This is a genomic window from Nereida sp. NH-UV-3, assembly GCF_042939535.1.
In the GTDB taxonomy this organism is placed as follows: domain Bacteria; phylum Pseudomonadota; class Alphaproteobacteria; order Rhodobacterales; family Rhodobacteraceae; genus Nereida; species Nereida ignava.
Genome location: NZ_CP132157.1, coordinates 1,188,049 through 1,244,903 on the forward strand (window position 1 = coordinate 1,188,049; position 56,855 = coordinate 1,244,903).

The 56,855-nt window shown below is 54.4% G+C and carries 52 protein-coding genes, 1 tRNA gene and 1 other RNA gene (2 of these 54 only partly in view); 30 read left to right on the forward strand and 24 right to left on the reverse strand.

Annotated features, from left to right (window positions below):
* The 6 genes from xsc to NeNHUV3_RS05905 all read left to right on the forward strand — a co-directional run.
* Nucleotides 1-1,733 carry the 3' portion of a sulfoacetaldehyde acetyltransferase gene (xsc, locus tag NeNHUV3_RS05880; RefSeq protein ID WP_391483123.1) on the forward strand. The gene continues 40 nt to the left of window position 1, outside the view, so 1,733 of the gene's 1,773 nt are visible here — the last part of the coding sequence; the start codon falls outside the window, past its left edge; the stop codon is at nt 1,731-1,733.
* A 134-nt stretch (nt 1,734-1,867) separates the two neighbouring features.
* Nucleotides 1,868-2,806, forward strand: coding sequence for a phosphate acyltransferase (locus NeNHUV3_RS05885; protein WP_391483124.1), 939 nt, complete (start codon nt 1,868-1,870; stop codon nt 2,804-2,806).
* A 54-nt stretch (nt 2,807-2,860) separates the two neighbouring features.
* A complete protein-coding gene (locus NeNHUV3_RS05890) occupies nt 2,861-5,683 on the forward strand; it encodes a molybdopterin oxidoreductase family protein (protein WP_391483126.1) in 2,823 nt (940 codons plus the stop codon).
* Nucleotides 5,680-5,829, forward strand: a complete 150-nt coding sequence (locus NeNHUV3_RS05895) for a hypothetical protein (protein ID WP_177193426.1) — start codon at nt 5,680-5,682, stop codon at nt 5,827-5,829. The genes NeNHUV3_RS05890 and NeNHUV3_RS05895 overlap by 4 nt, the downstream gene beginning before the upstream one ends.
* Complete coding sequence (locus NeNHUV3_RS05900) at nt 5,826-6,581, forward strand: 4Fe-4S dicluster domain-containing protein (protein WP_048598922.1); 756 nt, start codon at nt 5,826-5,828, stop codon at nt 6,579-6,581. Before NeNHUV3_RS05895 ends, NeNHUV3_RS05900 begins: the two co-directional genes overlap by 4 nt.
* Nucleotides 6,581-7,450 carry a dimethyl sulfoxide reductase anchor subunit family protein gene (locus tag NeNHUV3_RS05905; RefSeq protein ID WP_391483127.1) on the forward strand — a complete coding sequence of 290 codons (870 nt, stop codon included), beginning with the start codon at nt 6,581-6,583 and terminating at the stop codon, nt 7,448-7,450. Before NeNHUV3_RS05900 ends, NeNHUV3_RS05905 begins: the two co-directional genes overlap by 1 nt.
* A 227-nt stretch (nt 7,451-7,677) precedes the next feature.
* Here the strand turns inward: NeNHUV3_RS05905 and NeNHUV3_RS05910 are convergent, their stop codons facing one another.
* The 4 genes from NeNHUV3_RS05910 to NeNHUV3_RS05925 all read right to left on the reverse strand — a co-directional run bounded on the left by NeNHUV3_RS05910 (nt 7,678) and on the right by NeNHUV3_RS05925 (nt 12,071).
* Nucleotides 7,678-8,559 carry a carbohydrate ABC transporter permease gene (locus NeNHUV3_RS05910; protein ID WP_391483129.1) on the reverse strand — a complete coding sequence of 294 codons (882 nt, stop codon included), beginning with the start codon at nt 8,557-8,559 and terminating at the stop codon, nt 7,678-7,680.
* Between the two features lie 15 nt (nt 8,560-8,574).
* Entirely contained in the window at nt 8,575-9,600 is a 1,026-nt protein-coding gene (locus NeNHUV3_RS05915) for a sugar ABC transporter permease (protein WP_341246031.1), read from the reverse strand.
* A gap of 82 nt (nt 9,601-9,682) precedes the next feature.
* On the reverse strand, nt 9,683-10,936 hold the full coding sequence (locus NeNHUV3_RS05920) for an ABC transporter substrate-binding protein (protein WP_391483130.1): 1,254 nt from the start codon (nt 10,934-10,936) through the stop codon (nt 9,683-9,685).
* An 85-nt stretch (nt 10,937-11,021) separates the two neighbouring features.
* Entirely contained in the window at nt 11,022-12,071 is a 1,050-nt protein-coding gene (locus NeNHUV3_RS05925; RefSeq protein ID WP_391483131.1) for an ABC transporter ATP-binding protein, read from the reverse strand.
* Between the two features lie 122 nt (nt 12,072-12,193).
* On the opposite strand from NeNHUV3_RS05925, the gene NeNHUV3_RS05930 reads away from it, so the two are divergent.
* Entirely contained in the window at nt 12,194-13,165 is a 972-nt protein-coding gene (locus NeNHUV3_RS05930; RefSeq protein WP_391483132.1) for an ester cyclase, read from the forward strand.
* Between the two features lie 65 nt (nt 13,166-13,230).
* Here NeNHUV3_RS05930 and NeNHUV3_RS05935 read toward each other — a convergent pair whose 3' ends face one another.
* Both NeNHUV3_RS05935 and NeNHUV3_RS05940 read right to left on the reverse strand, forming a co-directional pair.
* Entirely contained in the window at nt 13,231-14,286 is a 1,056-nt protein-coding gene (locus NeNHUV3_RS05935; RefSeq protein WP_391483133.1) for an ABC transporter ATP-binding protein, read from the reverse strand.
* Nucleotides 14,287-14,301: 15 nt separating this feature from the next.
* Nucleotides 14,302-15,090: an IclR family transcriptional regulator gene (locus tag NeNHUV3_RS05940; RefSeq protein WP_048598915.1), complete on the reverse strand. Its 789-nt coding sequence runs from the start codon at nt 15,088-15,090 to the stop codon at nt 14,302-14,304.
* Nucleotides 15,091-15,235: 145 nt separating this feature from the next.
* Here NeNHUV3_RS05940 and NeNHUV3_RS05945 point away from each other — a divergent pair, with 145 nt between their 5' ends.
* The 11 genes from NeNHUV3_RS05945 (at nt 15,236) to NeNHUV3_RS05995 (ending at nt 28,122) form a co-directional block, all read left to right on the forward strand.
* Complete coding sequence (locus tag NeNHUV3_RS05945) at nt 15,236-16,501, forward strand: ABC transporter substrate-binding protein (RefSeq protein ID WP_177193427.1); 1,266 nt, start codon at nt 15,236-15,238, stop codon at nt 16,499-16,501.
* A gap of 139 nt (nt 16,502-16,640) precedes the next feature.
* Nucleotides 16,641-17,567: a carbohydrate ABC transporter permease gene (locus tag NeNHUV3_RS05950; protein WP_048598914.1), complete on the forward strand. Its 927-nt coding sequence runs from the start codon at nt 16,641-16,643 to the stop codon at nt 17,565-17,567.
* A complete protein-coding gene (locus NeNHUV3_RS05955; protein ID WP_048598913.1) occupies nt 17,567-18,415 on the forward strand; it encodes a carbohydrate ABC transporter permease in 849 nt (282 codons plus the stop codon). The genes NeNHUV3_RS05950 and NeNHUV3_RS05955 overlap by 1 nt, the downstream gene beginning before the upstream one ends.
* Nucleotide 18,416: 1 nt before the next feature.
* Nucleotides 18,417-20,495: an alpha-galactosidase gene (locus NeNHUV3_RS05960; RefSeq protein WP_391483134.1), complete on the forward strand. Its 2,079-nt coding sequence runs from the start codon at nt 18,417-18,419 to the stop codon at nt 20,493-20,495.
* Nucleotides 20,492-22,207, forward strand: coding sequence for an IlvD/Edd family dehydratase (locus tag NeNHUV3_RS05965; RefSeq protein ID WP_048598911.1), 1,716 nt, complete (start codon nt 20,492-20,494; stop codon nt 22,205-22,207). Before NeNHUV3_RS05960 ends, NeNHUV3_RS05965 begins: the two co-directional genes overlap by 4 nt.
* The gene (locus NeNHUV3_RS05970) at nt 22,207-22,968 is read left to right on the forward strand and encodes an SDR family NAD(P)-dependent oxidoreductase (protein ID WP_391483135.1); all 762 of its coding nucleotides are present in this window, start codon (nt 22,207-22,209) and stop codon (nt 22,966-22,968) included. Before NeNHUV3_RS05965 ends, NeNHUV3_RS05970 begins: the two co-directional genes overlap by 1 nt.
* Nucleotides 22,965-23,864, forward strand: coding sequence for a 2-dehydro-3-deoxygalactonokinase (locus NeNHUV3_RS05975; protein ID WP_391483136.1), 900 nt, complete (start codon nt 22,965-22,967; stop codon nt 23,862-23,864). Before NeNHUV3_RS05970 ends, NeNHUV3_RS05975 begins: the two co-directional genes overlap by 4 nt.
* Entirely contained in the window at nt 23,861-24,472 is a 612-nt protein-coding gene (locus NeNHUV3_RS05980; protein WP_391483137.1) for a 2-dehydro-3-deoxy-6-phosphogalactonate aldolase, read from the forward strand. Before NeNHUV3_RS05975 ends, NeNHUV3_RS05980 begins: the two co-directional genes overlap by 4 nt.
* Nucleotides 24,462-25,274, forward strand: a complete 813-nt coding sequence (locus NeNHUV3_RS05985) for an SMP-30/gluconolactonase/LRE family protein (RefSeq protein WP_391483138.1) — start codon at nt 24,462-24,464, stop codon at nt 25,272-25,274. The genes NeNHUV3_RS05980 and NeNHUV3_RS05985 overlap by 11 nt, the downstream gene beginning before the upstream one ends.
* On the forward strand, nt 25,271-27,169 hold the full coding sequence (locus NeNHUV3_RS05990) for a beta-galactosidase (protein WP_391483139.1): 1,899 nt from the start codon (nt 25,271-25,273) through the stop codon (nt 27,167-27,169). The genes NeNHUV3_RS05985 and NeNHUV3_RS05990 overlap by 4 nt, the downstream gene beginning before the upstream one ends.
* Nucleotides 27,154-28,122, forward strand: a complete 969-nt coding sequence (locus NeNHUV3_RS05995) for an aldose epimerase family protein (protein ID WP_391483140.1) — start codon at nt 27,154-27,156, stop codon at nt 28,120-28,122. Before NeNHUV3_RS05990 ends, NeNHUV3_RS05995 begins: the two co-directional genes overlap by 16 nt.
* Here NeNHUV3_RS05995 and NeNHUV3_RS06000 read toward each other — a convergent pair.
* Together NeNHUV3_RS06000 and NeNHUV3_RS06005 are read right to left on the reverse strand one after the other, a co-directional pair.
* Nucleotides 28,106-28,858, reverse strand: coding sequence for an esterase/lipase family protein (locus tag NeNHUV3_RS06000; RefSeq protein WP_391483141.1), 753 nt, complete (start codon nt 28,856-28,858; stop codon nt 28,106-28,108). The genes NeNHUV3_RS05995 and NeNHUV3_RS06000 overlap by 17 nt on opposite strands.
* Nucleotides 28,839-30,143 (reverse strand): UDP-glucose dehydrogenase family protein, encoded by a 1,305-nt coding sequence (locus NeNHUV3_RS06005; protein ID WP_391483142.1) that lies wholly within the window; start codon nt 30,141-30,143, stop codon nt 28,839-28,841. The genes NeNHUV3_RS06000 and NeNHUV3_RS06005 overlap by 20 nt, the downstream gene beginning before the upstream one ends.
* A gap of 140 nt (nt 30,144-30,283) precedes the next feature.
* Here NeNHUV3_RS06005 and NeNHUV3_RS06010 point away from each other — a divergent pair, with 140 nt between their 5' ends.
* Nucleotides 30,284-31,297 carry a GDP-mannose 4,6-dehydratase gene (locus NeNHUV3_RS06010; RefSeq protein ID WP_391483143.1) on the forward strand — a complete coding sequence of 338 codons (1,014 nt, stop codon included), beginning with the start codon at nt 30,284-30,286 and terminating at the stop codon, nt 31,295-31,297.
* 10 nt (nt 31,298-31,307) lie between these two features.
* Here the strand turns inward: NeNHUV3_RS06010 and NeNHUV3_RS06015 are convergent.
* A tRNA-Met gene (locus tag NeNHUV3_RS06015) sits at nt 31,308-31,384 on the reverse strand.
* Between the two features lie 75 nt (nt 31,385-31,459).
* Between NeNHUV3_RS06015 and NeNHUV3_RS06020 the strand changes: the two genes are divergently transcribed.
* Nucleotides 31,460-32,878: an FAD-binding oxidoreductase gene (locus NeNHUV3_RS06020; protein WP_391483144.1), complete on the forward strand. Its 1,419-nt coding sequence runs from the start codon at nt 31,460-31,462 to the stop codon at nt 32,876-32,878.
* Here the strand turns inward: NeNHUV3_RS06020 and hemC are convergent.
* The gene (hemC, locus tag NeNHUV3_RS06025; RefSeq protein WP_048598900.1) at nt 32,875-33,816 is read right to left on the reverse strand and encodes a hydroxymethylbilane synthase; all 942 of its coding nucleotides are present in this window, start codon (nt 33,814-33,816) and stop codon (nt 32,875-32,877) included. The two genes, NeNHUV3_RS06020 and hemC, sit on opposite strands and share 4 nt — an antisense overlap.
* A 189-nt stretch (nt 33,817-34,005) precedes the next feature.
* On the opposite strand from hemC, the gene hemE reads away from it, so the two are divergent.
* Nucleotides 34,006-35,046, forward strand: coding sequence for a uroporphyrinogen decarboxylase (hemE, locus tag NeNHUV3_RS06030; protein ID WP_391483179.1), 1,041 nt, complete (start codon nt 34,006-34,008; stop codon nt 35,044-35,046).
* A gap of 86 nt (nt 35,047-35,132) precedes the next feature.
* Here the strand turns inward: hemE and hemF are convergent, their stop codons facing one another.
* From hemF to clpS, 4 genes are all read right to left on the reverse strand, one after another.
* Nucleotides 35,133-36,026, reverse strand: a complete 894-nt coding sequence (hemF, locus tag NeNHUV3_RS06035; RefSeq protein WP_391483145.1) for an oxygen-dependent coproporphyrinogen oxidase — start codon at nt 36,024-36,026, stop codon at nt 35,133-35,135.
* 103 nt (nt 36,027-36,129) lie between these two features.
* Entirely contained in the window at nt 36,130-36,936 is an 807-nt protein-coding gene (locus NeNHUV3_RS06040) for an SDR family NAD(P)-dependent oxidoreductase (protein ID WP_048598898.1), read from the reverse strand.
* A gap of 20 nt (nt 36,937-36,956) precedes the next feature.
* On the reverse strand, nt 36,957-37,943 hold the full coding sequence (locus tag NeNHUV3_RS06045) for a class I SAM-dependent methyltransferase (RefSeq protein WP_391483146.1): 987 nt from the start codon (nt 37,941-37,943) through the stop codon (nt 36,957-36,959).
* An 18-nt stretch (nt 37,944-37,961) separates the two neighbouring features.
* Nucleotides 37,962-38,303: an ATP-dependent Clp protease adapter ClpS gene (gene clpS / locus NeNHUV3_RS06050; RefSeq protein WP_391483181.1), complete on the reverse strand. Its 342-nt coding sequence runs from the start codon at nt 38,301-38,303 to the stop codon at nt 37,962-37,964.
* A gap of 342 nt (nt 38,304-38,645) precedes the next feature.
* On the opposite strand from clpS, the gene NeNHUV3_RS06055 reads away from it, so the two are divergent.
* Nucleotides 38,646-40,013: a D-alanyl-D-alanine carboxypeptidase family protein gene (locus NeNHUV3_RS06055; RefSeq protein WP_391483147.1), complete on the forward strand. Its 1,368-nt coding sequence runs from the start codon at nt 38,646-38,648 to the stop codon at nt 40,011-40,013.
* An 18-nt stretch (nt 40,014-40,031) separates the two neighbouring features.
* Here the strand turns inward: NeNHUV3_RS06055 and NeNHUV3_RS06060 are convergent, their stop codons facing one another.
* From NeNHUV3_RS06060 to NeNHUV3_RS06080, 5 genes are all read right to left on the reverse strand, one after another.
* On the reverse strand, nt 40,032-41,639 hold the full coding sequence (locus NeNHUV3_RS06060) for an ABC transporter ATP-binding protein (protein ID WP_391483148.1): 1,608 nt from the start codon (nt 41,637-41,639) through the stop codon (nt 40,032-40,034).
* On the reverse strand, nt 41,636-42,736 hold the full coding sequence (locus NeNHUV3_RS06065) for an ABC transporter permease (protein ID WP_391483149.1): 1,101 nt from the start codon (nt 42,734-42,736) through the stop codon (nt 41,636-41,638). The genes NeNHUV3_RS06060 and NeNHUV3_RS06065 overlap by 4 nt, the downstream gene beginning before the upstream one ends.
* On the reverse strand, nt 42,733-43,815 hold the full coding sequence (locus NeNHUV3_RS06070) for a microcin C ABC transporter permease YejB (protein ID WP_048598893.1): 1,083 nt from the start codon (nt 43,813-43,815) through the stop codon (nt 42,733-42,735). The genes NeNHUV3_RS06065 and NeNHUV3_RS06070 overlap by 4 nt, the downstream gene beginning before the upstream one ends.
* A gap of 21 nt (nt 43,816-43,836) precedes the next feature.
* Nucleotides 43,837-45,750: an extracellular solute-binding protein gene (locus NeNHUV3_RS06075; protein WP_391483150.1), complete on the reverse strand. Its 1,914-nt coding sequence runs from the start codon at nt 45,748-45,750 to the stop codon at nt 43,837-43,839.
* Between the two features lie 181 nt (nt 45,751-45,931).
* On the reverse strand, nt 45,932-46,441 hold the full coding sequence (locus NeNHUV3_RS06080) for a c-type cytochrome (RefSeq protein ID WP_391480383.1): 510 nt from the start codon (nt 46,439-46,441) through the stop codon (nt 45,932-45,934).
* 123 nt (nt 46,442-46,564) lie between these two features.
* Between NeNHUV3_RS06080 and NeNHUV3_RS06085 the strand changes: the two genes are divergently transcribed.
* Complete coding sequence (locus NeNHUV3_RS06085; RefSeq protein WP_391480385.1) at nt 46,565-47,413, forward strand: prephenate dehydratase; 849 nt, start codon at nt 46,565-46,567, stop codon at nt 47,411-47,413.
* Nucleotides 47,414-47,421: 8 nt separating this feature from the next.
* Here NeNHUV3_RS06085 and NeNHUV3_RS06090 read toward each other — a convergent pair whose 3' ends face one another.
* A complete protein-coding gene (locus NeNHUV3_RS06090) occupies nt 47,422-47,874 on the reverse strand; it encodes an SRPBCC family protein (RefSeq protein WP_391480386.1) in 453 nt (150 codons plus the stop codon).
* Between the two features lie 72 nt (nt 47,875-47,946).
* The gene (nudC, locus tag NeNHUV3_RS06095) at nt 47,947-48,906 is read right to left on the reverse strand and encodes an NAD(+) diphosphatase (protein WP_391480388.1); all 960 of its coding nucleotides are present in this window, start codon (nt 48,904-48,906) and stop codon (nt 47,947-47,949) included.
* Between the two features lie 98 nt (nt 48,907-49,004).
* On the opposite strand from nudC, the gene NeNHUV3_RS06100 reads away from it, so the two are divergent.
* The 6 genes from NeNHUV3_RS06100 to recR all read left to right on the forward strand — a co-directional run bounded on the left by NeNHUV3_RS06100 (nt 49,005) and on the right by recR (nt 54,096).
* Complete coding sequence (locus tag NeNHUV3_RS06100; protein WP_391480389.1) at nt 49,005-50,741, forward strand: bifunctional metallophosphatase/5'-nucleotidase; 1,737 nt, start codon at nt 49,005-49,007, stop codon at nt 50,739-50,741.
* Nucleotides 50,742-50,782: 41 nt separating this feature from the next.
* Nucleotides 50,783-50,881: signal recognition particle sRNA small type (ffs, locus tag NeNHUV3_RS06105), an RNA gene on the forward strand.
* A gap of 47 nt (nt 50,882-50,928) precedes the next feature.
* Nucleotides 50,929-52,758, forward strand: a complete 1,830-nt coding sequence (locus NeNHUV3_RS06110) for a DNA polymerase III subunit gamma/tau (protein WP_391483183.1) — start codon at nt 50,929-50,931, stop codon at nt 52,756-52,758.
* Nucleotides 52,734-53,159: a hypothetical protein gene (locus tag NeNHUV3_RS06115; protein WP_391480391.1), complete on the forward strand. Its 426-nt coding sequence runs from the start codon at nt 52,734-52,736 to the stop codon at nt 53,157-53,159. Before NeNHUV3_RS06110 ends, NeNHUV3_RS06115 begins: the two co-directional genes overlap by 25 nt.
* Before the next feature lie 2 nt (nt 53,160-53,161).
* Nucleotides 53,162-53,497 carry a YbaB/EbfC family nucleoid-associated protein gene (locus NeNHUV3_RS06120; RefSeq protein WP_048598884.1) on the forward strand — a complete coding sequence of 112 codons (336 nt, stop codon included), beginning with the start codon at nt 53,162-53,164 and terminating at the stop codon, nt 53,495-53,497.
* Nucleotides 53,498-53,505: 8 nt separating this feature from the next.
* On the forward strand, nt 53,506-54,096 hold the full coding sequence (gene recR / locus NeNHUV3_RS06125) for a recombination mediator RecR (RefSeq protein ID WP_391480393.1): 591 nt from the start codon (nt 53,506-53,508) through the stop codon (nt 54,094-54,096).
* 86 nt (nt 54,097-54,182) lie between these two features.
* Here recR and NeNHUV3_RS06130 read toward each other — a convergent pair whose 3' ends face one another.
* Nucleotides 54,183-54,944 (reverse strand): DUF1013 domain-containing protein, encoded by a 762-nt coding sequence (locus NeNHUV3_RS06130; protein WP_048598882.1) that lies wholly within the window; start codon nt 54,942-54,944, stop codon nt 54,183-54,185.
* A 132-nt stretch (nt 54,945-55,076) separates the two neighbouring features.
* Here NeNHUV3_RS06130 and NeNHUV3_RS06135 point away from each other — a divergent pair, with 132 nt between their 5' ends.
* Nucleotides 55,077-55,706, forward strand: a complete 630-nt coding sequence (locus NeNHUV3_RS06135) for a ribonuclease T (protein ID WP_391480394.1) — start codon at nt 55,077-55,079, stop codon at nt 55,704-55,706.
* A 54-nt stretch (nt 55,707-55,760) separates the two neighbouring features.
* On the opposite strand, the gene NeNHUV3_RS06140 is transcribed toward NeNHUV3_RS06135, so the two are convergent.
* Nucleotides 55,761-56,735 (reverse strand): NAD(P)H-quinone oxidoreductase, encoded by a 975-nt coding sequence (locus tag NeNHUV3_RS06140; RefSeq protein WP_391483184.1) that lies wholly within the window; start codon nt 56,733-56,735, stop codon nt 55,761-55,763.
* A gap of 31 nt (nt 56,736-56,766) precedes the next feature.
* Nucleotides 56,767-56,855, reverse strand: the 3' end of a protein-coding gene (locus NeNHUV3_RS06145; protein WP_341246064.1) for a COQ9 family protein. The gene runs 616 nt beyond the window's last position; 89 of the gene's 705 nt are visible here — the last part of the coding sequence; the start codon falls outside the window, past its right edge; it ends in the stop codon at nt 56,767-56,769.

Genomic DNA, 56,855 nt, shown 5'->3' on the forward strand with positions numbered 1-56,855 from the left:
AATCGCACGGCATCCGCCACGCATTTGGCATCATCGGTTCAGCCATGATGCCCATCTCAGATTTGTTCCCTAAATCTGGCATTAAATTCTGGGACTGTGCGCACGAAGGCAGCGCAGGTTTCATGTCTGACGGCTACACACGCGTCACTGGCGAAGTCTCCATGATGATCGCGCAGAACGGCCCAGGCATCACAAACTTCGTGACCGCTGTGAAAACCGCGTACTGGAACCACACACCGTTGCTTTTGGTTACACCGCAGGCAGCGAACAAAACAATCGGCCAAGGTGGCTTCCAAGAAGTTGAGCAGATGAAACTGTTCGAAGACATGGTTGCTTACCAAGAAGAAGTACGTGATCCGAGCCGCGTTGCCGAAGTACTTGCTCGCGTCATCTCGAAAGCAAAGCGCCTTTCAGGCCCTGCACAGATCAACATTCCACGTGACTACTGGACACAGATTGTTGACATCGAAATTCCTGAACCAATTGATTTTGAGGTCTCACCAGGCGGCGAGACATCAGTTGCAAAAGCTGCTGAGATTATCTCAAACGCGAAAAACCCGGTCATCCTGAACGGCGCTGGCGTTGTTCTGTCAAAAGGCGGTATCGATGCGTCGATCGCACTGGCTGAACGCCTCGACGCACCAGTTTGTGTGGGCTACCAGCACAACGATGCATTCCCGGGTTCGCACCCCCTGTTTGCAGGTCCATTGGGATACAACGGTTCAAAAGCAGGCATGGAGCTGATTTCCGAAGCCGATGTTGTTTTGTGCCTCGGCACACGTCTGAACCCGTTCTCCACACTGCCTGGTTACGGTATTGATTACTGGCCAGCAGACGCAAAAATCATTCAGGTCGACATCAACCCAGACCGCATTGGTTTGACCAAGAAAGTAACTGTAGGCATCGTCGGTGACGCAGCCAAAGTTGCCAAAGGTATCTTGGGCCAGCTGGACGCATCCGCAGGCGACGCAGGCCGTGAAGATCGCAAAGCAAAAATCGCGCAAACCAAATCAGCATGGGCACAGCAACTGGCTTCCATGGATCACGAAGACGACGATCCAGGCACAACTTGGAACCAGCGCGCACGCGATGCAAAGCCTGATTGGATGTCCCCTCGTATGGCATGGCGTGCTATCCAAGCTGCACTGCCACGCGAAGCAATCATCTCTTCAGACATTGGCAACAACTGCGCAATCGGTAACGCCTACCCAGACTTCGACGAAGGCCGTAAGTATCTTGCACCCGGCTTGTTTGGTCCATGCGGATACGGTTTGCCTGCAATCGTTGGCGCGAAAATCGGCCAACCGGATGTTCCTGTCGTTGGCTTCGCAGGTGACGGTGCGTTCGGTATCGCAGTGAACGAATTGACTGCTATCGGCCGTGGCGACTGGCCCGCAGTTACACAGATCGTGTTCCGCAACTACCAGTGGGGTGCTGAAAAGCGCAACTCAACCCTGTGGTTCGACGATAACTTCGTCGGCACCGAGCTGGACACCGAAGTTTCATATGCAGGCATCGCCAACGCATGTGGCCTCAAAGGCGTTGCAGCGCGCACAATGGAAGAGCTCACAGATGTGCTGAACACAGCGATCAAAGAGCAGATGGAAGACGGTGTTACGACACTGATCGAAGTCATGCTGAACCAAGAACTGGGCGAGCCTTTCCGTCGCGACGCGATGAAAAAGCCGGTTGCAGTAGCAGGTGTCTCAACATCTGACATGGCTGCTGAATAAGCACTGCGCCACATCGCTAAATAACATTACCCGCCTCAGGAAACAGAGGCGGGTTTTGAGGTGAAAAGACATGGGGAAGAGTTGTGCATGCACAGATGCCTTCGACCATGCGGAGCAACGGGAACTAACGCGCTATGGCAAAGACGAATAATTTTCTGAGCACAAACACTGTCGTTTGCCCACCAGAATTGCTGCGCCAAGCCCAAGCTGCCCCCACACCGCGCGTCGCCATTGCCCGCGCCGGTGCAGCACTGCCGATGGAAGCCGCCCGCGACGCCACACAAGCTGGCATAATGGAGCCTGTGTTTACAGGCGAGCGCGCTTTGATCGAAGCCGAAGCGGATAAACTGGATTGGGACATCTCTGCGTTTGAATTGATTGAGGCGGAAGGCGAAGAGGCATCAGGAAAGGCTGCGGCATTTGCCTGTGGCGAGGGCCGCGCGGATGTTTTGATGAAGGGGCATCTGCATACAGATGTGTTCATGAAATCCGCCCTGAACCGCGATGCCGGCCTGCGCGCGGGCAAGCGATTGGTTCATATTTTCCACATCGGTCACCCAAGCGGTGGAGCGCTGACCATCTCGGATGCAGCCGTAAACGTCAGCCCGAACATGGAAACCCGCCAAGACGCCACGCGCGAAGTGGTGCGCCTGTTGCACTTACTCGGCAATGATCGTCCCAAAGTTGCGTTTTTAAGCGCGACTGAAAGCGTAATCCCTTCCGTCCCTTCATCCGTTGAAGCCTCCGAGCTTGCCGCATGGGCGAAAGCCGAGATTGCGGATGCTGATTTCTCCGGACCACTGGCCATGGATCTGATCCTGTCACCTGAGGCCGTTACAACCAAAAAGCTGATGAATGATCCGGTCGCGGGGCAAGCCGACGCGATCATCGTCCCTGATATTGTTTCAGGAAACGCCATCTTCAAATCTGCCGTTTACATGGCCGGTGGGTGTGCTGCGGGCATCGTGATGGGGGCGGCCGTTCCTATCTTGCTGACCTCGCGTGCCGACCCACCAGCCGCGCGCATGGCATCCGCTGCCCTTGCCGCAATTGTAACCGCCGCCAACAAATGACCCATGGACCGCAGCACCGCGCTGTGCATCCAAAACCGACCCTGAGGAGGAATTATGGGATTTAATCAGCCAGTCGTGGACACGTCCCCGAAAGTTAGCGACGAAGTCCGTAAAACCACCTGCTACATGTGCGCCTGCCGTTGCGGCATCAATGTGCACATGAAGGAAGGCAAAGTTGCCTATATCGAAGGCAACAAAGACCACCCTGTGAACCAAGGTGTGCTCTGCGCCAAGGGCTCGGCCGGTATTATGCAGGTCAATGCGCCCTCACGTCTGCGCGCACCCATGAAACGGGTCGGCGAGCGTGGCTCTGGTGAGTTTGAAGAAATCACATGGGAAGAGGCCTACGACATTGCTGTGTCCAAGCTGAAACCAATCCGCGACGAAGACCCCTCAAAACTGGCGTTCTTTACGGGCCGTGATCAATCACAAAGCTTCACGTCGCTTTGGGCGCAAGGTTTCGGTACACCAAACTACGCAGCCCACGGTGGATTTTGCTCGGTCAATATGGCTGCAGCCGGCATTTATACCATGGGCGGTGCTTTTTGGGAATTTGGGCAACCAGATTGGGACCACACCAAAATGCTGATGATTTTCGGCGTTGCCGAAGACCATGATAGCAATCCAATCAAGATGGGTCTGGGCAAAATCAAAGCCCGCGGCGCCAAAGTTGTTGGTGTCAATCCAATCCGCTCGGGGTATAATGCTGTTGCAAATGAGTGGGTGGGCATTACACCGGGCACCGATGGCTTGTTCATTCTGTCGATGCTGCACTGCTTGATCAAAGCGGGCAAAATTGATCTTGATTATCTTTCACAATTCACCAACGCGCCGGTTCTTTTGGATGAAACCGACGGAAGCGCCGAAGAAGGTCTGTTCCTGAAAGACAAAGACGGCAAAGCATTGGTCATCGACCGCAATACTGGCAAGCTTGCACCTTTTGATGGCAAGGGCGTTTATCCTGATCTTGCCGGCACACACCGCAAGGCAGGTGTCACGCACCGCACTGTATTCCACCACATGATCGAGCGGTACATGTCAGAGGAATACGCGCCCGAAGCAGTTGCAGAGCGTTGCGGTATTTCAGCAAAACGCATCCGCAAACTTGCCGCCGAATTAGCTGATGTGGCGTTTAACCAAGCGATTGAGCTAGATCGCCCTTGGACAGATTTCCGCGGCAAGAAGCATGATAAAATGGTGGGGCGGCCCGTTTCGTTCCACTCGATGCGCGGCATATCAGCCCACGCTAACGGCTTTCAAACCTGCCGCGCGCTACACGTTCTGCAAATCATGCTCGGCTCTGTTGAAACGCCGGGCGGCATGCGGTTCAAACCACCCTACCCCAAGCCCGCAACTGCGCACCCCAAACCGCACTGCAAAGTCACTCCGGGCGCTGCGCTTGACGGGCCACACTTGGGCTTCACCCACGGGCCAGATGACCTTTGCTTGCGTGAAGACGGCACTGCCGCACGTATCGATAAAGCGTTTACATGGGAAAACCCCATGTCCTCGCACGGCATGATGCACATGGTGATTTCCAACGCCCATGCGGGCGATCCTTACAAGATCGATACGCTATTTATGTATATGGCGAACATGTCTTGGAACTCATCCATGAACACATCCGGTGTCATTGAGATGCTCACGGATAAAGATGAGGACGGCAATTATGTCATTCCGAACATCATCTATTCTGATGCGTACTCATCCGAGATGGTCGCTTATTCCGACTTGATCCTGCCCGATACGACCTACCTTGAGCGCCACGATTGTATCTCGCTTTTGGACCGGCCAATCTGTGAAGCCGACGCCGTGGCAGACGCTATTCGCTGGCCAGTTGTTGAACCTGACCGCGACGTAAAGGGTTTCCAATCAGCCCTTTGTGATCTTGGCGCACGTCTTGGATTGCCTGGTTTCGTGAATGAAGACGGCAGCCAAAAATACGAAGACTACGCCGACTACATCACCAACCACATCCGCCGTCCCGGTGTTGGCCCGCTGGCGGGCTGGCGCGTTGGCGAAGATGGTCTGCAAGGTGGCCGCGGCGACGTAAACGAAGCACAGCTTGATGCCTACATCGAAAACGGCGGCTTTTGGATGGAGCATGTCCCGGAGGATGCCGCCTACTACAAACCGTTCAACATGGGCTACCAAGATTGGGCCGTGAAGATGGGCTTCTTTGATGCAGTCCAGCCTTATATCTTCCAGCTTTATGTGGAGCCGATGCGTAAATTCCAGCTGGCCGCCGAAGGCCACGGGGAGCGCCAACCACCAGAGCATCTGCGTGAGCGGATCAAACACACTCTCGACCCGCTTCCGATCTGGTACTCCAACGAGCCTGACAACCTTGCGGATCAATACCCTGTCACGGCGCTGACACAGCGCCCTATGGCAATGTACCACTCGTGGGGCAGCCAGAACGCTTGGTTGCGCCAAATCCATGGCCACAACCCCCTCTATGTTCCGACCAAAATTTGGGAAGAGAACAGTTTTGAAGAAGGCGATTGGGCCAAGGTTGTGTCTCCCCACGGCGAGATCGTTGTTCCGGTAGCACACATGGCGGCACTCAACGACAACACCGTTTGGACATGGAATGCGATTGGTAAGCGTAAGGGCGCGTGGGCCCTTGAAGAAAACGCACCAGAAACGACCAAAGGCTTTTTGCTGAACCACCTCATCCACGAACTGCTGCCTGCAAACGGCGACGGTATGCGTTGGGCAAACTCTGATCCGATCACCGGTCAGGCCGCGTGGTTCGATCTTAAAGTGCGCATCGAAAAGTCCGACGTTGCGGGCCAAACCCTACCTGATTTTGCACCGCAAAAATCACCTGTAGGCAAAGGCCCCAAAGACCTTGCATGGAAGCTTGGCAAATGAGCCCTGTAAAACTGACACTCTTGGGCGTTGCTGCCGCCATCGCCGTGATGGTTGGGTCTTTCATCTGGTTCGTTGCCACGTGGGATGCCAGCAAAGAAGAACCCATCACCTATATATCACACACAACTCTGAGGGGGCTCGCATGACAACTCTGCCAACCCATACGGAAAAGAAACTGGGACTGGTCATTGATCTCGATACCTGTGTGGGCTGCCATGCCTGCGTGGTGTCTTGCAAAGGCTGGAACACTGAAAACTACGGCGCGCCCCTGTCCGATCAGGATGCGTACGGCGCCAACCCTTCAGGTACATTTCTGAACCGTGTTCACAGCTACGAAGTACAGCCTGAGGCAGGCCCTGCCCAACTGATCCACTTCCCTAAATCATGCCTACACTGCGACGACGCGCCGTGTGTCACCGTCTGCCCGACAGGCGCCAGCTACAAGCGTGTTGAAGACGGTATTGTTCTGGTAAATGAAGCTGACTGTATCGGTTGTGGTCTGTGCGCTTGGGCCTGTCCCTACGGGGCGCGGGAGCTGGACCAACAAGAAGGCGTCATGAAGAAATGCACCCTCTGCGTTGACCGGATTTACAATGAAAACCTGCCCGAAGAAGACCGCCAGCCTGCCTGCGTTCGGACCTGCCCCGCGGGTGCCCGCCACTTTGGCGATTTGGGCGATGAAAACTCAGATGTCTCAAAGCTTGTTGCTGAACGTGGCGGCGTTGATTTGATGCCAGAGCAAGGCACTAAACCTGTTAACAAATACCTGCCTCCTCGGTTGAAGGACGACTACACCAACACCGGTGATATCGACATCCTCGCCCCCCTTCTTGAGCCTGTCGCGCCAGATGCCAAAGGTATTCTGGGCTGGCTCGATAAAGCACTGGAGAAACTCTGATGCATCCAGCACCATCCATTATTCTATTCACAGTCCTTTCGGGCCTGGGCTTTGGCCTCATGATTTTCTTAGGGCTGGGCATGCCATCCCCCACGGGTCTTTCGGCGTTCGCCTGGTTCGCTATTGCCTATATTCTGGCCGTTGGTGGGATCATCTCTTCAACATTCCATCTCGGGAACCCGAAGAATATTCTCAAGTCCTTCAGCCAGTGGCGCACAAGCTGGCTCTCACGTGAGGGATGCCTTGCGGTAGCGACACTGCTTGTCATGGGTGTTTACGGAGCGGCGCTGGTCTTTTTGAACATGCGCATTCCTTTGCTTGGCTACGTCGGATCAGTACTTGCGTTGGCAACCGTTTACGGCACGTCCATGATCTATGCACAGCTCAAGACAGTACCCCGTTGGAACCACCCTACCACCTCAGTCATGTTCATCGCTTACGCTGTTTCAGGCGGTGCACTGCTTGCTGGCCAAGTCAGCTTGGCAGTTTGGTTCTTGCCTGGTGCGGCCCTGTTGCAGCTTTTCATCTTCTTGACCGCGGATGGCCGCTTTAGCGCCGCGGGCAGCACAATCGCGTCCGCAACACAATTGGGCAACATCGGGTCTGTCCGACAGTTTGAACCACCCCACACCGGCAGCAACTATCTCATGAAAGAAATGATCCACGTCGTGGGCCGCAAACATGCGCTGAAGCTACAGATCATCTCGGTTGTGCTGTTGTTCACACCTGTGTTGCTTTTGCTTTTGCCCTTTAGTCACGCTCTTGCGCTGGTCGCGGTGTTGGCGCACGTGGCCGGTGTTATCGTTGCGCGCTGGTTGTTTTTTGCACAAGCAGAGCACGTTGTCGGGTTGTACTACGACAAGCGCTAAGCTGGGACTGTAGCTTCAAACACTCTACGAAAACCACATAGGCGGCCTGTTACAGGGCCGCCTTTTTGCTGTGCCCCTGACATGGCAGACACGACGAAGACAGCAAGAGATAGAACGCTACAAAGCTCTGCAACACATCGCCCACCTCCCCCACACCACAAACAAAAAAGCAGGCCGGATGACCCGACCTGCTTTTACAGTCTTCATGAACTTTACTGGATGCGAGATTAGCCCTTTACGGCACCCGCTGTCAGGCCACTCACGATCTGACGCTGGAAGAACATCACCAAGATGAACAGCGGTACGGTGGCTGAAACAACAGCTGCAACCGCGAACATCACGTTGCCTTCGGTCTGGGTGGTCCCAAGGAACGATGCGATTTTCGGCACCATTGTCTGGTTCTCTTTACTGAGCAACATCGCGGTAACCGCAAAGTCATTGTAGGCCAGAAGGAAGCTGAACAGCCCCGTTGTAATAACGCCCGGCCACATCACAGGAATGATCACATGGCGAAACGCTTGAAACTGGGTGCAGCCATCAACCTTAGCACTTTCGTCCAATTCCTTCGGAATTTTCTGGAAAAAGCTATGAAGCATCCACAACGTGAACGGCTGGTTGATCGCGACCAGCACGATGATTGATGTGGGTAGGATCCCCCAGAGGTTCCACTCAAAAAACGGAAGCAGGTAACCTGACACCAACGTAATGGGCGGCATAGCGCGGAAAATCAGCGCAATGATCAGCAACCAAAACGTGTACTTAAAGCCGGACCGCGACAACGCGTAACCACCAAGCGTCCCGATGGTCAGCGACGTGCAGACCACGAAAAAGCAAACTATGAACGTGTTCAAAACCGCGCGCCAGAACTCTTCTTGTATCCACGCACCTTCATAGCCCGCGCCAGTAAGCGAACTGCCGTATGTGGCTTCTGTGCGCGGACCAAACAACGCGTCTTTCCAGTTGGTGATCGAAAAGAAGTCTAATTCAACTTTGAATGATCCCCAAAGCGTCCAAAGAAATGGGAACGCCGCCATCATCAACCAGATGCCGATAAAGGCATAAATAGCGATGCGAAGGCCGAGGGGCTGTTGTGTCGCTTTCGAGCTCATATCTGATCCCTTTCCTTAGGTCTTGGCGTTAAAGTCGCGCCAAGTGCGGACCAATACAGGTGACAACAAAATTGCGACGCCGATAATCGTAAGTACGGACGTTGCGGCAGCAGAAGACAGCAAGCGTGTCTCACCGCCCAAGTCGTTGAAGATGATCCAACTGAGCGAAGTCGCATGCGCTTCCGCGTTGAAGCCTACAATTGGTTCAAAGACGCGGAAGTTATCCATCAATTGGATCAAGGCCACGAACGTCACAAGAGGCATCAAATGCGGGATCACAACGTAGCGAATTTGCTGCCAGCGGCTCGCACCATCAATCATGGCAGATTCCAAAGTGTCTTGGGGCAATGTTTGCAGGCCTGCGTAGAACACAACAAAGGCAAATGGTGCCGAGTGCCAGACGCCGTAGACCATCAGCGTGATCCATGTGAGTGCTGTGCTGGCCTTCAATGAAAGGTCCGGATCATCGGCAAGGAATTGGATGGCACTACCAAGCACACCGCGACTGTCGATCATCCAAAACAGAATGAGTGAGCCAATCAACGGCGTTACAATCATTGGCAGCAGTGAAAAGAAAATCACAAGGCCCTTAAGGTGACGGTGCAGCGAGTTGACCCCAACCGCGATGGCAAAGCCAAGAACGATCAAAAGCGGCGTCACAACAAATGTATAGGTAAGCGTGAAGTACATCGCGCGGTAGAACGGCAGGTTCTTCAACCCGTCAAAAAAGCCACCGAGACTTTCGCGCCCAGACCACAAGGCAGCCACTTCATTCACGGCAAGGTGCCCACGATCAAGATAAATAGAGAGGCCCGCAAACCGGCCCAAAGGCTCGGCCAATTTCAGGGCAGCGGTCGCCTCTTGGTCGATCGATGTTTCAGTCGTGCAGCCAAAGGGGCCGCAATTCTCAACAGTCAAAAGGACCGCCTCATGAGGCGTGAACAAAGACTGGATCACAACTGAGATAATTGGAAACGCGATAAACAAAAGCATCGCTAATGCTGTCGGCAGGAAAAACCAAAAGAACGTTTTATGCTTCATCGATTAAGGTCCTCAACGGCCGTCAGTATCGTCAATAAAAAGGGGCGGGACCGCGATTGGCCCCGCCCGAAAATCATGGCTCTTAGTTCAAGAAGCCCTGCTCTTTGGCAGCAGCTGTGTAGGCTGCTTCAACGTCTGCCAACGCTTGCTCTGCGCTTTCTTTACCCTGCATGAAGTCTGAAAGCTCTGCACCAAGTGCGGAGTGCAACAGACCTTGGTAAGGCACCATTGGGTATGGCACTGAGTTAGCTGCAGCAGCTGCAAATACGCCTTTGGCCGCTTCAGTTGGCTCATAGCCGTCAATCAACCAAACCGCTTGTGTCGCAACTTCTGCGTCATCGAGGATCGCTGGCTCAATCGCTTTTGTAAGCGCTTTGAATGTTGCTGTTGCGTCTTCGTCAGAAATATTTTTGGACACTGTCCAACCATCCCACCACAGTGTTGTCGCAGGTGTATCACCGCCAGCAACAGTCATTGGGCCTGCAATTGCAAAACCGTCAACCACTTCTTGCGGCACACCTTCTTCGGTTACCAGACCAGCCGCACGGCTGCCCCACATGTTCATCATTGCAACGTTACCCGCACGGTATTCGGCGTTTGTTGCGTTTGAATCATGTGTGAGGAAATCAGGTGACATGTACTCTGAAAGTGACTTCAACATGGTCAGCGTCGCAACGCCTTTTTCGTTGTTGATGTCTACTTCAGCTGAACCCGGCTTAAAGAATTCGCCGCCGTGGCCGATGTACATGTTGTTGAACTCTTGTGCGAGGTTCCAACCAGCTTTGTATGAACCGCCAAGTGGGTTTTCCAGGATGCCCATGTCGCGGATCTTTTTCGCACCAGCAAGCATTTCTTCGTAGGTTGTTGGCACCTCAACGCCAGCTTCTTCAAGAACATCCGCGCGGTACACCAGGTGCTGCGCGTTTGCCATGAAGGCGACAGCCATAACCTTGCCGTTCACGGTGATCAGCTGGTTTTTCTTAAGGTCTTGGCCGTACTCGGCAACCAGGTCATCAAGTGGGCGGATGACGTCTTCGTTCATCAATGCCACGATGGATGAGTTGGCAACGATCGCTGATGTGTACTCAGCAGGGTTGGATGTCATACCCGCGACGTTGATCTTTTGGTGGTCCGCAGTGAGGTTCGTTTTCACCTCAACATTGTCGTTTGCACATGCCACAGCACCTGCACCAACAGTTTGGATCGCTGGGAATTCGTTACCAACAATGTTTACACGACCCGCGTCAATGCCGCAGTTCGAGTGGCCAGCAGCTTGCGCCGCAGCCGTAGCAGCGATGGAAATTGCCACCGCAGTTGTGATTTTTTTCAGAAACATAAGTCTCTCCCTGTTTGCTTTAAAAGGGCAGCGAGCCACCCAATTGACGCCCCACAATTGACTGCGGAGACATTTATTAGAAGGCTTACGCCTCCAATCGCTCACCAGTATCCGAACGGAACAGGTGACAAATTTCTGCAGGTATCGACACCGCAACTGGCGCGCCAATCTCCGTCCGGTAGTCTTTGCTGGCCTTCACGTTAACCAACGCCCCACCAATACGGATAGCAACCATCGTTGCGTCGCCCAGCAACTCCATCGTGTAAGCAGGCGCGTTAGCATCGCCCTTGCCGTCCACAACAGACGCATCTTCGGCACGGAAGCCCAAAGTGATCGGCCCATCAGGTGCCGTAAGTCCGCCCACCGAAATACCATCGGCATTAAAGACGCCCGCCTTCATATCACCTTCAACAAGGTTCATTGCAGGCGAGCCGATGAAGCTGGCTACAAATGTGTTTGCTGGCGCGTCATAAATGTCAGTTGGCGTGCCAACCTGCTGAACAACACCCTGCTTCATAACAACAACGCGGTCAGCAAGTGTCATCGCCTCAATCTGATCGTGCGTGACGTAAATAGTCGTAACTTTAAGCTCGTGACTAAGATTTTTGATCTGCGCACGGGTCGAGACCCGCAGTTTTGCGTCAAGGTTTGAAAGCGGCTCGTCCATCAAGAACACGTTCGGTTCACGCACAATCGCACGCGCCAGTGCCACACGCTGTCGTTGACCGCCCGAAAGTTCTGCGGGCTTACGGTGCAAGAACGGCTCCAACTCAACCATTGCCGCTGCGCGCATCACACGCTCGTCATGCTCGGCCGTTGGGACTTTGCGCACTTTCAACGGGAAGCGAATGTTGTCGTAAACATTCATGTTCGGGTAAAGACCATAAGACTGGAACACCATCGAGATGTCACGGTCTTTTGGTTCAAGATCATTCACGCGCTCGCCGTCGATGATGATGTCACCCTCAGTGACGTCTTCGAGGCCAGCGATCATACGCATGGTTGTCGTCTTGCCGCAGCCGGATGGCCCGAGGAGGACAAGAAACTCCTGATCAGCGATCGTTAGGTCGAAATTCTGAACCCCAACAAAACTACCCCACCGCTTACCAACATTCTTAAGCTGAATTTCAGCCATCACTTCCCCCTGCGTCGTGACCCGTGCGCCATTTTTGCACACGTTTGCAAAAAGGCTAGACTCGAGATGCTCTATTTGCAATTCGCTTTTTACACAAACAGCAAAAAACGCGAGATGCGCCGATGACCGTTGATCCAAGAAACACCCTAAGAAACGCTCTGCAAACGTTGTGGACAACAGGCGACGGGGCAGATGTTATCGCCGAAGATGCCGTATTTTCAGTAGCTTGGCCTGTGAACGAGTTGGTGGGGCGCGACACGATTGTTGAAAACTTCATCACGCCCATACGCAATGCGCTGGCCGATGTTCATCGGCGCGACCTAATTTTTATCGGCGGTGACAATATTCGCGAACAAGGCGGGTACTGGTGTGCGACGGTCACTCATTACGTTGGCAACTTCACCAAGCCTTTATTCGGATTGCTGCCTTCCGATTCTTTGGTGTTTTTGCGCGCAGGTGAATTCTACCGCGTTGAAAACGGTCAGATTAGGGAAGCCAAAATCATCTTTGATTTGCCCGATGTTATGCACCAAGCGGGCTGCCTTCCCCTGCCCTCACTGGGAACCGAAATTACATTTCCTGCCCCCGCCACACAGGATGGCCTTTGCCCGCAAACCGAAGACGGCGAGGCATCCCTAAATGTTGTGCAGCGGATGTTGGGCGCGCTTCATGTGTTTGATCCCGTCACCAAAACAAGCGCAAGCCAGACAGGTGAAGACGGCACATGGGCCGACGATATGATGTGGTACGGACCTGCGGGGATCGGGTCAAACTACCGCTGGGAGGGTTTTAGCAAAGATCACCGCGTGCCCTTCCTTGATGCGTTTCCTGACCGCAAAGGGGGCAACCACTACTGCCGCATCGGGGATGCAAACTATGCTGCCGTCAGCGGCTGGCCATCGATGACCATGACGTTTCAAGGCGATTATCTTGGCCAACCCGCCGATGGCCGCGCCCTTACCCTGCGCGTGATGGATTTTTACCGCGTCGCAGATAACCGCATCAAGGAAAACTGGGTAACATTAGACTACGGAGACCTGTTTGCGCAGATGGGTCGTGATCTGATCGCTGAGGCAAACGCACTGCGCAGCTAAGTGCAAAAAACAAAGCGCCGCCAAGCCAAACGGACCGCGGCGCTTTGATTTTGGAGCAGCTTTCTTTAACGGATACGCTCTTCCGATAGGCCGTCAAACACCATGACGCGATCCTCGTCGAACGACAGGCCGACCAAATCGCCTTTGGCAGACCGGTGATCACCACGCTCCTCAACAACGATTTTTTCGCCCGTTTTCGAGGACAAGTAGGCGTATGACACGCCGCCGAGTGCTTCGGTCAACTCAACCGTAAATGTATCACCATCGACAATCTGCGCGTGCTCTGGGCGCAGCCCAAGGCTAACCGCGGTGCCGTTTGCAGGTTGCTCAACAGATAGCTTCATAGTCGTGCCAAACGCAGGCACGTCGAAGCCGTCCTTGGTTGCCGTGCCATTCACAAAGTTCATTGCAGGCGAGCCGATAAAGCCGGCCACAAATTTATTGTCAGGATCGCGGTAAAGATCCATGGGCGCGCCCACTTGCTCAATCCGACCTGAACGCAGCACAACGATCTTATCCGCAAGGGTCATCGCCTCGACCTGATCGTGGGTCACGTAAATCATGGTTGCGCCTATTTCTTCGTGAAGACGTGCGATTTCCACACGCATTTCAACGCGCAATTCTGCGTCCAGATTCGAAAGCGGCTCATCGAAAAGAAATACTTCAGGCCCGCGTACAATCGCACGGCCAATCGACACCCGCTGACGTTGCCCCCCTGATAGCGCGGCTGGCTTGCGAGCAAGGTACTCATCCAGCTTCAAAATGCGCGACGCCTCAGCAACCTTTTGTTCAATCTCGGCTTTGGGATGGCCGTTCATTTTCAGGCCGAAGCCCATATTTTCTTTGACAGTCATGTGCGGGTAAAGCGCGTAGGTCTGAAATACCATCGAGACACCACGAAGAGATGGATCAAGACGCGTCACATCACGGGGCCCAATGCTGATCTGCCCTTCAGTAGTTTCCTCAAGACCTGCCACCATCCGAAGCAACGTAGATTTGCCACAGCCAGAGGGGCCAACAAAAACGCAGAATTCGCCATCTTGGATATCCAGATCAATCCCGTGAATGACCTGCGTTTCGCCGTAGCGCTTGATGACGTTGTTTAGCTTAACACCAGACATGACTTAATCCTTTACCTATTGGGCAACTGTGTCAGGGAAGCGCCAGTCTTGCACCTCAGCTGCAATCGCTGTTGTTGTTTGTTGTATGCGCGGCACGAGCTGCTCAAGCGCTGCCAGATTTGTGCGAGCAGTGGTTGATGTAACAGACAGCGCACCAAGCACGCGCCCACGTTCGCTCAAAATCGGGCACGCCACACAAATGATGGTTGGCTCGTGTTCTTCGCGGTCAAATCCGTATCCATGGGCGCGGATTTCTGCCAGTTGGGCTCGCAACGCGGCCTCATCCGTCAGGGTGTGCTCCGTGAATTTGTGAAACAATTGCAGCGGCATGATCTGGCTCAGCGTTTCTTCCGGTAGATGTGCAAGCATGGCTTTACCGACGCCTGTGCAATACGCAGGCCCCACTTTGCCAGCGGATGAATACATCTCCACCGGTTCGGCCGTGTTGCGCTTATCCACGTATAACACCTGCGCCTGATCCAGCTGCGCAAGGTGAACGGTTTCACCTGTTTCAGCGGCAAGCGCATCCAAATGCGGCCGCGCAATTGGCGCCAGTGATGACGTCCGCCACGCTGCATGGGCCAACCGAACAAGCCGCACACCAAGCGAATAGCTTTGTCGATCAGGATCGAACACCAACATCCCCTCGCGGGTCAAAGTTTGCATAAGACGGTACAGCGTACCCTTGGGATAGGGCGATGCGGCAAGCAGCTCTGCAAACCGAACGGGTCGATTGAACTCGGCCACGCGGTCGAGCACATCAAGCGCCTTGCCAACTGTTCCGCCACTCGCGTCCACGTTCATAATCACTTTCCTCCCAAGCGGGCCGACAACTTGCGACAGCCCTGTTGACAAGCCTATGCGAGTCGGCGTTATCATTTCAATATGTAAAACGTGGTTTCAAATAATGAAACCTAGTACATAGTTGGAAGCACCTAGGGAGGATACCATGCGTTCCATTTTGAAAGCGTCTGTAGCGGCGCTTGGATTTGCTGCACTTGCAACCGGCGCCGTCGCTGACGGTCACGGTAAAAAATTGTCAGGCGATCTGCGAATTATCTCTGACATGTCAAACCCTGCGCCTCGCGCAGTGATGGAAGGTCTTGCCAAAGAATTTGGCGAAAAGCACCCAGACCTGAACATTGATCTGGAAATCGTTGACCGCGAAGCGTGGAAGACACAGATCCGCAACGCCCTGACAGCCAACGCACCTGACGTTGTGAACTGGTACGCGGCAAACCGGATGGGTCCTTACGTGAACGCAGGCCTTTTCGAAGACATCTCCGACATGTACGAAAACGGTGACCTGCCCGGCCTTGATGCCGTAAAAGGCGCGATGACCCTTGATGGTAAGCAATGGGGCGTGCCCTACACATACTACCAGTGGGGTATGTACTACCGTGAAGATATGTTCAAAGAGTTGGGCCTAACTGAGCCAACAACTTTTGAAGAAGAGCTCGCCAACTGCCAAAAAATCGTCGACTCCGGTAAGAAATGTTACGCAATCGGCACCAAGTTCCTTTGGACTGCTGGCGGTTGGTTTGACTACCTGAACATGCGGACAAACGGCTTTGATTTCCACATGCAGCTTGCACGCGGCGAAGTTGAATGGACCGATGCACGTGTCCGCGAGACTTTTGCAAACTGGCGCAAAATCATCGACATGGGCGGCTACATTGACGACCATCAGTCATACAGCTGGCAAGAAGCGCTTAAGTTCATGACAGACGGTGAAGCCGCTTCATATTTGATCGGTAACTTCGCTGTAGCACCAATGCGTGATGCGGGCCTTAGCGATGATCAGATTGATTTCTATCAGTTCCCACTGATTGATGCGTCTCTGCCACAAGGCGAAGATGCACCAACTGATACGTTCCACATCCCAGCCAATGCGTCGAACAAAGACAACGCGCGTGCGTTCCTGCAGTTCGTCACATCCGCTGATGTGCAAACGAAAATCAACTCTGGCGACGCACTTGGTCAGCTTCCGGTTAACGCAGCCTCAAGCGTGGACGCGGATGAGTTCCTTGAGCAGGGTTTTGCAATGCTGTCCGGCAATGCCAAAGGCGGCGTAGCGCAGTTCTTCGACCGTGACTTCCCCGCAGAGATGGCAAGCGTTGGCATGGAAGGTCTGCAAGAGTTCATGGTCTTCCCAGACAACCTTGACGATATCCTTGAGCGCCTCGAAGACGCACGCCAGCGTATCTACAAGTAAAATAACTGTCGGAGGGCGGCCCAGCGCTGCCCTCTGACTTCTAACAACGCACCCAAGATCAGCTTTTTCGAAAACCCGCTTACAAAGACACAATCGGCTTTTCGTATAAGGTGACCGACCCAGCCCGGAGGCGACCAACATGACGGCCTTGCCCGACCCTACATCGCAACCACAACGCAGCTGGTACAAGCGTAACGAGATCGCAGTGACCCCATGGCTGTTTTTGCTGCCGGGGATGTTTTTCTTTGCGTTCTACGTCATCTACCCAATCTTTCAGTCGTTCTGGATTTCATTTCATGAGTGGGACGGACTGGGCGAAAAAGTATGGGTAGGTACGGCCAACTACGAGCGCCTTCTGGGTGGTGACCGTAAGTTTGAGACCTCTTTTTGGAACAACCTGAAATGGCTGTTCTTGTACTTGCTGGCTATTCCGGCAGGTTTGTCGATTGCGTTGCTGCTCAATCAAAAAGTACGCGGCATCCGGCTTTATAAATCGCTCTTTTTCTTTCCGTTCGTGTTGAGCCAAGTGGTTGTCGGGCTTGTGTTTTCGTGGTTCTACCTTCCCCGCGAAGGGTTGCTGAACGCAATTCTCGCCGTGGTCGGCGCAGGCCCTGTCAATATCTTGGGTGATCCGTCAACAGCCACCTATGGCATTATTGCTGCCGGTTTATGGCCGCAGACTGCCTATTGCATGATTTTGTATCTTACGGGCCTGAACGCGGTAGACCCCGAACAGATTGAAGCCGCGCGCCTTGATGGCGCAAAGGGTCACCGCATGCTGTGGCACGTGGTGTTGCCCCAGCTGAAACCCGCGACGTTCATCGCCTTTGTGGTGACCATCATCGGTGCGCTGCGTTCATTTGATTTGATCAGCGTTATGACCAACGGTGGCCCTTTCGGTTCAACCCGCGTCTTGAGTTTTTACATGTACGAGGAATCTCTGTCGGAGTTCGGCTTCCGCATGGGATACGGCGCGGCAATTGCCGTGGTCCTTTTCTTCATCATGCTCTTCTTTATCGTCTACTTTTTGTGGTCGATGTACCAAGATGAAAGAGGAGGCCGCTAATGTTTCCGACCCCAATCGAAAAGACATCGCGCACGTGGCAATTGACGTATCAAGGCCTTCTACCAATTGTTCTGCTGATCTGGCTTTTGCCGCTGATCGCAGTGGCTACGTTTTCTATCAAGCCGTCTGCCGACTTCACAAACGGCAACTACTGGGGGCTGCCAACATCCTTTGAGCTATTCACGAACTACGGAAAAGTTTTCTTCGAAAGCGATATGCCCCGCTACATGATCAACTCTGTGTTAATCACTGTTCCCACTGTGATTGGCGCGGTTGCTCTTTCAAGCATGACTGGGTTTGCGCTTGGGGTGTACCGTTTCAAAGGCAACCTCGCGATCTTCTTTTTGTTCATCGCAGGCAATTTTGTACCGTTCCAAATCTTGATGGTGCCCGTGCGCGACATTTCCGTGAACCTTGGGCTTTATGACACCAAAGTCGGTCTGGTCCTTTTTCACATCGCGTTCCAAACAGGCTTTTGCACTTTGTTTATGCGCAACTTCATCAAAGCCCTGCCATATGAGTTAATCGAAGCCGCCCGCGTTGAGGGGATCGCAGAGTGGCGTATTTTCTGGTTTGTAGTTTTGCCCTTAATGAAGCCCGCCTTGGCGGCTTTGTCTGTGTTGATTTTTACCTTCATCTGGAATGATTACTTCTGGGCAGTTGTGTTGACGCAGGGTCCGGACGCACAACCTGTCACTGCGGGGATCACCAGCTTTAACTCTCAATATCGTGCGGCATACCACCTGATGAGCGCCGGCTCTATTGTTGCTGCACTACCTCCTGTCGCGATGTTTTTCTTGATGCAAAAGCACTTCATCGCGGGGCTAACTCTCGGAGCTGTCAAATAGCATGCACCATTGGCGATTAGACGATGCACGTCAGACACTGGTTCTGGCAACCAAGGGCGCGCGGCTGCCCCAAGTGATCTATTGGGGCGCACCTCTGCCTGCGGATGAGGATCTGGAAACGCTCCAGGCGGCCTATCAGCTTGATGTGACGGGCGGCATGCTGGATGAGAACCCGGATTTGTCAATTTGCCCCGAAGCATCGCGCACATTTCCCGGCCAGCCCGGTCTGATTTGTCGTGATACAGACGGTACACCTTTGTTGCCAAAGTTCTGCTTTGAAAAAGCGGAGACTGATGGCGGGCTGACCCTAAGTTTTCGCGATGATGAGAACCGCCTCACTCTGACCGCCATTTACGCGATCAACCCTCAAACGCATATCATCGCCGCCAAGCACATTCTTGAAGCGGATCGCTCGATCCATTTGCATTGGCTGTCCGCGCCAGTATTCCCCGCCCCACAAAACGCCAGTGAGATGATCGATTTTGCAGGCCGTTGGTGTGGTGAATTCCAGCTTAATCGTACGGCATGGTCTGCCGGTATGCGCTACCGTGAGAACCGGACGGGCCGCACAGGTCACGAACATTTCCCGGGCCTAATCGTGCCCTGCGAAGGTGCCACAAACACGAACGGCGAGGCGTATGGCTTTCACTATGGCTGGTCCGGCGGACATAAAATGATCGCCGAGGAACTGCCCGATGGGCGGCGTCAAATCCAGTTCGGCCATGCCGCGCGAATGGAAACAGAAGCAGCCACCCGTTTTGAGACCGCAACACTTTATGCAACGTTTTCGGGCCACGGGTTGAACGGCTGCGCCACAGCATTTCAACGCCATACCCGTGATCAGATTGTGACCTGGCCCAAAGGCCAAATCGCGCGGCCTGTGCATTACAACTGTTGGGAAGCTGTCTACTTTGATCACAAATTGGACGTCCTCAAAGACATCGCCACCAAGGCGGCCAATCTGGGCGCAGAACGTTTCGTGCTGGATGACGGTTGGTTTGGTCGGCGCGACGACGACACGACGTCCCTGTCCGATTGGCAAGTCGATCCGCGCAAATACCCCGATGGTTTAGGCCCGCTAATCGATCATGTTCACGCCGAAGGAATGACGTTCGGCATCTGGTTTGAGCCTGAGATGATCAACCCCGACAGCGATATCCACCGCGCCAATCCGCACTGGGCGTTGGGCAGCGAAGATCAGACCCTTGGCAGGCAGCAAAAAGCCCTCAACATGGCGCTGCCCGAAGTGCGCGATTTCCTTTATGATCGCATGTCTGCGATCTTGCGTGACCACGATGTGGACTACATCAAATGGGACCATAACCGTGTACTCCCCGCCCCTGACGCCGCACAAACACGCGGCTCATATGCCCTGATTGACCGTTTGCGCCACGATTTCCCGCAGGTCGAGATTGAAAGCTGCGCCTCAGGTGGTGGCCGTATAGACATGGGTATTCTAAAGCGCACCCAGCGTGTCTGGCTGTCAGACAGCAACGATGCGCTTGAGCGGCTCAAAATTCAGCATAACGCCGCCCTTTTCCTGCCACTGTCCGTAACAGGAAGTCACGTTGGTCCGCGCAAATGTCACACGTCAGGGCGTAGCATCGATATTTCGATGCGCGCGTGGGTCGCCGCACAGCGCCACATGGGCTTTGAAATGGACCCCCGTGAACTGGACGATCGTGAAGAGCGGGTTCTGCGCGAAGTCACAAGCTGGTGGAAAGCGAACCGCGACTGGATGCAACGTGCAGATATTTTGCGCCTCGACAGCGCCGATCCGGCGGTCATCGCAGAACAGCAACTTGCCGAAGATCATAGCCGTTTTGTTGTGTTTGCCGGCAAAGCAGACACAAGCGCGCAAATTGCCCCGCGCCCGCTTCGCTTGACCCGTCTTGACCCAACGGCACGCTACCGCATCCAACTGATGAATGGCCCCACAGCACCTGCACTATCGCGCGGGGATCAGCGCATCAAAACCGAACCTATGGAATTTTCCGGAGCCTATCTAATGAACTACGGCGTCACCTTGCCATGGAATTTCCCAGAGACCATGTGGGTATTGGAAGGAACAAAACTATGACTGACAAAAAGCCCCGCCGCTCGTCCCATTGGTACGGCAAACTCGACAAAGACGGATTCATTCACCGGTCGTGGATGAAGAACCAAGGGTTTCCAGACCACGCTTTTGATGGCCGTCCCATTATTGGGATTTGCAACACATGGTCAGAGCTCACACCATGTAACTCGGGCCTTCGCGACTTGGCTGAGGGCGTAAAGCGCGGCGTTTGGGAAGCGGGTGGTTTTCCTGTCGAGTTTCCGGTGATGAGCCTGGGCGAGACACAGATGAAGCCTACTGCAATGCTGTTCCGCAACCTGCTTGCCATGGACGTAGAGGAATCCATCCGCGCCTACGGCATCGACGGTGTCGTGTTGCTGGGCGGCTGTGACAAGACAACACCGGGCCAATTGATGGGTGCGGCATCTGTCGATCTTCCGTCCATTGTCGTGTCCTCGGGGCCGATGCTGAACGGGAAATACAAAGGTTCCGACATCGGCTCTGGAACGGATGTGTGGAAATTCTCGGAAGCGGTACGCGCAGGCGATATGACTTTGCAAGACTTCATGAACGCCGAGTCTGGTATGTCGCGCAGCAAAGGCGTGTGCATGACCATGGGCACAGCCAGCACGATGGCGTCGCTTGTTGAGGCGATGGGCATGTCCCTTCCGACCAACGCAGCCCTGCCTGCTGTGGACGCGCGCCGCATGGCGCTGGCGCATATGACGGGCAAACGAATTGTGGAGATGGTTGATGAGGACCTAAAGCCGTCCGATATTTTGACCAAAGAAGCGTTTGAAAATGCGATCCTTGCCAATGCCGCAGTGGGTGGTTCCACAAACGCAGTCGTGCACCTTCTGGCAATTGCGGGGCGTGTGGGCGTTGATCTAAGCCTTGATGATTTTGAGATCGGTGGTGAAATTCCCCTGTTGGTCAACTGCATGCCGTCTGGCAAATACCTGATGGAAGACTTCTGTTACGCGGGCGGAATGCCTGCGGTTCTGTCTGAACTCGGCTCTCACATACGATCTGCCAAAACGGTGCTTGGCGGGGACATTTCAGCCTATGCGCAGGGCGCAGAAAACTACAACACAGATGTCATCAAAACCTTCGACGACCCCGTAAAGCCAGCTGCGGGCCTGCGAGTGTTGCGTGGCAATCTGGCGCCCAACGGAGCCATCGTGAAGCCTTCAGCAGCCACCGATGCATTGCTTGAACACGAAGGCGAAGCGTATGTCTTTGAAAACATCGAAGACTTAAAAGCAAATATTGACCGCGATGATTTGCCAGTCACGCCGGATACTATCTTGGTGCTAAAGGGCTGTGGTCCGAAGGGCTATCCGGGGATGCCTGAAGTCGGCAACATGCCAATTCCAAAAGTGCTTGTTCAACAAGGCGTACGCGACATGATCCGTGTTAGCGATGCGCGTATGTCAGGCACTGCTTACGGCACTGTTATTTTGCACGTTAGTCCCGAAGCAAATGCGGGCGGGACTTTGGCGCTGGTAAAAACAGGCGACCGTATCCGCGTAAGTGCAAGTGGCGGTGTGTTAGAGTTGCTGGTCAGCGAGGACGAACTGGCAGCCCGCCGTGCAGATTGGCAACCAGAGGAACCTCACTATACACGCGGGTATGCCAAACTTTATATCGATACTGTTTTACAGGCGGACAAAGGCGCTGACCTTGACTTCTTGGTCGGCAAAGACACCCGCCTCGTCACAAGGGAGAGCCACTAATGCACCCCACATTTCATGACCTAAAAGACGCCAGCGTTTATATCACAGGAGGCGGATCAGGCATCGGCGCCGCACTTACAGATGCGTTCTTGTCCCAAGGTGCAAAAGTGGCCTTTATCGGCCGCGAAGACGCCAGCGCGTTTTGCGACGCGATGGAGCAAAAGCACGGGGCGCGCCCTTTATTTTTGCAAGGTGACATCACAGATACGGACCACCTGAAGGCTACGATGGATCAGGCAGTTGCGGCACATGGGCCGCTACGCTGTTTGATTAACAACGCCGCAAATGACCAACGTCACAGCACAGCCGAAGTCACGCCTGACTTTTGGGACTGGATGATCTCGATCAACCTCAAGGCCTATTTCTTTGCGTGCCAACACGCCGCGGCTCTGATGGCCAAAAACGGTGGATCGATCATCAACTTCAGCTCTATCAGTTACATGATGGGCAATGCGGGATACCCGATCTACACGACTGCAAACTCTGGCATCAATGGCATGACCAGAAGCCTCGCCCGTGAGTTTGGCCCCGACAACATCCGCGTAAACGCCGTGGCGCCAGGTTGGGTGCTGACACAGAAACAAAAAGACCTGTGGGTGACAGAAGAAGCGCTTGCCGCGCACATCGATAGGCAGTGCCTAAAAACCCCCCTCGCCCCGGATGACATCACTGGCGCGTGCCTCTTTATGGCCTCCGATGCCTCCAAACTGATGACAGGTCAGGCAATGGTGATCGACGGCGGCGTGGTAACAACGGGATGACCGACGTGGAGTGGATCGCAATTGATTGGGGCACCTCGAACCTGCGGGTTTGGGGAATGAACGCAAACGGTCGTGCAGTGCGTGAAGCAACCAGCACCAACGGCATGAACGTGCTTGCCCGTGATCAGTTTGAAGACGCGTTGATGGCGCTAGTCAGCACATGGCTGGACGAACCTACAATTGCCATTGCATGTGGCATGGTCGGTGCGCGCCAAGGCTGGATGGAGGCACCCTATAGCACTGTGCCCTGCGAGCCGTTGGGCGAGGGTATCGTAAAAGTTCCGACCCAAGACGCGCGGCTGCAAATGCATATTCTGTCGGGCATAAACCAGACCAGTCCCGCAGATGTGATGCGCGGTGAAGAAACGCAAATCGCAGGTTTTCTCGCGCTTAACAAAGACTGGGACGGTGTCATTTGTTTGCCCGGTACGCATACGAAATGGGTCCATGTGAGTGCAGGCGAAGTGGTCAGTTTCCAGACCCTCATGACCGGCGAATTGTTTGGCCTTCTCAGCGAGCAAAGCGTTTTGGCGCACTCCGTCACCTCCGAAGGTTGGAGCGATGCAGCATTTGAAGACGGCCTAAGCACAGCGATGTCGCGGCCTGAAGCATTGGCCGCGCGCTTGTTCAACATTCGCGCCAGCCAGCTTCTTGAGGACACCGCACAAGACACAGGCCGTGCGAGGCTTTCTGGTCTGCTGATCGGGGCAGAGCTTGCCGCGACAAAACCCTATTGGTTAGGTCAAAACGTAGCCATTGTCGGAAGCGCACCACTTGCTAGCCACTACACAACGGCCCTACGCGGCCAAGGTGTTCCTGTGACCGAAACAGATCCTGTCGCGATGACCCTTGCAGGCCTGACAGCAGGCTACAAGAAATTGAAAGGCATCACATGAGCCGTCCTATCATTGCTATTTTGCGGGGCATTCCCACAGAGCAAGCAGCCGAAGCCGCGTCAGTTATTATCGAAGCAGGCATCACCACTATTGAGGTACCAATGAACAGCCCCGACCCCATCGGGGCGATCAAGGCAATGGTGGATGCCCACGGCCAACAGGCGCTTATCGGGGCCGGCACTGTTCTAAGCAAAGCACAAGTGGACGCGGTCGCTGACGTAGGTGGAAAGCTCATCGTTTCGCCCAACACAAATCCAGACGTCATCGCACATACGGTCGCACTTGGGCTTCAATCCTGGCCCGGGGCCTTTACGCCGACCGAATGTTTTGCGGCCCTTGAAGCAGGGGCCACAGGATTAAAACTTTTCCCCGGTAACATGGCGGGGATCGGCGGCCTAAAAGCAATCCGCGCAATTTTGCCCCAAGGCACACAGGTTTACGCCGTAGGCGGCGCAGGACCCGATAATTTCGCAGAATGGATCGCAGCAAGCGCTGACGGGTTTGGCATCGGTTCTAGCATCTACAAGCCGGGAATGAGCACAGACACCATCGCCAAAAATGCAGCGACGATTGTTACCGCCTATGATGAGGCCATAAATGATCTTTGATGAACGGGCCTGCGCGCTTGGTGAAGGACCTCTGTGGCATCCGTTGCGACAGGAGCTGTTCTGGTTCGATATTTTGGGAAGAACCCTGCACTCGAGCACCAAGACATGGCAGTTTAGTGAACACGTCTCGGCCGCTGGTTGGATGTCTGAAACACAGCTTCTGATTGCGTCCGAAACGGCTTTGTTCACGTTTGATCTGGAAACGGGCGTGCGTGAAATTGTCACCGAGCTGGAAACCGATTTGCCTGATAACCGTTCAAACGATGGGCGCGCTGATCCTTGGGGGGGCTTTTGGATTGGCACGATGGGTAAGAAGGCGCAGCCCAAAGCCGGTAGTATTTACCGCCTGTTCGAAGGCAAGCTGCACCGCCTGTTTACGGACATCACGATCAGCAACGCCATCTGCTTTGCACCTGATAAATCCTGCGCCTATTTCACGGACACGGCGACAAAACAGATCATGCGTGTCCCCCTTGATGATGCAGGGTGGCCCAATGGCGCGCCTGCCGTACACCTTGATCTGACGGCCCAAGGCCTCAACCCGGATGGTGCAGTGACAGACGCCAACGGCAATTTGTGGATAGCACAATGGGGTGCGTCACGGGTCGCTGTCTATGATCCCACGGGAGATTTCATTGAGGCGCATGAGTTCAGTGCTAGCCAAATCAGCTGCCCTGCGTTGTCTGATCAAGGGCTTTTTGCGACCAGCGCTGCCATCGATGTGACAGAGACCGACGGTGGCAAGACTTTCTTCAAGCCGCTCAACGTATCGCCCCAGTTGGAGCATCAAGTAAAAGTATGACCCCTACACAGCCCCGCACCCTTGGCACCTGTTATTATCCCGAACACTGGGACCGCAACATCTGGGAGGATGATGCACAACGGATGGTCGAAGCAGGCCTGAGCTGGGTCCGGATCGGCGAATTCGCTTGGTCACGGATTGAGCCGCGCGAAGGTGAATTTCACTGGGACTGGTTGGATGACGCAATTGAGATTTTGGGCCGTGCTGGCCTGAAAGTTGTGTTGGGCACCCCCACAGCGACGCCCCCCAAATGGGTATTGAACAAATATCCCGACATGCTGGTAGTTGACGCACAAGGACAGCCACGCAAATTTGGCTCGCGCAGGCACTACTGCTTTTCGCATTTGCCATACCGCGCAGAGGCGGGCCGGATCACCCACGATTTGGCAGAGCGCTATGGGTCAAACAACTTCATCCACGCATGGCAAACCGACAACGAATACGGCTGCCATGATACTGTCATGTCCTACTCGGATGCGGCGCGGAGTGGCTTTCAAAACTGGCTCGCAGCGCGCTACGGCGACATCACAGCCCTGAATAAAGCATGGGGTAACGTCTTTTGGTCGATGGAATATGATGATTTCTCTGAGATCGATCTGCCTAACCTAACGGTGACCGAACCAAGCCACATCCACCAGCTTGATTTCATGCGGTATAGCTCGGACATGGTTGTGGCCTTTAACAAGGTTCAGACCGATATTTTACGCGCTCATACAGATGCGCCACTGATCCACAATTACATGGGGCGTATTGTGGAGTTTGATCATTTCGGTGTGGGGGCAGACCTCGATATTGCATCATGGGACAGCTACCCGATTGGCTTTTTGTCAGACCGTCTTGAAGCAAGCGACGCACACAAACAGCACTTTTTGCGCCAAGGTGATCCGGACTTTCAGGCCTTTCACCACGATCTATACCGCGCAGTGGGGCGCGGGCGTATGTGGATCATGGAACAACAACCTGGTCCGGTAAATTGGGCCCCCTACAACCCTGCCCCTCTTGATGGAATGGCCCGTTTATGGGCTTGGGAAGCCTTTGCGCATGGTGCTGAAACCGTGTGCTATTTCCGCTGGCGACAGGCACCTTTTGCCCAAGAGCAAATGCATGCAGGCTTGCTGCATCCTGACAGTACCGATGCGCCCGCCCTCAGTGAGGCACGCCAAGTTGCGAACGAAATTAAGGCGATGCCTGATGCCAAGAATGCGAAAGGCGATGTGGCGATCATATTTGATTATGCCTCGGCGTGGGCGTGGTTTGCACAACCACAGGGCGCTGATTTTGATTATTTCAGACTTGTCTTCGACACGTATCGCGCCTTGCGGCGCGCGGGCCAAAACGTAGATATCCTACCGCCGGATACACCCTCTCTTGACGGCTACAGCGCCGTTTTCGCGCCTGGTCTGATGACCATTCCCGACGGGCTGCGCAAGATACTGCGAAGCACCGAAACGCCCATCGTTTTGGGGCCGCGTACCGATACCAAAGACATCAATCTAGCCATCCCAACACCGATGGGCCCAAATGTTGAGGGGCTTGATGCCACTGTGCGGATCACCGAAAGCATTCCGCCCACTACGAAGTTTGACCTGAAAGGCGGCGGTACCGCGCGCCACTGGTTTGAGCACATCACAGGTGACGCGGAAACGCACATCGAAACGATCGACAACCAGCCCGTGCTGGTCGGAAGCAGTGGCCTGTTCTATCTGGGCGCATGGCTTGATGAGGCAGGGTTTGACCGCGTGATCCAGATGTTTGTGACGCCCCACAAAATGCCAACTGGTGTGCGTGTTCGCGACACAGATACCCATCGGTTTTGGTTCAACTACAATCCACACAGCGTCACAATTGATGGGAATGAGATATCAGCAGCAGGTGTAACATGGCAGAAATTGTAAGCTTTGGCACAATGCCCGACGGCACCGAAGTCCATAAAATCACTCTCGCCAATGACGCGTTATCTGCAAGTTTTCTGACTTTTGGGGCGACACTACAATCAGTCTACCTGAACGACGATGCACAGAACCTGACCCTTGGGTTTGATGATCTTGGCTCGTATCTGGCCCCCGGCAACATGGTGGGCTGCGTCATCGGACCGGTGGCAAACCGCATCGGCGGCGCACGTGCAATGTTCGACGGAAAAGAGCTGAAGTTCGATCCATCAAGCGGCGGGAATACTCTGCACAGCGGCCCTGATGGCTGGCACAATCGTGTGTGGGATATTGTGGACAGCACAGAGCGGTGCGTCACGTTTATGCTGAAAGACCCTGACGGTTTGGGCGGTTTTTCCGGCAACAAAACCGTGACCGCGACCTACGCCATTGCAGGCAATCGTATTGAACTTGCCATTGTGGTCACAAGCGACGCACGAACACCTATTGCCGTAACCCACCACGGGTATTGGAACCTAACTGGCGCGCCAACAATTGATGATCACTCACTTGAAGTGCGCGCAGATCAATACCTGACCTCAGAAAACAGTCTGCCCAATGGCATTGCAGAAGTTGCGGGTACTGGGTTTGATTTTCGCACGCCACGACTGATCGGAGATACGTCTGTCGATAACAACTTTTGCTTATCACAACAGACGTCTCCCTTGCGGGAAGTCGCGGTGCTGCGTGGCGGCGACAAAGCCTTGCACTTATGGAGTACGGACGTGGGCCTGCAGGTCTATGATGGTATCTCATTGAATGTAGATGGGCCGATGCCGCGCGCTGCCCTGGCGCTTGAGCCGCAAAGGTGGCCAGACGCGCTGAACAATTCAGACTATCCATCCGTTACTTTAGAAGCCGACGGTGTGGCTACTCAAGTTATGCGCTGGCAGTTTGAGAAAATCAGTTCTGGGAATTGATCAAAGGGTCACCAATCATCTGCACCGCCGCTGCAAGATCGATTTTTTCGCCAAATTTTTCTTCGCGCAGGAACCGCAGCGTATAGGCCATCACGATCGGGTTATTCATCATAAACGTATGGCTAACCGGCAATGTGATGTGAGAGCGCATGCCCGCCAATTTCGTGCTTTCTACGGACACTTTACCATCATGGGGCCCGTCGATCAAAACAGCACCAAGTGCGCCAAGCGGTACATTGCCCGCAATGATGCCAACAGGATAATCAACGCCGCCTAATTGGCTGGGAACGCTGCCATCATTGGTACCAAGTTGACGACCAGCGGGACCGTTGAGCCATTCAAAAGGCACCAGATCGCCGAAGGTATCCACCAACTCTGACCCCTGATTTGGGGGCGCAAGCATGACAACACGCCCAAGATTGGCTGGACGTATTTTTTCAAGATAGGCGCGCACCAGAATTCCACCCATTGAGTGGGTGACAAAATGCACCTTGCGACCCCCACACTCGGCAACTGCAGGACCAAGCGTTTGGGCGACCAGTTGCTCAATCGGCAATTGGCGCGAGGGGTAGCCGGGGTTGACCGTATGATAGCCCTGCGTCCGCAAAACACCCTCAAGCACCGCAAGCGACGTGTCGCTGCGCGCCAACCCATGTAACAGAACTACGCATTCCGCCGTTGCCGGTTGCGCGGTCAAACCCAATGCCACAAGCGCCTTAGCGACCCACGAACGCATAACTTTCAAATCCTGCCCGTTTCAAATCTTTTTCCGAATAAACATTGCGCAAATCTGCGAAGCGCGGCGTGTTCATCCGCCGTGCAATCCGGTTTAAATCAAGCGCACGAAATTCGTTCCACTCGGTCAACAAAACACACAAATCAGCTTTCTGCACGGCCTTATATGCGTCCTCGACCCACACAACTCCCGGCAAAAGCGTTTCACCCTCATGTCTGCCTTGCGGATCAGTAACGACCACTTTCGCCCCTGCGCCCACCAAGGCAGGCACAATGGTAAGGCTTGGCGCATCGCGCATGTCATCTGTATTGGGTTTGAACGTGACCCCCAGAACGGCGATGGTTTTGCCGTTAAAGCTGCTATCACACAGGGTGAGAAGCTTCTCAATCATGCCGCGCTTGATCTCTTCATTCACCTTGATGACCGTTTCCGTGATCTGCATTGGCACAGCATGTTCTTGGCCAATACGCGCCAACGCTTTGGTATCTTTGGGAAAACACGAACCGCCATAGCCCGGCCCTGCGTGGAGGAATTTATTGCCGATCCGCCCGTCAAGGCCCATACCCTTCGAGACCTCTTTCACATCCGCACCAACTTTTTCACACAGTGCAGCGATCTCATTGATGAATGTGATCTTGGTGGCGAGAAATGCATTGGCGGCGTATTTGATCATCTCTGCGCTTTCCAAATCCGTGGTCACAATTGGAAAATCCCTCAGAAAAAGGGGGCGGTAGATTTCAGCCATCACATCTGCGGCACGTTCGTTTTGCACCCCAACCACAACCCGATCTGGGCGCATAAAATCATCAATTGCCGCCCCCTCACGCAAGAACTCTGGGTTTGATGCCACATCGAACAACGCGGCTGTGTTTGCTTTGCGGATAATCTGTTTAACCTGACGGTTTGTACCAACAGGGACTGTCGATTTGGTCACCACCACTGTGTAGTCTTCGATCAGATGCGCAACCTCTTCTGCGGCGGCATATACATATGTCAGATCCGCGTGTCCGTCGCCCCGACGGGTCGGTGTACCAACGGCAATAAACACCGCATCGGCACCCTTCATGGCACTGGCCAGATCAAGGGTGAAAGACAGCCGACCAGCCGCAACATTTTTCGTCATCAGCGCTTCAAGGCCAGGCTCAAATATTGGGACATGGCCCGCATTAAGCTGCTCAATCTTGGCGGGGTCCTTATCCACACAGACTACGTCATGCCCAAAATCCGAGAAACAAATCCCCGAAACAAGCCCGACATAGCCGGTTCCAATCATCGCTATGCGCAATTAACCACTCCTGACACTCATTGGTCTAACTCGTCAAAACAGTGCGCGGGGAAGCGGTGCAAAATTGGCCGCGTTCCGCTCTAACTTTTGACTTATTTGCGCACGATACTCAGCGATAATGACAAGAGTGAGGCACTTCGATGACTGAACAAAGAACCGCTTTGGTAACTGGCTCGGCAGGCTTCATCGGCTTTCACCTGTGCCAAAGACTGCTGCGCGACGGGTTTCGCGTGATCGGTCTAGACGCCATGACTGATTACTATGACGTTGCCCTGAAAGAGCGCAGACATCAGATTTTACTGCAAAGCGAAGGGTTCACGGCCTGTGAAGACAGGCTTGAGGACCAGCAGGTGCTGCATACCCTTTTTGAAAAGTACCGCCCCGATGTGGTCGTGCATCTCGCTGCCCAAGCAGGGGTCCGCTATTCAATCGACAATCCGCGCAGCTACGTTCAGTCCAATCTAATCGGCACTCACGAGCTGTTGGAAGCGGGGCGCGCCTTTCCGCCAGCGCACATGCTGCTTGCCTCAACCAGTTCCGTCTACGGTGCCAACACACAAATGCCTTACGCCGAGACCGACAAGGCAGATACGCAGATGTCATTCTATGCGGCCACTAAAAAGGCAAACGAAGCGATGGCCCACAGCTACGCTCATCTTTTTGACCTGCCCATCACAATGTTCCGATTTTTCACTGTTTACGGTCCTTGGGGGCGGCCAGACATGGCATTGTACAAATTCACACGCAACATTTTGGCCGGTGAGCCGATTGATGTGTACAATCACGGCGAAATGAGCCGAGACTTCACCTATGTGAGCGATCTGGTCGAAGCGATCCGCTTACTTATTGAAGCAGCCCCTGAGCGTAGCAAAGATATCGCCCAAACTGACAGCCTGTCGCCAGTTGCGCCATGGCGGGCGGTAAATGTAGGCAACTCGGAGCCAGTCAAACTGATGGATTTCATAGCGGCCATTGAAAAAGCCACGGGAAAAACCGCAAAACTCAACATGATGGACATGCAGGCCGGCGACGTGCCGGCGACATGGGCAAACGCGCAATTGCTGAAAGACCTGACCGGATACCAACCTCAAACAAGCGTTGCGCAGGGCGTTGAGGAATTCGTGCGCTGGTACCGCGACTATTACCATACATGATGAGTAAAAATGGTGGCGTGGGGGAGACTTGAACTCCCGACCTATCGATTATGAGTCGATCGCTCTAACCAACTGAGCTACCGCGCCACTGGCGGCTGATTTATCGACGGCACCCCATGGCGTCAACCCGCAAACTCGTGCAAATTGCCTTCAACGAAGGGGATGACCATGATTTCTGAATTGCAAAGCATTGTTGGCGAAAATTATGTGACAACCGGCAAGGATTTGGCCGCCTATTCCAGCGACTGGGTCGGCTGGTATAGCTGGGAACCTCTTGCATTGGTCCGTCCTGCAAATACCGCAGAAGTTGCGGCACTGGTCAAATGGGCGAACGAAAACAAAACAGCAATCGTGCCCGTGAGTGGCAATACCGGCCTGAATGGTGGAACCCATGCTGAAGGGGCCGTGATGCTATCGCTCGACCGGCTCAACAAAATCCGCGAAATGCGGGCCGACGCACGGGTGGCAGTTGTTGAGGCTGGCGTGATAATGTCCCAACTGCATGATGCAGCAGACGCCTTGAACCTTGTGTTTCCAATGACGTTTGGAGCCAAAGGCAGCGCGATGATCGGCGGAATGCTATCGACCAACGCAGGCGGCTCAAACGTTTTGCGTTACGGCAACACCCGCGATCTTTGCCTTGGTCTTGAAGTGGTCACCCCCCAAGGCGAGATCATGGACCTGATGGGCGCGCTTCATAAAGACAACTCTGGTATCAACCTAAAGCATTTGATGATCGGTGCAGAAGGTACTCTTGGAATCATTACCGCCGCCGTTATGAAGCTGGCCCCGAAACCGTTAGCCTACGCCACAGCCATGCTGGCGGTGCCTAACCTTGATGATGCTTTGCGCCTTCTGAACAACCTTCAGCAGGCAACAGGCGGCGGTGTTGAAGCATTTGAATATATGACGCGCCCTTATGTTGAGGCGCACATGAAAAACCACGGGGGCGGTGAGCCATTCGATGCGCCACACCAGATCAATATCCTGTGCGAAGTAGGCGCTACAGCGCCGCGTGACGCAGACGTGCAGCCTGACGGGTCTGTTCCGATCACGTCCTATCTTGAGGATGTCTTGGGCCGAATGGTGGAAACCGGTCAGGTGTTGGATGCCGTAATTGCACAAAACGAAGCGCAACGCCGCCAGATGTGGGAGCGGCGCGAGGCAGCGGGCGAGGTTCTTCTCAGCCACAAACCACTGGTCAACACAGATGTTTCCGTCGCGCTTGACGATGTCAGCCGCTTTATCAGGCTCGCCGATGCGCGGATGCAGCAGATTGATCCCGGCGCACAACCCATGATCGTCTCACACTTGGGCGACGGTAATGTGCATTATGCAGTGTGGCCCACCACCCATGATGAGGCCGTGCATAAAGCCATGGTTGAGGCGATTGAGGATTGCGTCGTTGAAGTACAGGGCAGCTTTTCGGCCGAACATGGGATTGGGATCTCAAAGCTTGATACGATGTCGCGACGCAAAGACCCCGCGGCCCTTGCGATGATGCGCACCCTGAAAACGGCGCTCGACCCAAATAACATCCTCAACCCCGGCAAGGTGATTCCACCGGCGCCGGCGGATTAATTCAGCCAGCTGAAGAAGTCATCGTCCGCTTGACTGCGCAACTTACGGGCCATTTCAACGCCCAGCTTTGCGCCGTCAGCCACAGAACAGGTTTGCTCATCACTAAGCACTTCAGAACCATCAACGCGCAAAATTTCACCGCGCAAGGTCAGAGTATCGCCATCAATTGTGGCCAATCCGCCAATTGGCGTTTCGCAAGAGCCATCAAGAGCACCCAAAAAGGCGCGCTCTGCCGCAAGACGTTGGGTTGAGAGGGTATCGTTGATGGCGCTAAGCATCTCGCTGACACGATCATCACCCAAACGTTGTTCAATACCGATACAGCCCTGAGCCACCGCCGGCAGCATTTCTTCAGCCTCAATCGCGGTGCGGGGCACCTCGTCCATTGCCAACCTGTTCAACCCGGCCATGGCAAGGAAGGTTGCTTCAGCCACGCCGTCTTTCAACTTTTTCAATCGCGTTTGAACGTTTCCGCGAAATTCGACGATTTCCAGATCAGGACGATAATTCAAAAGCTGCGCTTTGCGCCGCAGGGATGATGTGCCAACCACAGCCCCCTCGCGCAGATCAGCAAGTTTGCCACCATCCAAAGAGACAAACGCATCACGCACATCTTCGCGGGGCAAATAAGTTGTCAGCGCAAGCCCGTCCGGCTGCGCAACGGGCATGTCTTTCATCGAGTGGACCGCAATATCAATGGCGCCAGACAGAAGATCGTCTTCAATCTCGCGGGTAAACAGACCCTTACCGCCGATTTCTTTCAAAGGCCGGTCCAAAATGCGGTCACCGGTTGTTTTGATCACAACAATCTCAAAAGCACCCTCAGGCAGATCAAAGGCCGTCATCAACCTTTGCCGGGTTTCATAAGCCTGCGCGAGCGCAAGCGGCGAACCACGAGTGCCGATTTTCAGCGGTGCATCGAGAGAAGGTAGAGTCATAATTTACATTGTCCACTTTTGTTGACACAATAGGTGTCTATAAGTTGAGTGGCCATTCCTCAACCCCGAGAACCTTAACTGGCCACATTCAAAAAGCAAAATATCTTTTCGCAAGAAAAGTCCCGTGATACCAAGCGTCTAGTTCGGCGCGCCCGAAGCAAGGAAATTCCGATGAAGGACAGCATCACCATGACAAAGCCAAAGAAATTGCTGCAAAGCCTTGCGGGCGAAACGCTTGAGACGCCTCCGATCTGGATGATGCGCCAAGCAGGGCGCTACCTACCAGAGTATCGCGCCACCCGTGCACAGGCCGGTGATTTTCTATCACTTTGCTACAATCCGGAATTAGCCGCAGAAGTAACGCTTCAGCCAATACGCCGCTACGGCTTTGATGCTGCGATTCTTTTCGCCGACATTTTGCTAATTCCCGAAGCACTTGGCGCTGATCTTTGGTTTGTCACCGGCGAAGGCCCCCGCCTTTCCACCATCACAACCGACGCGGACTTTGCCAAAATCAAAAGCGCGGATGATGTTCATGATCACCTTGCGCCAATTTACGAGACCGTAAAGATTCTTGCACGTGAACTGCCGGAAGAGACTGCGCTGATCGGCTTTGCGGGCGCGCCTTGGACCGTTGCCACATATATGATCGCAGGTCGCGGCACCCCTGACCAAGGGCCAGCACATCAGCTGATTGCTGAGAACCGCCCGCTGTTTGAAGCGCTGATTGACCGTCTGACGGACGCAACCATCGCGTATCTGTCGATGCAAATCGAAGCCGGTGCAGAAGTTGTGAAACTGTTCGACAGCTGGGCAGGCTCGCTTAAGGGTGACGACTTCCAGAAGTACGCCCTTGCCCCCGCAATCAAGATCATCACAGCGCTCAAGGCAAAACACCCCACCACACCGATCATCGCCTTCCCTCGCGAAGCAGGTGATGGGTACATCGGCTTTGCAAAAGCAACGGGCGCAGACTGTGTCGCCCTCGATAACTCCGTCAGTGCCGAGTGGGCCGCGCGCAATGTGCAAGTTGATGGCTGCGTTCAGGGTAACCTCGCCTCAAGCCATATGGTTACCGGCGGCCAAGCACTTGTTGATGAAACACGCGCCATCGTTGATGCCTTCAAGGGTGGGCCACATATTTTCAATCTTGGTCACGGCATCACACCGGATGCTGATCCCGAAAACGTACAACTGATGATCGACACAGTTCGCGAAAAACGCAGCTAACCAGTTTCATTAGATTAACAAAAAGGCCGCGCATTCATTTGCGCGGCCTTTTGTATTTTGTGAACTTACAAGCGGTGGACCGACGTCTAGATCCACTTCGCCAAAGGCGGCAGAGACATCAACACCGCGTTGGCGTCGTGACCTGTCTCAAGACCAAACTTAGTGCCGCGATCATACACAAGATTGTATTCCGCATAGAGCCCACGGTGAATGAGTTGCGCGTCTTTATCGGCCTCATTGAAATCTGCTGTACGGCGCTTTTCAACAAGCGGCACATAAGCGGGCAAAAAGGCACGACCGATGTCTTGGGTCAAAGCAAAATCTGCCTCCCAGTCACCCGTGTTGTGATCATCCATGAAAATACCGCCAACGCCGCGGGCACGATGGCGGTGCGGGATGTAGAAATACTCATCAGCCCACTCTTTTAGGCGCGGATACAAATCCGCACCATGTGGGGCCAAATGTTGTTCTTGGGTCGCGTGAAAATGCGCCGTGTCTTCATCAAACTCAAGACAAGGATTCAGGTCAGACCCGCCCCCAAACCACCACGCATGAGGCGTCCAAAACATCCGTGTGTTCATGTGAACTGCGGGTGCTTGCGGGTTGCGCATGTGTGCCACAAGGCTAATCCCGCTGGCCCAGAACCGCGGATCACCCGCCATACCGGGAATCCCCTTGCGCGCAGCCATCGCGGCCTGTGCGCGTGGAGCCAACGTGCCGAAAACCGTACTGACGTTTACACCCACTTTTTCAAATACGCGCCCACCGCGCATAACGCTCATCAGGCCACCACCTGCATCGGAACCGTCATCAGATGCCCGTGTTGTTTCCGTTACTTCAAACGAACCGGGCGCCATATCTGAGAACGGCCCTATTGTGTGTGACGCCTCAAGGTCTTCAAACGCTGCAACGATTTGATCACGTAACTCACGAAACCACGCTGCGGCGAGCGCCTTGCGGCTGTCAAAATCTTCGGTCATGCAAACTGTCCTCTTTAGTTGACACTTTACTAGCATGTGTTTTGCGACTTGCCTAGATTTGGGCCGCTCTTCGCAACATCGTTTTATGATATGTTTGGCAGAACTAGTGGGCTGGCGCGCGCGCTGCATCAACAAGCGACCGGCCACCATCAACCGTAATCACTTCACCCGTCACAAAGCTTGAAGCATCTGAGGCCAAATATTGCACCGCGTCAGCCACCTCGGACGGTCCGGCGATCCGGTGCAGGGGTGTGTGTTCTTTGATGTCTTCGCGGTATTCTTCATTGTCTTTCAGCGTGTCTTTGAGGCTGGCCGACATAACTGAACCGAAAGCAACTGCATTGACGCGAATGCGGTGCGGCGCCAATGCAACCGCCATAGAACGTGTCATTTGGTTCAACGCGGCAGAACTCACGGAATAGGCAAGCAATTCGGGCTGGGTGCGATTTGCCGCAATTGAGCTTAGGTTTACGATGGAGCCCGCAGGCGCATCTTCCGCCGCAGTTTCGGCCTGTTTCATCATGCGCTTCGAAATAGCCTGAGTAAGGCGAAGCGAGGTCATCAGGTTTTGCTGCAACAGTGTTTCAACTTGATCGGCTGCGGGGTCAAACGGATCAGACTCAAGGACCTGACGTGAGCCGTTCACCAAAATATCGACCTGATCGAAGTGATCCAACGTAGCAGACAACAGGTTCGCAATTGTCAGCTTTTCGCGCAGATCACCCGAGAACGTGATGAACTTCGGCTCCGCGCTATCGTCCGCACCCACCTCGGCAACCAGCTTTTCCTCGTTCATATCCGCGAATACGACATTGGCGCCCATGGACAGAAAGTGGCGACCAATCGCAAGGCCAACCCCGTTGGCAGCACCGGTCACAATAGCAGTTTTGCCCGCAATGGAAAAAGACATCGGATGCTTCCTAACTTGGTTTACCGGCGGCGGCGCGGCTTGCGGGCGTGTAGCACTTTGAAGCTTGCGTCGCCTGCAATTTCTTTGACATCCGCAAACAGCTCAGACAGCGTCCCTTCATAGGGCAGATGCCTGTTCGCAACGATCCACATTTGCCCACCGGGGTGCAACACCGATGCACCAGCCGCAAGAAATGCGCGACCGATTGCCGGATCTGCAGTGCGTGATGTATGAAACGGTGGATTGGAAATTACTGCATCGTACAGCGCTTTTTCCGGCTTAAACCGCGTTGCATCCGCCCAATGCAAATGCGCGCGCTCATCAGTAACATTATGAGCAGCGCATAAATGTGCTGCGTGGTCAGCCTCAACCATATCAAGGTGAGCGACATTATCACGCTTCAAAATCTGCGCCGACAACCAACCCCAGCCAGAGCCCATGTCCATAATTTTGGCAGGCAATTTCGCAGGTAAAGCCGCAGCAAGTGCTGCACTGCCTTTATCAACCCCGCCTGCAGAAAAGACACCGACACTGGTTTTAAAGCCATCAGGCCCATCCTGCATCGGATCATCTATTGCCCACGCGCCAAGGTCTGCACCCGCTGAAATTGTGAAAGCTTTGCCATGCTGTTTGGAAAATGCGGACGTAACATCGCACATCTTTCGAAGATCGCGAAAAACGCTCTCAACGCCCTCAACTTTCAGGCCATCAACACTGACTGCCCCGTCAGTTCGTGCGGCCGCATCGGCGAGCCGCACGCGGATCGCATCTTTGGCGCGCGGTAGAAACACAATGCTGTGGGCAAACCTGCCCTCAGGCAGAGGGCTAACGGTGTATCCGCGCGTAGCCCACGCATCATGGTCGGGCTTGAACGGCTGAATAATGAAAACGCGGTCCTGAGGAAGCGCAGTTAAGTCTGCATCCGCGGATGGGCCCCAAACCGCGATTGTGCCCTCATCGGGCAGCGGTACGAAGCCCGCGTCTATGGCAAGTGAAAGTCGTGACATCAGGAGTGCGGCCGGAGCCTATTCCTTTTCCATTGTGCATTGCAGCGGGTGCTGGTGACGCTGCGCGAATTCCATCACATGCGTCACTTTTGTTTCCGCCACCTCGTGACTGAAAACACCCACAACAGCCAGCCCTTTTTTGTGGACGGTCAACATCAATTCAAACGCTTGTGCGTGGTTGAGGCCAAAAAACCGTTCAAGCACATGCACAACAAATTCCATTGGTGTGAAGTCATCATTGAGGATCATCACTTTGTACATCGGTGGCCGCTTCGTCTTTTCACGCGGCTTCGTTGCCAACCCGATGTCGCTATCTGGGCTGTCAGGTTCGTCGTTTGAAAGGTGCCAATTCGCCATCATTACTTTGAAATCCCATGGGCCGTGGTGCGACACACTATATAAAGCCACTGCGCCGTATGAAAAGGGGGCAATCCAAAGCACAGGGCATATACAATAATTTGCCCATCAAAGTAGACCTACATGCACAAGGCTCATGTAGGCGGTGCAGTCAAACACACTACCAAATATTGAGAAACACCTATCGAAAGATAGCAAAACCTATTGAAAATAAGGGGGTTTTCGGATTCACCAAAAAATGGTAACCAGTTAACAATAAAAAGATCAGTCGGAAAACCGGCGATCAGAGGCAGAGTTTGGCAAGGCAGGTTCCCAGTGTTTTACACCTTTGGGCGCGTTTCGCGTATGTTCGTTTTCACACTTGCGTTGGTATGTGTGATGTTAACCCCCGGAATGGGCGTAACAGCCCCTTATGCGGCAATGGTCATTGACGCACGGTCCGGTGAGGTCCTCCACTCACGCAACGCTGACACTCGCCTTCATCCTGCATCTCTTACAAAAATGATGACGCTTTATGTGGCGTTCGAAGCTGTCCGCAAAGGTGAGATTAGCCTTGATACGCGCGTAAAAATATCGCGCAAAGCCGCCGCAGAGCCCCCCTCAAAGATCGGCCTTAAGTCGGGTCAGCGCATTCAATTCCGCTACCTCATCCGCGCGGCAGCCGTGAAGTCAGCCAATGACGCTGCCACTGCAATCGGCGAGGCTATCTCAGGCTCGGAAGCTGCGTTTGCGCGCCGCATGACACGCACAGCCAAAGCCTTGGGCATGTCGAAAACCACATTCAAGAACGCGCACGGATTGACCGAAAGCGGTCACATGTCGACGGCGCGAGACATGACCACAATGGGCCGGCGACTGTTTTATGACTATCCGCAGTACTACAACCTCTTCTCACGCATCACGACAGACGCTGGTATTCGCAAGGTCTCAAACACCAACCGTCGCCTACTTGGCAACTACCGCGGCGCAGATGGCATCAAAACCGGCTACACCCGCGCGGCAGGCTTCAACTTGGTGGCAAGTGCTGAACGTGGCAACGAGCGTATCATTGCAACTGTGTTTGGCGGTCGCTCAACCGCAACGCGCAATGCACGCGTCGCCGAATTGCTGGACATGGGCTTTCGCCGCGCACCTACCAATGCGCCCGTTCGAAAACCGGCGCTGCCAAACTACGTGGCGAGTCTCACTGACGATGATGCGGAGCTAAAAGGCAAGACGATCCGCCTGCAAACGGCCGTTAAGAAAAGCCTGCGTCCCGTTGCGCGCAAAGGCGGAGCTAAGCCTGATCAAGAGATGTTGCTGGCCTTGGCGACCACCGTTGAGCAAGCAGTTGCCCAAGCCGTCGACACCAGCGCCAGCGTAAACGTGCAAACCTCACAGCCCATATTGTTGGCGACTGCGACCTCACCCAAACCGCGTGTCAGACCCACTGTGGCGCAACCGAGTGTTGTGACGCGCATTTCAAATTCGGGCGGCACGCGTGACTACGGGATCAATGTCGGCAAGTTCGGCACCAAATACAAAGCGGAACAAGTGTTGTTGCGCACCGCGTTGATGGAAATGAACACGCTTGACGGCTCTCTGCGCAAAGTGATCCGCCGCAGCAATGGGTTTAATGCAAATTTCCTCGGGCTTAACCAACAAACCGCGGCACTTGCGTGTCGGCGTCTACGGGCGCGCAATGTTGATTGCGAAATTGTCGGCCCAAGCTGACCGAATAAAGCCGCGGATTTAGACCCCCGCGCCAGCAGCGGCCTCCAGATCAAACGCAGCAGCCATAAGCGCCTTGGTATATTCTGATTGTGGGTCATCAAAAACCTGATCGCGCGGCCCCGCCTCAACCACGTCACCGCGCTTCATGACCATCACCTGATGCGATAGCGCGCGGACTACCTTCAAATCATGCGAAATGAAGATATAGGCCAAGCCGTACTTGGCTTGCAGGCCGCGCAGAAGCTCAACGATTTGCACCTGCACAGTCATATCAAGCGCAGACGTAGGCTCGTCCAGAATAACAAGTTTGGGACGTAAAATCATCGCCCGTGCAATGGCAATCCGCTGACGCTGGCCGCCCGAAAACTCATGGGGGTATCTATCCATGGTTGCCGGATCCAGCCCGACCTCAGTCATGATTTCGGCGACCATGTCGCGCTTGTTGCGACCCGCTTCAACACCGTGAACCCCGAGGCCCTCCGCGATGATCTGTTCAACAGACATCCGTGGGCTCAAACTTCCATAGGGGTCTTGAAAGACAATCTGCATATCGCGGCGCAATGCGCGCAGCTGACGCTTTTGTAGCTTTGAAATCTCGCGGCCCAAAAAGGCGATACGCCCCTCTGACTTGATCAGCCGCATCATCGCCAACGCCAATGTCGTTTTTCCAGAACCAGACTCGCCAACAATTCCAACCGTCTCACCTGCGCGAACCGATAGTGTTGCAGCGTTCACAGCTTTGACATGCCCCACGGTTCGCCGAAGCAAACCGCGTTCGATTGGAAACCAAATCTTGAGGTTGTCCGTCGTCGCGACCACTGGCGCATCCACGGGTACGGGATCAGGCACGCCAACGGATTCGGCACTAAGTAGTGTTTGCGTATAAGGATGCTGCGGGGCGCCAAAAATATCTGCGGTCGGCCCATGTTCAACGATTTCACCGTCTTTCATAACACAGACACGGTCCGCAAATTTCCGCACAATTGACAGATCATGCGTGATGAAAAGCATCGACATGCCAAGATCCCGCTTCAGCTCGGCGAGCAGCTCAAGAACCTGCGCTTGGATCGTTACATCAAGGGCCGTGGTCGGTTCATCCGCGATCAAAAGCTCCGGCCCATTTGCCAGCGCCATTGCGATCATCACACGCTGACGCTGCCCACCGGACAGTTGGTGGGGATAGCTCGACAACCGGCGTTCCGCGTCGTGGATACCAACACGCTCCAACAGTTCAACCACGCGGGCGCGCGCTGCAACACCCCGCAATCCTTGGTGCAACTCAATTGACTCCGTTAGCTGTTTTTCAAGCGTATGAAGCGGGTTTAGCGATGTCATCGGCTCTTGAAAAATGAAGCTGATATCATTGCCACGCACTTTACGCAGGGCCTTTTCATCAGCTCCCACCATTTGCTGACCGTTATACGTAACGGAGCCTTCGATGTGCGCGTTGCGCCCAAGTAGGTTCACAGTAGAAAGCGCCGTGACCGATTTCCCAGATCCGGATTCCCCCACCAATGCAACGGTCTCGCCTTTGCCGACAGCAAAGCTGACACCGCGCACCGCAAGCGCAGATTTACCGTCCTGCTGAAAGGACACCCGAAGGTTTTCTACGTTCAAAACGCTCATGCAAAAGTCTTTCTGGGATCAAAGGCATCGCGGACACCCTCAAAAATGAACACCAGCAACGACAGCATGATAGCGAAGGTGAAAAAGTTGGTAAACGCGAGCCACGGTGCAAAGAGATTACGCTTTGCCTGCAGTGTCATCTCGCCCAATGACGGCGCAGACGCTGGCAAGCCGTATCCCAAAAAGTCGAGCGTTGCCAAACCACCGATCGTGCCTGTGATAATAAAAGGCATCATGGTGAGCGTTGCGATCATCGCGTTGGGAAGCATGTGCCGGAACATGATGGTCCAGTTCGACACACCCAAGGCTTGCGCCGCGCGGACATATTCAAAATTGCGCGCGCGCAAAAACTCGGCACGCACCAGTCCAACAAGCGCAGGCCAGCCAAACAAAATCACCAAGAAAATCAGCATTCCAATGCTACGGCCAAAAATAGCGAACATAATAATGATGACGTAAAGCGACGGCGTAGCGCCCCAAATCTCAAGCACACGCTGGAATGTCAGATCCAGCCACCCGCCAAAGAAACCCTGCACGGCACCAGCGATAATGCCGATCGCGCTTGCCACAGTAACCACGGCGATTGTGAACAAAATAGACAGGCGGAACCCATAGATCGTGCGCGCTAGAACGTCTCTGGTTCCCTCGTCGGTGCCTAACCAATGGTTGGCGTCAGGGGCAGACGGTGCAGGGCCGTCAAGCGTGTTTGGCGTGTCATAGCTGTAGGGAATAATGGGCCAGATCATCCAGCCTTTCTCAAAATCAGGATCAGAGAATGTACCGTTTTCGATCTCTGACATAATCTCAACTGGCGTGTCGAAACAGTCGATGACGCCACCGGAAATAATGAGGCATTTCACCTCATCGTCTCGGTAAATAGCTTCAGTTTTGAAATCCCCGCCAAACTGGGTTTCGGGATAAAAGTTGAAAACAGGCGTGTAATAATCACCGCGGTAATTCACCAAAATCGGCTTATCGTTTGCCAAAAATTCCGCAAAAAGCGACAGCACGAACAGCACCGTAAAAATAACTAGCGAGTAAAAGGCGCGCCTGTTGTTACGGAAATTGCGCCAGCGACGTTTGTTCAGCGGGCTCATGTCTTGCGGCTTTCAAAATCGATGCGCGGATCAACCAGCACGTACATCAAATCTGAAATGATCCCCATCAAAAGGCCCACAAGACCAAAGACAAACAACGTGCCGAAAATCACTGGATAGTCACGCGCAACAGCGGCCTCGAAGCCTAATCGACCAAGCCCATCGAGGGAGAAAATGACCTCGATGATAAGTGACGAGCCAAAGAAAATACTGATGAACGCAGCGGGGAAACCTGCGATCACAATAAGCATCGCGTTACGGAACACATGGCCGTAAAGGACGCGCGCCTCTGACAAACCTTTGGCCTTTGCAGTGGTAACATATTGCTTGTTGATCTCATCCATAAAGCTGTTTTTGGTCAACAGCGTCAGGGTCGCAAAACTTGCAATTGTGGTGGCGATTACTGGCAAGGTGATGTGCCAAAGGTAATCTTTGATTTGCTCCAGCAACGTCATGTCGGCAAACCCTTCGGAAGTCAGGCCCCGCAGAGGGAAAATGCGGTAGTATGAGCCACCTGCGAACAAGACCAACAGCAAAATCGCAAACAAAAAGCCGGGGATGGAATAGGCCACAATGATCGCGCCTGAGGTCCATGTATCAAACGGCGTTCCGTCGCGAACCGCCTTGCGAATACCCAACGGAATCGAGACCACATAAGCGATCAGCGTTGACCAAAGCCCAAGGGTTATCGACACCGGCAGCTTTTCCATCACCAACTCGAAAACGCCAATTGATCGGAAGAAACTCTCGCCAAAGTCAAGGCGCATATAGTTCCACATCATAATCATGAAACGCTCAACCGGCGGCTTATCTAGGCCAAACTGCTGCTCCAGTTCCGCGATGAATTTGGGGTCAAGGCCCCGTGCGCCTTGGTAGGTGTCATCTGCCTCAACGGAGGCACCGCTATCGCCACCGGCACCAGTAATGCCGCCCAGAACATCCCCCTCGCCTTCAATTTCGGCGATGATTTGTTCCACGGGGCCGCCGGGCACAAACTGCACCAACGCAAAGTTAATCACCATCACCCCGAGTAACGTGGGGATGATCAAAAGCAATCGTCTTAGGATATATGCGCCCATGCTGCTGCGTCTGCTTTCGTCTTAGTTCTGAAACGCACCGACGGCTTCCAGTTCCGCCGCACGTTCGGCGTTGAACCACCAGAAGTCCAGATGACCAAGCGCCAGCGGGGGTAAAATATCTTCCGGCGGATGTTCAAACATATCGTAATACGCCACCCAATGTTTGTCGTTGTACCAAGTGGGGATGATGAACAATTCATCGCGCATGACACGATCAAGGGCACGTGCAGTGGCAACAAATTCCTCTTGGGTTTTGCTGAGTAACATCTTCTCCATGATCGCGTCAGCCGCCTCATTGGCAAAGCCTGCAGGGTTAAACAGGCTTACCGCCGCATCTTCGGACCCAAAACGCTGAGTGTAACCCAACCCCGGACCATAGCCCGTGACATAACTACCGTAGATCATGTCGTAGTCGCGATCACGACGGCGCGCCGTAAATTGCGCGGGGTCAACGCGCTCGTAATTAGCATCGACGCCGAGCCGCTTCAGGTTTTCGATGAAGGGCAACATGATGCGATCAAAGCTGGGATTACCTTCCAGCAGTGTGAGGGACAAACGCTCGCCGTCTTTGACCAACATGCCACTATCATCCACGACATAACCGGCCTCCTCCATCAGCTTTGACGCCGCTCTGAGGTTGCGACGATCAAGCTGCCGCTCGCTGGACGTGTGCGGTAGGAAGGCGGGCGTTGTCAGAAGTGACGGATCAATCAGATCACCAAGTGATCGCAACACCTCAAGCTCACGCCCCTCAGGAAGACCACGTGCAGCCATATCGGTATTTTGCCAAAAGCTCTCGCGCTGTGCAAAAAGCCCGTATTGCAGCGTCTCATTGGTCCAAGTGAAGTTGTACATCAGCGCAATCGCCTGACGCACACGCTTGTCTTGGAAGGCGTCTTTGCCGAGGTTAAATACGAAACCGGACGATGTCGGCAGCGCCGTGTTCGGAAGTTCCTTTTTTACAACCCAGTTTTTATCAAGCGCCGGAAAGTCATAAGACGTACCCCAGTTTTTTGAGCTGGTTTCTTGGCGGAAAGAAAATGCCCCTGACTTAAAGCCTTCAAACGCGGCGGCCGCGTCACCGAAATATTCAATACGAATGCGGTCAAAATTGTGGCGGCCTTTATTGAGCGGCAGATCATTGCCCCAATAATCGGGATTGCGCACATAAGTCACTTGGCGCGGGGCGTCAGCACTCTCAAACATATAGGGACCGCTACCCAGAATGGGGGTCATCGTGCTTTCATCGATCCGTAGATTTTCCGCTTCAAAATAATGTTGCGGTAGCACGGCGTTGGTGCCCATTTGACTGATCAGCCCTTCACGCGGCACCTCTGGGTTGAAGGTATATTTCACAGACAAGGGGCCAACTTTCTCAACGCGGCTCACCATGCGGGCAAGCGCATCGCGGTAAGATGGGAACGCCTGCTCCATTAGCAAATTCCAAGTAAATACCGCATCATCCGCGGTCACGGGCTCACCGTCAGAAAACCGCGCCTCGGGGCGGATGTGGAAAACGACCCAGTCTTGGCTTTCCGGATATTCCAACCGCTCCGCGAGCAAGCCGTAGTCTGTGTTTGGATCATCAAGCGACGTTTCCATGAAACGCTCAATCATCACCGATGAAAGGGACGCCGGATCACCTTTGCGCGAAAAAGGCATCAGACTGTTAAATGTGCCCACCGCCGCGAACGAAATTTCACCGCCCTTTGGCGCATCAGGGTTCACATAATCAAAATGCGCAAAATCAACGGGATATTTCGGACTACCGAGTGTGGTGAATGTCTGCGCAACAATAACGCTGTCGTCAGCCCGAAGCGCTCCCACACAAGCTATCAAGGTTCCCACGCTCAGCACCGATATCGCTACAAACTGGGCAAATCGGTTCGGACGGTTCACGGCAATCGCGCGGCTACGGCTTGGTGTGGTTTTCATGGGTCCCTCAAAACTGATCAACGTCTTAGGTTAGATGTGAAGCTAAGGTCGCATTTGTCCAATGTTCAAGGGAATTATGCCGTAGCTAGCAGATATGTGAGGTTTCGTTCACGCAAACAAAAACGGCGCAGAGTTCATCCCTACGCCGCTTTGTATCTGTTAGACTTAATTGAAGGCGCGTTTATTCGCCGTTCGTCTGCAAGTAGGCGATCAAAGATGCGCGGTCTTCGATTTTTGACATACCGCGATAGCCCATGATTGTGCCAGGTGCATAGTTCTTGGGGCTTTCCAGGAAGCCGCTCAGGTTCTCTGGCGTCCAGTCGCCTTCCATACTGGCCAATACGCCTGAGTAACCGAAACCATCTACAGAGCCTTTGTCGCGACCAACTACATTATACAAATGCGGGCCAGTACCGTTGGCACCGTCTGCTTGCTTGTGACACGCGCTGCACTGACGCCACAATTTCTTACCTTTGTCGATGTCCGCTGCTGCAAATGCTTCGTCAAAGGAGACTTCTACAACTTCAACTTCTGCTTCGTCTGATTCGACTTCAATCGCGTAAGCTTGCTGCTCATCGCCGTGCTTACCACCGGTGTGGTACATTTCCTCAGCCACCCAAGAGCCAAGCAAAAAAACCAATAGGGAGCCGCACAGCCCGCCCAATACTTTCGTAAATGTCATCGTGTCCATTTTGTCGCGTCCGTCATTTGGCTTTACAATTGGTCCCTATATGCCCTTCCCTGCAAAAAGAGCAAGGTGTAGCAACCGCGACGAAACGCCCTTTTTTAGGGATTACACCAAGGACTTCGCGAAATGAGCAGTCAAAAGCCCAAAATTATCGCCTTTCAGGGAGAACTGGGCGCCTACTCTCATGAAGCCTGCGCAGTTGCCCGCCCAGACCATACCCCACTTCCCTGTCGTACGTTTGAGGATGTGATCAAAGCTGTCCGTGAGGGGCGCGCGGATCTGGCGATGCTGCCAGTTGAAAATACTACCTACGGGCGCGTTGCAGACATGCACAGGCTTCTGCCCGCATCGGGCCTGCACATCATTGACGAGGCATTCGTGCGCGTTCGCATCGCGCTTATGGCTCCAAAGGGCACCGTGCTAAGCGATATCAAGCTTGTCCGTGCGCACCCTGTTTTGATCCCCCAATGTCGCAGTTTCCTCATGCAGAACGGCATCGCAGATGAAACCGCAGTAGACAGTGCGGGTGCAGCCGCCGATCTAGCGCGCACCCCAGAGCAAGGCATCGGTGCTTTGGCATCAGAGCTGGCCGCTGAACAATATGACCTTACCGTGCTGGCCCGCGATATTGAGGACGAAGACACAAACACGACCCGCTTTTTGATCATGTCCCGCAAGATGGATCAAAGTCGGCGCGGCGACGGCGTTATGATGACCAGCTTTGTTTTCCGCGTTCGCAACATTCCTGCGGCCCTATACAAAGCCATGGGCGGGTTTGCGACGAACGGCATCAACATGACCAAGCTGGAAAGCTACATGGTAAACGGCGAATTTACCGCAACCCAGTTTTACGCCGACATTGAAGGCCATCCAGATGATCAGAACGTCCAACTGGCGATGGATGAGTTGGGCCACTTCACCGATCAAATCACCTTACTTGGTGTCTATCCCGCCGACGCCCGCCGCAACAGCTAGGCGCAGGCTTAACTACCAGAGTAGGCGTCTTCGATGGTTTCTGCCCAGTCAGACACCCGATTGGCAAACCGCTTTTGTGCCCGCTGTCTGGCAAGCTTGAACGATTGCAGCAAAACCCGCGCGGTCAGGGTCTTTGCCTTAGCATTTGTGCTGACCACCATCCGCGTGCGGCTGCGTGACAGCGCGACCAACTCCACACTGAAGCTAAATTCCATGCCTTTGATGCGCGCTTCATAGCCCAGCTTTTCATCAGTCACATACTCAACCAATGTGCCCTTCAGCTTGCGGTCTTTGCCCCGCAAGCGAAATTCAGCAGTCCACGTGGTGCCAACGCCGATCTGACCACTGCGCGTCACTTTCGCCCCACGGCGTAAGGCGAGCCGCTCAAGATTGTCGTAATCCGTAAGCCGCGCAAATACAAAAGACGCGGGCGCAGATATATCTTCTTGTGTGCTCAACATCACCGCAAACCTTACTCTTTAAGCATTATCAGGCAGTGTTTTGTGCCACCGCCTGATTAACAATTCGTGCACTCAGTCTAATGTATCCGCCAGCCAATTCTCCAGCAAAAAGTGCGCAATTGCCCCTTTGCGCGCAGGATCAATATCAGCGTGACGGCCCGCAAAGACCTCGGCCAGCTCTTCACGGGTCACCCAACGTGCGGCTTCAATCTCAACCGGATCAATCGTGATGTCTGTGCTTGTAGCTTTGCCATGTGCGCCAAACATCAAAGACGCAGGAAAGGGCCAAGGCTGGGACGCTAAATACTCAACCTCACCAACGCGAACACCAGATTCCTCAAAGACCTCACGGCGCACGGCCGCTTCCAATGTTTCACCGGGTTCAACGAAACCCGCCAACAAAGAATACATTCGTTCAGGCCAATGGGGCGAGCGGCCAAGCAGTACCGAGTTACCACGCGTAATCAACATAATGACCACAGGATCGGTGCGCGGAAAATGATGAGCTTGGCAGGCGTCACAATTACGCTGCCAACCGCCCGAAGCCATCACGGATGCATGCCCGCATTTGGCACAAAACTGATGCGAAGCATGCCACGTAAATACTGCCCGTGCAGTTGCCGTAATCTCGGCGTCCAGCGGTGATAGTCGCAACATTGCACCACGCAACTCGCAAAATGCAGCCCCCTCTGGTGCATTGGGCGGGACTTGTTCTGACGGGTCAACGAACTGGTTGAGCGTGCTCAAATCCGCATCCTCCGGCTCCCAGCCCGAGACATCAGCCGCAAACAGCATCCTGCCATCAGCACCTTGCCCAAGAAAAACCGGCGCTTCGCGTTGCAGCGCAATTAACGGATGCTCAGCACTTACCCAAGCAATGCCCTCAGACACCAAAAGCGGCTTTCCCCGCCAGATCAACAGCACATGATTACTTTGCTGAAACGCCTCAGAAAGCACCCCGGCATTGCGGCGCAGTTCTGCGCGCCGTTCAAGCCCACCACCGCCAAATGTCACTGTCTCAGCATGGCGCATCGCCTGCCCTCCCCAAAAATAGTAGGTTACGTCAGCCCTCGGGCTGGCCTACCATGGCATCATATTAGTCTTCACACACCGCCTAATGAGAAGCCATCGTGAGCGCCAGAGCCTCAAATTCGACAACGCTTGTTGTCCTTGCAACGTCCGACCTCCACGGCGCCCTCACGCCAAAGGATAGCGCGCAAGGCAGCTTAGCAAACCTGTCATCGGTAATTGCAGACGAGCGGGCCAAAGCAGCGGTATCGGACGATCAAGTTTTATTGCTTGATAATGGCGATGCATTGCAAGGCAGCGATGTGATGGATTGGTGCGCCACCCTGGTTGGCTTGCGTGCCGAGCATCCTGTCATAGTCGCTTTTGCCGAGCTGAAATACGATGCGATCACCCTTGGCAACCACGAGTTTGACTACGGCATGACCGCACTAAGCCAGCGTATCGGTGAGGCGACGCAGCCGGTAGTTTCATGCAATATTGCCGGTGTTGATCAAGTTGTGCCTTGGACGATCCTTAAGCGCGATGTGACATTGTCGAGCGGCGCGACCGAGGAGCTACGCATCGGCATCACAGGAGTTTGCCCACCGGAAACCGGCCAATGGAACGCCGCACGCCTACCGGAAACAGTTCAGTTCACACCGATTATGCCAGCCTTGGAGCGAAGTTGCGCAGAACTGCGTACCGCCGGTGCAGATGTGGTGATATGTCTTGCACACATTGGTATCACTGCAGACGACACACCCTGCGTTCGGCCCGACGGCTCACACGCCAACAAGAACGACACGACCCTTAAAGTGCTATCGATGAGTCCCCTTGATGCCGTTATTTTGGGCCACACCCATGTCTCGTTCCAAACAGATGCAAACGCCAAAATTCCCGCCGTGCTACCCGCTGCCCACGGTGCTGAACTTGGCAAGCTGACCCTTGAACTGAGCCATGACGGAAAGCGCTGGCAGGTGGTTGGTACAAGGGCCACGGCCCTACCCGCAGCAGCGCAGCAGCAAAAGCTTACAACACCTGCACTAATCAATGCGCGACAGCAGGCCCAAGACTGGCTGGATGAACCCATCGGACAGAGCGAGATCAGCTTTAACAGCGCCCTCGCGCTGACCATGCCTACATCGCTTAGTAATCTTTTGGGGGATGCGTTGATCGCTGCTGCGGCACCCTTTGGCAAAGGTTTTCCGGTTTTAGCAACAGTGCCAATGCTGCGAACTGGCGGTCGTACGAACGCGCTGAACTACACCCATATCGCAGCAGGCACTTTGCGCAGGCGCGATCTTATCGCCGCTTATCCGTTCCAAAGCAGCCTTCAATTAGTGCAGACAACTGCGCATGCCCTGCGCGATGATTTGCGAAAAGGCGCGCGCATCTACGGCAATCTGACCCAGCCAACGCAGCTATTCAACACAGACGTTCCACGGTTCACGGTTAACATTGTTCACGGCGCTACCTACCAAATTCACCTTGATGCCGCGCCAGATGCAACCAACCGTGTGAGCCCGCTCAAAATCCAAGGCATCACGCTTGCAAATGATACGCCACTTTTGGTGGCAACCGATGACTACCGCGTACAGACAGGCCAAATCACGGGAACAGTTTGTGAAGGGCCTGAGATGTCGCTGAGACAAACGCTTGAGGCATACTTGACGCACACCACACCTACGCAAGCATCGCACGGCGGTCTGCGGCCTGAGGCGTGGCATTTAGAAGCCGCTAAGGGATCAAACGCCACGTTCAACGCACCACGGGACACGCCCTTGCCCGCGAACATCCGTCCTGCGGCCTTTCAAAGCGAAACACACCCCCAACTCATCACTCTTGAGATGATGTTCTAAGCACCACTTGCACAAAATCGCCTTGCCCCCTATATCGGCCTTGAGAGGTTGGCGCGGGCAAGTGCCTCGCCAACCTGGTCAGGTCCGGAAGGAAGCAGCCACAACGAGCCCCACTTGGGTCGATGTCCAACCTCTCACCTTATCTCCTTTACAGTGCGAATTGATCCCTGATGGCTTAGCCCAAATGATGCGGATTCCCCTGTGGACGTTGCCAGCCCACACCACTAGTCTGAAACAGTCTATCCATGAGGCTTTGATGACTGACAAACCCGCCTATCAGGTGCTTGCGCGTAAATACCGCCCCGAAACCTTTGCCGACCTTGTTGGCCAAGACGCGATGGTGCGCACGCTCAAAAACGCGTTTGAGGCTGACAGGATCGCGCAGGCCTTCGTGATGACGGGTATTCGCGGCACGGGTAAAACCACCACCGCACGGATTATCGCCAAGGGCATGAACTGCATCGGCACTGATGGCACCAGCGGCCCCACAACCGAGCCATGCGGCGCGTGCGAGCACTGCACAGCGATCATGGAGGGCCGCCACGTTGACGTCATGGAGATGGACGCCGCCTCACGTACTGGCGTCAATGACATCCGTGAAATCATCGAATCTGTCGCCTACCGCGCCGCTTCTGCGCGCTACAAAATATATATCATCGATGAGGTGCACATGCTTAGTACCTCAGCGTTCAACGCCCTGCTGAAAACGCTCGAAGAACCGCCTGCACATGTCAAATTTATTTTTGCCACGACGGAGATCCGCAAAGTCCCAGTCACGGTGTTGTCACGGTGCCAGCGGTTTGACCTGCGCCGCATTGAGCCCGAAGTGCAAATTGCACTGCTGCGCAAAATCGCCACTGGCGAAGGCGCTGAAATTACCGATGATGCGCTGGCCCTGATCACCCGGGCGGCTGAAGGCTCTGCACGGGACGCCACATCACTATTGGACCAAGCCATCAGCCACGGCGCCGGCGAAACCACCGCCGATCAGGTGCGCGCAATGCTTGGCCTTGCGGACCGTGGGCGCGTTTTGGACCTGTTTGACATGATCCTCAAAGGTGATGCGGCGGGTGCCTTATCCGAAATTTCATCACAATACGCAGACGGCGCGGACCCTATGGCGGTTTTGCGCGATTTAGCGGAAATCACCCACTGGACGAGCGTCGTTAAGATCACACCAGACGCTGCAGAGGATCCCACGATCGGCCCAGATGAGCGTGCGCGCGGCCAAGCAATGGCAGCGGCCTTACCGATGCGGGTGCTTACGCGGATGTGGCAGATGCTGCTGAAAGCAATTGAAGAAGTCTCGCAGGCGCCGAACGCGATGATGGCGGCAGAAATGGTAATCATTCGCCTGACACACGTGGCAGACCTTCCTGCGCCAGATGACTTGGTACGCAAACTAAAAGATATGACGCCCCCACCTGCAGCCCCCCAAAGCGGCGGCAACGGACCAGCTAGCGGCGGTGCGCAGATGTCGGGCGGAGCAAATACATCGGCGGTTAGCCACGCTACATCCTCAGCCGCACAAATGGGCGGCACCACCGCAGGCGCAACAGCATTAGCCGTTGATCAAGGTCTTGCACGGTTTGCGACGTTTGAAACCGTTGTTGAACTGATCCGGACCCACCGCGATGTTAAGTTGCTGGTGGATGTGGAAAATTGCGTGCGCCTGATCTCATATCAACCGGGGCGCATCACCTTTGCGCCGACCCCGAATGCACCCGCAGATCTGGCCCAGAAACTCGGTAGCCGTTTACAGGCGTGGACCGGCAACAGATGGGCCATTTCAATCGAAGCAGAGGGCGGCACGGAAACGATCGCTGAAAAGCGTGACGCTGCGGACCTTGCGCTGAAAGCAGAAGCCTCGGCGCACCCGCTTGTCCAAGCGGTTTTTGATGCATTCCCAGACGCGAAAATCGTTAACATCAAAACCATGAAAGATCTCGAAACCACCGTCGCCGGTGAAGCACTGGCAGAAGTTGAGGACGAATGGGACCCCTTCGACGAGGACTGATCAGCACTGCAATCTTATTCGGAACAGCACCTCTGGCCGCTTACGCGCAGACCAGCGTGTGCAGCAGTTTGCGACCCAACTGGGAAGCGGGCACCACGGCTACCGCAGTGGATGAGTTGGTAGCCCTTATGTCCACGCCCCCTTCGCTTATCTTGCTTGTGGCGACAGCATTGGTGGTCAGGTTGCGTCACCAGTGGGGCGCACTGGTTGTTGTGTTGGCGTGGACTGCTTGGATGTCGACGCTCACGCTCGGAACGCCCGCGCCACTAACCCTGCAAGCCATGGCGGAAGGCTGCATCGGCAGCTCTTCTCTGTTTATCACCACGGTCATCGCGCTATGTGTCGCGACGATCCTTTACACAACACGCGGGGCCAAAACGCCCCCAACCACGGAGAAATAAAGATGTTCAAAGGCATGGGCGATATGGCCAAAATGATGAAGGCCGCCAAAGATATGCAATCCAAAATGGCCGAGATGCAGGACGACCTTGAGAACGTCACTGTAACGGGCGAAAGCGGTGCGGGTTTGGTCAAAGCGACCGCGACTGCCAAAGGCATTTTGACAGGCCTCGACATTGATCCATCCATCTTTCATCCGGATGAAAAAGAAGTGGTTGAGGACCTGATCCTTGCAGCCATCAAAGACGCACAAGCAAAAGCCGCGCAGAAGTCCCAAGAAGAAATGGGCAAGCTGACAGAAGGCCTTGGCCTGCCTGCTGACATGAAGCTGCCGTTCTAAACCCCGCTATGGCCCATTCCACGGATCTTGAAACACTCATCGATATGATGGCCAAACTTCCAGGGTTGGGCCCACGCTCTGCGCGCCGTGCTGTTCTGCATCTGATCAAGAAGAAGTCTCTGCTGCTCAGCCCGCTGGCGGATGTCATGCAAACGGTCGCTGCAACTGCGCGGGAATGTCTAAATTGCGGAAACGTCGGGACGACGGATCTGTGTGAGATTTGCGAGAGTGAAAAACGCGCAAACGGCCAAATTTGCGTAGTTGAGGACGTGGCAGATTTGTGGGCTATGGAACGCTCGCGGGTTTTCAAAGGCCGCTATCACGTGTTGGGCGGCACACTCAGCGCGCTTGACGCCATTGGGCCCGATGAGTTGCGCATCCCACGCTTACTAGACCGTATCCGAGCCGAAGAAATCAGCGAAGTCATTCTGGCCCTCAACGCCACAATCGACGGGCAAACGACGGCGCATTATATCGCTGATCAATTGCCTGATCTTGAAGTCACTTCATTGGCCCAAGGTGTCCCGATTGGTGGTGAGTTGGACTATCTGGATGACGGCACGATCAGCGCGGCGCTCAACGCCCGCAAATCTTTCTGAGGCCCTACGGCAGACACAAATGAAAAACGGCGACGCCTTTCCTCAAGGCGCCGCCGTTTATTATTTTTTCTGAGCAAACGCTTATCTTACGCGTTGTCGTCCTCGTCAGCATCAGCTTCTGCATCAGGTGCTGGTGACTTGAACAAACTCTCCGCATCATACTGCGGCTCTGCTTCTTCGGGCTCAGGCGTGCTGTCACCAAGCGTGAAGGCCTCAAGACCAGCAATAGAGCTTGGCATCTTGGGCTCTTCGACACCCAAAGACTGCTCGGTGCTTACCAACTTACGGCGCTCATCATCAGACATGACACCGCCTTCTTTGGCCTTTTTCGCATTTGCCTTTTGAACAGCTGTGTCCAATTCAGACTGCTTACACAGACCAAGCGCTACTGGATCAATCGGCTGAATGTTTTGGATGTTCCAGTGGGTGCGCTCACGGATCGCTTGGATCGTTGGCTTGGTTGTGCCGACCAGTTTGCCAATCTGACCATCAGACAGCTCTGGGTGGAACTTAACCAACCAGTAGATCGACGCAGGACGGTCCTGACGCTTTGACAGTGGTGTGTAGCGGGGACCACGGCGCTTTTCTTCACCCACAGCAGCCTGGTAGAACTTCAGCTTGAGTGAGTGTAGCGGGTTCTTTTCCGCTGCTTCAATCTCTTCGGCTGTAAGCTGGTTATTGGCGACGGGGTCAAACCCCTTCACGCCAGCCGCAACATCCCCATCAGCAATACCTTGGACTTCCAACTCATGCAGGCCACAGAAATCTGCGATCTGCTTGAAGGTCATCGTGGTGTTGTCACACAGCCAAACAGCTGTTGCTTTTGCCATAATCGGTTTGCCAGACATAAGATGTCTCCTTTCATTAAACGTGCCTTCCCCGCGACCTTAAATCGGTCTGCCCTCGTTCGGGCGGGTTCACATTGTCGGGGAACTTGCATGACCGTATAAGGACACCAGTACGGTTTGGGAAGTGTAAACATGCGCTGGTTATTTGCTCTACTGATATCAAGCTCAATCGCCCAAGCGGCGGGCGAGAAATCCGGTGATTTTGATTACTACGTGCTGGCCTTGTCATGGTCGCCTACGTGGTGCGCCCTTGAGGGTGACGCGCGAGGCTCAGCGCAATGCGCAGATGACGCAAATTTTGGGTGGGTTCTGCACGGGCTTTGGCCGCAATACAACAAAGGCTGGCCGTCTTACTGCCCCACCCCAAAGCGTGCCGCATCCCGCGCACAAACAGCCAAAATGGCTGATATCATGGGCACAGCGGGTTCCGCTTGGCATCAATGGAAGAAACACGGCACCTGTTCAGGGCTGTCTGCGGCGCGCTATTTTGGCACCGCCCGCACAGCCTACGGGCAGATCAACCGGCCCGAAGTTTTCCGCAAACTAGACCGTGCTGTTGAGGTCCCAGCACAAGTGATAGAAGAGGCTTTCATAAAGGCGAACCCAACGTTGGCGCCCGATATGATCACAGTCACCTGCAAATCTGCGCGCATCCAAGAAGTGCGCGTTTGCCTGTCAAAGGATCTGACGCCAGTCACGTGCGGTTCAGACGTGCGGCGTGATTGTACATTGGACGATGCTCTTTTGGACCCAATCCGTTAAGCCATTGCAGACGCGGCACGGACACTTGTGGCACTCGCCACCCAAAAGGCTGGCCTAGCCACTCACTTTTAGAACTATTTTACCAATGTGTTCGCTGCTTTCCATACGTGCGTGGGCCTTGGCCGCGTCTGTAAGGGCGTACTCGCTGTCCATCACCACTTTCACACGGCCTGCTTCAAGTATGGGCCACACTGTATCACGCAGCTCTGTTGCGATCCGCGCTTTAGCCAAATCAGACTGTGGGCGCAGCGTTGATCCCGTGATCGACAGCCGCCGCATCATCACGTGAGCGAAGTTCAAAGCCACTTTTGGGCCCTGTAAAAAGGCAATCTGAATAAGCCGCCCATCATCTGCCAAGGCACTGATATTGCGCGGGATGTAATCACCACCAACCATATCAAGGATCATATCGGCGCGGCCGTTTTCTTTAAGGATGGCCACGAAGTCTTCGTCCCGGTAATTGATCGCCCGCTCGGCCCCAAGACCTTCGCACACGGCGCATTTTTCTGCCGTTCCAGCAGTTGCAAAAACCCGCGCACCCGCGGCATTGGCAAGCTGAATGGCCGTCGTACCAATGCCACTTGACCCACCATGAATAAGCACCCGCTCACCCGCCTTAAGCCCGCCGCGCATGAACATATTGGACCAAACGGTAAAGTAGTTTTCGGGCAGACAGGCCGCCTGCATTAACTCAATGCCGACAGGAACGGGCAGGCAATGCGCCGCGGGTGTCGCCACAAATTCCGCATAACCACCACCGGGCAACAACGCGCAGACCAACTCACCAACGGCAGGCCATACAACGCCGGCACCAACCTCAACAACCTCGCCAGACGCTTCAAGTCCCGGCAGATCGCTAGCACCTTTTGGTGGCGCATAAGACCCCGCACGCTGCAGCGCATCAGGCCGGTTTACCCCCGCATAGGCAACTTTGATCACTACCTCACCGTGTCCCGCGCGCGGCACAGGACGCTCGCATAGCTGCAACACTTCTGGGCCGCCCGCTTGGGTAATCTCAACTGCCTTCATCATCCGCGGATCCATTCGTTCTGTCTGTGGCTTAGCTTTGATCGCCACGCCACATACCCGGCAAATCGGTAGGCGGGGCGAATTGTGTTGGCGCTTTGATTTGACTCATCAACCAGTTCG

What these genes read in the sequence shown, in the direction of transcription:
- NeNHUV3_RS05995 (WP_391483140.1), top strand. Translation starts at nt 27,154, where the DNA reads ATGGCAGAAATTGTAAGCTTTGGCACAATGCCCGACGGCACCGAAGTC.
- NeNHUV3_RS05925 (WP_391483131.1), bottom strand. Translation starts at nt 12,071, where the DNA reads ATGGCTGAAATTCAGCTTAAGAATGTTGGTAAGCGGTGGGGTAGTTTT.
- NeNHUV3_RS05980 (WP_391483137.1), top strand. Translation starts at nt 23,861, where the DNA reads ATGAGCCGTCCTATCATTGCTATTTTGCGGGGCATTCCCACAGAGCAA.
- NeNHUV3_RS05900 (WP_048598922.1), top strand. Translation starts at nt 5,826, where the DNA reads ATGACAACTCTGCCAACCCATACGGAAAAGAAACTGGGACTGGTCATT.
- NeNHUV3_RS05940 (WP_048598915.1), bottom strand. Translation starts at nt 15,090, where the DNA reads ATGAACGTGGACGCGAGTGGCGGAACAGTTGGCAAGGCGCTTGATGTG.
- NeNHUV3_RS06085 (WP_391480385.1), top strand. Translation starts at nt 46,565, where the DNA reads ATGAGCAGTCAAAAGCCCAAAATTATCGCCTTTCAGGGAGAACTGGGC.
- NeNHUV3_RS06065 (WP_391483149.1), bottom strand. Translation starts at nt 42,736, where the DNA reads ATGAGCCCGCTGAACAAACGTCGCTGGCGCAATTTCCGTAACAACAGG.
- NeNHUV3_RS05910 (WP_391483129.1), bottom strand. Translation starts at nt 8,559, where the DNA reads ATGAGCTCGAAAGCGACACAACAGCCCCTCGGCCTTCGCATCGCTATT.
- NeNHUV3_RS06010 (WP_391483143.1), top strand. Translation starts at nt 30,284, where the DNA reads ATGACTGAACAAAGAACCGCTTTGGTAACTGGCTCGGCAGGCTTCATC.
- NeNHUV3_RS06020 (WP_391483144.1), top strand. Translation starts at nt 31,460, where the DNA reads ATGACCATGATTTCTGAATTGCAAAGCATTGTTGGCGAAAATTATGTG.
- NeNHUV3_RS06115 (WP_391480391.1), top strand. Translation starts at nt 52,734, where the DNA reads ATGGGACCCCTTCGACGAGGACTGATCAGCACTGCAATCTTATTCGGA.
- NeNHUV3_RS05930 (WP_391483132.1), top strand. Translation starts at nt 12,194, where the DNA reads ATGACCGTTGATCCAAGAAACACCCTAAGAAACGCTCTGCAAACGTTG.
- NeNHUV3_RS06060 (WP_391483148.1), bottom strand. Translation starts at nt 41,639, where the DNA reads ATGAGCGTTTTGAACGTAGAAAACCTTCGGGTGTCCTTTCAGCAGGAC.
- NeNHUV3_RS05955 (WP_048598913.1), top strand. Translation starts at nt 17,567, where the DNA reads ATGTTTCCGACCCCAATCGAAAAGACATCGCGCACGTGGCAATTGACG.
- clpS (WP_391483181.1), bottom strand. Translation starts at nt 38,303, where the DNA reads ATGATGGCGAATTGGCACCTTTCAAACGACGAACCTGACAGCCCAGAT.
- NeNHUV3_RS06140 (WP_391483184.1), bottom strand. Translation starts at nt 56,735, where the DNA reads ATGAAGGCAGTTGAGATTACCCAAGCGGGCGGCCCAGAAGTGTTGCAG.
- nudC (WP_391480388.1), bottom strand. Translation starts at nt 48,906, where the DNA reads ATGCGCCATGCTGAGACAGTGACATTTGGCGGTGGTGGGCTTGAACGG.
- NeNHUV3_RS06045 (WP_391483146.1), bottom strand. Translation starts at nt 37,943, where the DNA reads ATGTCACGACTTTCACTTGCCATAGACGCGGGCTTCGTACCGCTGCCC.
- NeNHUV3_RS05965 (WP_048598911.1), top strand. Translation starts at nt 20,492, where the DNA reads ATGACTGACAAAAAGCCCCGCCGCTCGTCCCATTGGTACGGCAAACTC.
- NeNHUV3_RS06040 (WP_048598898.1), bottom strand. Translation starts at nt 36,936, where the DNA reads ATGTCTTTTTCCATTGCGGGCAAAACTGCTATTGTGACCGGTGCTGCC.
- NeNHUV3_RS05990 (WP_391483139.1), top strand. Translation starts at nt 25,271, where the DNA reads ATGACCCCTACACAGCCCCGCACCCTTGGCACCTGTTATTATCCCGAA.
- NeNHUV3_RS06000 (WP_391483141.1), bottom strand. Translation starts at nt 28,858, where the DNA reads ATGCGTTCGTGGGTCGCTAAGGCGCTTGTGGCATTGGGTTTGACCGCG.
- NeNHUV3_RS06070 (WP_048598893.1), bottom strand. Translation starts at nt 43,815, where the DNA reads ATGGGCGCATATATCCTAAGACGATTGCTTTTGATCATCCCCACGTTA.
- NeNHUV3_RS06055 (WP_391483147.1), top strand. Translation starts at nt 38,646, where the DNA reads ATGTTCGTTTTCACACTTGCGTTGGTATGTGTGATGTTAACCCCCGGA.
- NeNHUV3_RS05905 (WP_391483127.1), top strand. Translation starts at nt 6,581, where the DNA reads ATGCATCCAGCACCATCCATTATTCTATTCACAGTCCTTTCGGGCCTG.
- NeNHUV3_RS06090 (WP_391480386.1), bottom strand. Translation starts at nt 47,874, where the DNA reads ATGTTGAGCACACAAGAAGATATATCTGCGCCCGCGTCTTTTGTATTT.
- NeNHUV3_RS05985 (WP_391483138.1), top strand. Translation starts at nt 24,462, where the DNA reads ATGATCTTTGATGAACGGGCCTGCGCGCTTGGTGAAGGACCTCTGTGG.
- NeNHUV3_RS05970 (WP_391483135.1), top strand. Translation starts at nt 22,207, where the DNA reads ATGCACCCCACATTTCATGACCTAAAAGACGCCAGCGTTTATATCACA.
- NeNHUV3_RS05975 (WP_391483136.1), top strand. Translation starts at nt 22,965, where the DNA reads ATGACCGACGTGGAGTGGATCGCAATTGATTGGGGCACCTCGAACCTG.
- NeNHUV3_RS05890 (WP_391483126.1), top strand. Translation starts at nt 2,861, where the DNA reads ATGGGATTTAATCAGCCAGTCGTGGACACGTCCCCGAAAGTTAGCGAC.
- hemF (WP_391483145.1), bottom strand. Translation starts at nt 36,026, where the DNA reads ATGACCGAAGATTTTGACAGCCGCAAGGCGCTCGCCGCAGCGTGGTTT.
- hemE (WP_391483179.1), top strand. Translation starts at nt 34,006, where the DNA reads ATGACAAAGCCAAAGAAATTGCTGCAAAGCCTTGCGGGCGAAACGCTT.
- NeNHUV3_RS05960 (WP_391483134.1), top strand. Translation starts at nt 18,417, where the DNA reads ATGCACCATTGGCGATTAGACGATGCACGTCAGACACTGGTTCTGGCA.
- NeNHUV3_RS06130 (WP_048598882.1), bottom strand. Translation starts at nt 54,944, where the DNA reads ATGTCTGGCAAACCGATTATGGCAAAAGCAACAGCTGTTTGGCTGTGT.
- NeNHUV3_RS05935 (WP_391483133.1), bottom strand. Translation starts at nt 14,286, where the DNA reads ATGTCTGGTGTTAAGCTAAACAACGTCATCAAGCGCTACGGCGAAACG.
- NeNHUV3_RS06120 (WP_048598884.1), top strand. Translation starts at nt 53,162, where the DNA reads ATGTTCAAAGGCATGGGCGATATGGCCAAAATGATGAAGGCCGCCAAA.
- NeNHUV3_RS06135 (WP_391480394.1), top strand. Translation starts at nt 55,077, where the DNA reads ATGCGCTGGTTATTTGCTCTACTGATATCAAGCTCAATCGCCCAAGCG.
- NeNHUV3_RS06080 (WP_391480383.1), bottom strand. Translation starts at nt 46,441, where the DNA reads ATGGACACGATGACATTTACGAAAGTATTGGGCGGGCTGTGCGGCTCC.
- recR (WP_391480393.1), top strand. Translation starts at nt 53,506, where the DNA reads ATGGCCCATTCCACGGATCTTGAAACACTCATCGATATGATGGCCAAA.
- NeNHUV3_RS05945 (WP_177193427.1), top strand. Translation starts at nt 15,236, where the DNA reads ATGCGTTCCATTTTGAAAGCGTCTGTAGCGGCGCTTGGATTTGCTGCA.
- NeNHUV3_RS05920 (WP_391483130.1), bottom strand. Translation starts at nt 10,936, where the DNA reads ATGTTTCTGAAAAAAATCACAACTGCGGTGGCAATTTCCATCGCTGCT.
- hemC (WP_048598900.1), bottom strand. Translation starts at nt 33,816, where the DNA reads ATGACTCTACCTTCTCTCGATGCACCGCTGAAAATCGGCACTCGTGGT.
- NeNHUV3_RS06075 (WP_391483150.1), bottom strand. Translation starts at nt 45,750, where the DNA reads ATGAAAACCACACCAAGCCGTAGCCGCGCGATTGCCGTGAACCGTCCG.
- NeNHUV3_RS05895 (WP_177193426.1), top strand. Translation starts at nt 5,680, where the DNA reads ATGAGCCCTGTAAAACTGACACTCTTGGGCGTTGCTGCCGCCATCGCC.
- NeNHUV3_RS05915 (WP_341246031.1), bottom strand. Translation starts at nt 9,600, where the DNA reads ATGAAGCATAAAACGTTCTTTTGGTTTTTCCTGCCGACAGCATTAGCG.
- NeNHUV3_RS05885 (WP_391483124.1), top strand. Translation starts at nt 1,868, where the DNA reads ATGGCAAAGACGAATAATTTTCTGAGCACAAACACTGTCGTTTGCCCA.
- NeNHUV3_RS05950 (WP_048598914.1), top strand. Translation starts at nt 16,641, where the DNA reads ATGACGGCCTTGCCCGACCCTACATCGCAACCACAACGCAGCTGGTAC.
- NeNHUV3_RS06110 (WP_391483183.1), top strand. Translation starts at nt 50,929, where the DNA reads ATGCGGATTCCCCTGTGGACGTTGCCAGCCCACACCACTAGTCTGAAA.